The sequence below is a fragment of the Streptomyces sp. NPDC030991 genome (assembly GCF_055571235.1).
On record NZ_JBVIFR010000004.1, the window covers coordinates 499454 to 556401 of the forward strand.

Here is a 56948-nt window from a genome sequence, read left to right on the forward strand (position 1 = left end):
GAGGGGGGGTAGAAGGGAAAGAAAAAAAGGGGGGAGCGGAGTTTGGGGGAGACGAGGAGGGGAGAACCAGAGAGGAGGGGGGGGTCCGCCCGGGCCCCGCGGGGCCCGGGCGGACCGCACTCGCGCGTGTCGCCCGGACAACACACGGCAGCACACGACAACACGCGGACAGCACAAAACCCGGTCCGGCGTGGTGACCACCCCGGACCGGGTGAGTGCAGCAGTAAGCAGAAATCAGGCAGTTGAAATCAGTTACGTGCTGACAGTGCTACGAGGTCAAGCGCCGCGGCGCTGAGACGAGGGACCGGACTCGTCGGAGTCCTCGTCCTCGCCCTCGTCGTACAGATCCGCATAGCGGGCGTACGGGTCGTCTTCCTCGTCGTCGTCATCGAAAGGCTCGCCGTTCGGCGGCTGATTCGATACTGGGTTCGACGTCGATGCGCCCAGCTCATTGGCCAGACGCGACAGGTCAGTCCCGCCGCTGCTGTACTTCAGCTGGCGGGCGACCTTCGTCTGCTTGGCCTTTGCCCGGCCGCGCCCCATGGCTCGACCCCCTCGGATACGGGGCTCGACGGCCCCAGAGTCTTGACACGCGTTCATGAACTGGAACGGGCTCCCCGTAAGGAGCTCGGTCCGTAGGGCTTCCACGGTACCTGAGCCCACGCCCATACGGTACGTCGCCCGCAGGACGCGCCTGTGCGCAGGACCAGCAAGGAGCCCCGTCCTCGCTGGTCAGCTGCGATTTTAACCTCTTCTTGGCGGCCGACCCGCCGATCGGCGTGACTCTCGTTACGTAGACGCCGCGATCAGCGCCGTGAACGTGCCTCCGCCATCCGCTGTTCGGCGATCCGGTCCGCCGCCGCGGCCGGCGGGATCCCGTCGGACTTTGCGCGGGCGAAGATGGAAAGCGTGGTGTCGAAGATCTTCGAGGCCTTGGCTTTGCACCGGTCGAAGTCGAAACCGTGCAGCTCGTCGGCGACCTGGATGACGCCGCCCGCGTTCACGACGTAGTCCGGGGCGTAGAGGATGCCGCGGTCGGCGAGGTCCTTCTCGACGCCCGGGTGCGCGAGCTGGTTGTTGGCGGCGCCGCAGACCACCTTGGCGGTGAGCACCGGGACGGTGTGGTCGTCCAGGGCGCCGCCGAGCGCGCAGGGAGCGTAGATGTCGAGGCCCTCGACCCGGATCAGCGCCTCCGTGTCGGGGACGACGGCGACCTCGGGGTGCTGGTCGGTGACGCGGCGCACGGACTCCGCGCGCACATCCGTGACCACGACCTCGGCGCCGTCCGCCAGCAGATGCTCGACCAGGTGGTGCCCCACCTTGCCCACGCCCGCGACGGCGACCTTGCGGCCGCGCAGCGTCGGATCGCCCCAGAGGTGCTGGGCGCTGGCCCGCATGCCCTGGAAGACGCCGTAGGCGGTGAGCACGGAGGAGTCCCCCGCGCCGCCGTTCTCCGGGGAGCGCCCGGTGGTCCAGCGGCACTCGCGCGCGACCACGTCCATGTCGGCCACGTACGTGCCGACGTCGCAGGCCGTCACGTACCGCCCGCCGAGGGAGGCGACGAAGCGCCCGTACGCGAGCAGCAGCGCCTCGCTCTTGATCACGGCCGGGTCGCCGATGATCACGGCCTTGCCGCCGCCGTGGTCGAGCCCGGCCATGGCGTTCTTGTACGACATGCCGCGCGCCAGGTTGAGGGCGTCGGCGACGGCCTCCGCCTCGGTGGCGTACGGGTAGAAGCGGGTGCCTCCGAGGGCCGGGCCCAGGGCGGTGTCGTGGAGGGCGATGACGGCCTTGAGGCCGCTCGCCCGGTCCTGGCAGAGCACGACCTGTTCGTGTCCGCCCTGGTCCGAGTGGAAGAGGGTGTGCAGGACATCCGGAGCGGTTGAGGTGCCGGAGGTGGTGACAGCGTCGCCGGTCACATCGGTCACTGTGGTGACTCCCAAGTACATAGCGGCGGTTGGGCGGAATCCCGTGCGGGTGGCGGGCCTTCCGTGGGTTCGTGGGCACGAGATTAGAACGTGGGCGGGCCCGCCACGGCCGCAGTGCCGAGGATCACTCTCTCGCGTCCGGGGGTGGTGGAAGTACGGTCGGATCCCGCCGCGTCCCGCGCGCTCCCGTCGTGGGACGATTTGCAGTGTTTTCCAGCCGATGGGCGGGGGAGGGAACAGCCGTGCCCAAGGTGTCGTCGGTGACCGTTCCGTACGCGACCTATCTCCGCGTGTACGAACCCCTCGCTGCCTTTCCGCAGCCGGAGCGGGACCACTGGGAGCGCTACGCGAAGCGTGAGCGCCACCCCTCCTACCAGGACGAACTCCGCCGTTCGCTGGCCGACTTGCTGCCCACGCCGCCGATCCCGGTGCTGGTGCACGAGAGCGACGACGCGTTCGTGTTCGAGGCCGAAGGGGTGCTCTGCGTGTGCCCGTGGCGGACTCGGCTGCGCGGCTGGCAGGCGCTGGACGAGTTGCCGGGCCAGTTGCCGCTCCCGCTGCTCGACGCGGTGCTCCCGCCGGTGGTGCGCCGGCAGGCGTCGGACGACCACGAGCGCTGGCTGGAGCGGAATCCGGACGCGCGGCCCTGGATCCGTACGTCGACGTGGCAGGTGCCGCTGCACTGGTTCGTGCTCGTCTCCGACGAGGAGCGCGCGTACGAACCGGTGCACAAGACCGACGAGGGCGACGAGGACGGGCCTTCGCTCCGCTACCGGACCCCGATGGTCCAGGCGCGGCGCCGGGTGGCACGCGGACTGAAGGCGCTGCGGGACGCGTTCGACGAGGGGCCCCTGATCGAGGGCCTGGTAGACGTGGGGCGCTGGCTGGAGGAGTTCCATCCCCGCTCGTACGTCGAGCTCGACTACGGCGGCCTCGTGCACACCCTGCCGTCCGGCCTCCTGGACGAGGACCACTCGGCGGCGGACGTCGCCGCGGGCATCGAGGCGCTGCGCCGCGGTGACGGGGACGGCGCAGGGGAGGCGTACGCCCGGCTCGTGGAACGCTGGCGGGCGGTGCGGGACCGGCAGCACGCCAACTGACGGGGTTCACAGGGTTCTTAGGGACCTACGTCCTGATCCGGGCTTTTGGCTCATGCGTGTCTCAAGCGTGACGGACTGCACTAACTTCACCCTTGCGCCCATCGCCCCTCCTCGTGCCAAAATAGGACAAGGAGTCCGGGGAGGGCTCTGTCGCTGGGGGGTCTGACGACTCCTGATCTTTGTGTGACTGATCGTCACTGTGGCGTGACTGTCCGCTATGGCATGGTCCATCGGCTTCCGTCGCTGATGAACACCTGGGAGGGCAATTCCATCGGTTTGGCCGACGAGGCTGGACGGATGGTGTAGTTGTAGTGCCGAGGACAAGCCGTTCGTCCTATAACCGACTCGACCCGTGTCCGCCATTTCGGGCAACGCGGGTCAAGGTGCAGAATTTAAAGGAAAGAACCGAGAAGGTTCGGTTCTCCCGAGGAGGCCGCTCATGACCGCTCGCACCCCTGATGCCGAGCCGCTGCTGACCCCCGCCGAGGTCGCCACGATGTTCCGCGTGGACCCGAAGACGGTCACGCGCTGGGCCAAGGCTGGCAAGCTCACGTCGATTCGAACGCTCGGCGGGCACCGTCGTTACCGCGAGGCCGAGGTCCGCGCACTGCTTGCGGGTATTCCGCAGCAGCGCAGCGAGGCCTGAGGCACCGCATAACGCAGCATTACCGGGCGTTTCGGGTCCCCCAACCCGTTGCACGCCCACCCCTTGCTCCACACGACGCGGGTCCTGCCCCAACAGGCCCCACGCCCACTGAAGCGTCATCTCAACTGCATCACGGGTGCGTCGTCGATCGCGCTGGACTCCGCCGGGTCCAGCGCGATCTTTTTTGTGCGTTCGGGCCGGTGACCGGCTCCGGCGGCGGGGTTCTGTGTGCGCCCTTGTCGGGGCTTGGCCGCTCTCTGGTGGGTACCTGGACGCCAGCTGTGAGAGTGGTGCAATTGCACATATTAAATTGAGGAGTTGTAGGAAGGGTGTAAGAAACGGTGTTTCCAAAACTAGTTCAGTGACACCCGTCACACGCCGGGGAGCTTGTTGCTGGCGACGCCCGTGCGCTAATGGGGCCGCGCAAGGAGGCCGTACCCCCAGACTCCCACCGGACAGGGGGCTCGTGGGGCGGCTTTGGTCACCCCTGAGGGGGACTTTCGCCCCCACTCTCCTCCCAGTCGCTCCCAAGGCCCTCCTGGGCCTCTGTGGCGGGGTCCATGGCGAGCCGCAGGAGGCGGTGGCAGATCGGGCAGTGCCGGGTCAGGTGGCGGTAGCCGGAGGCAGCGGCGAGGTGGGCGCGCAGCAGCGCGCGGGTCTCGTGCCGTCGAATCGGTGTCGCCATGCGGCCGCCTCCCGCCCGGGGTCTGGTTCTGGCGTACCGAGGGGCCGGGCCGGCGTCAAGGGTGCCTTCCGGCGCGGACACCGCACAGACGTGACATCGACGCCGCACAGACGCGACGCGGACGCCGCCCAGACACGAAGAAGCCCGCACCGGGTCGGTGCGGGCTTCTCATCTACTGCGGTCCTGACGGGATTTGAACCCGCGGCCTCCACCTTGACAGGGTGGCGAGCACTCCAAACTGCTCCACAGGACCTTGCTCTGCCGCGCTGTTACCTCGTTGCGCTGCGAGCAGGACTCTACAGCAGTGCAGGCCCGCCGGTCGAACTCACCGACCGTGCGCGGCCGGTCACGGCGCCGCGGCGTCGATCGCCTTCACGATCCGCTTGTCCGAGACGGGGTACGCCGTGCCCAGCGCGTGCGCGAAGTAGCTGACGCGGAGCTCCTCGATCATCCAGCGGATGTCCAGGACCTCCTGCGGCACGGGCCGCCCCTGCGGCAGCTGTTCGAGCAGCCAGGCGTACTCGTCCTGCATCTCGTGGACCTTCTCCATGCGGGTGGTGTCCCGCTGGACGCCGGTCGGCATCTGCTGGAGCCGCCGGTCGGCGGCGACGAGGTACCGCATCAGGTCGGGCAGCCGGCGCAGCCCGGTGCCGGTCACGAAGCCGGGATACACCAGCGCCGTCAACTGCGCGCGTACGTCCTGCCGGTTGGGCAGCAGCGTCGGGCTGGTCGTGGACTTCAGGCGGCGCTCGCAGGCCTGCCAGGCGGCCAGCACCTGCTGCACCTGGCCGACCGTCCGCACGGTGGTGTCGACGATCTCCGCGCGCACCTTCTCGTAGAGCTTGCGGTACGACTCCTCGTCCCACGCGGGGCCGCCGAAGTCCGCGACGAGCTTGTCCGCGGCCGCCATCGCGCAGTCGTCGAAGAGGGCCTGGACGGTGCCGTGCGGGTTGGCGGAGAGGGCCAGCTTCTGGGCGTTGCTCAGCTTGTCCGAGGCGAACTTGCCGGGATTGACCGGGATGTTGCGCAGGATGAGCCGGCGCGTGCCCTTCCACATGGCCTGCGCCTGCTCGGCCTCGGTGTCGAAGAGGCGTACGGAGACGGTGTCCCCGTCGTCGACGAGCGCCGGGTACGCCTTGACCGGCTGGCCCGCGCGCCGGGTCTCGAAGACGCGGGAGAGCGTGCCGATCGTCCAGTCGGTGAGGCCCGTGCGCTCGACGGACTCGCCGCCTGAGCGCTCGGCCGTCGCCGCGGCCGCCTTGGAGATGGCCTGCCGCGCCTTCGGCCGCAGCCTCAGCTTGAGGGCTTCCAGGTCCTTGTCCTCGGCGAGGTTGCGGCGCCGCTCGTCGACGATCCGGAACGTGATCTTCAGGTGGTCCGGTACGCGGCTCAGGTCGAAGTCCTCGGCCGCCACCGGGACGCCGACCATCCGCTGCAACTCGCGCGCGAGGGTCGTCGGCAACGGCTCCTGGAGCGGCACGGCCCGGTCGAGGAACGCCTTCGCGAAGTTCGGTGCGGGCACGTAGTTGCGCCGGATCGGCTTCGGCAGGGACCGGATCAGCTCGACCACGACGTCCTCGCGCAGCCCCGGGATCTGCCAGTCGAAGCCCTCGTCCGTGACCTGGTTCAGGACCTGGAGCGGGATGTGGACGGTGACGCCGTCCGCGTCCGCGCCCGGCTCGAACTGGTACGTCACCCGGAACTTCAGGTTCCGCTGCTGCCACGCGTCCGGGTAGTCGTCCTTGGTGACGGCCCCCGCGGACTCGCGGATGAGCATGGACCGCTCGAAGTCGAGCAGCTCCGGCTCCTCGCGCTGCCGCTTCTTCCACCAGGAGTCGAAGTGCGCGCCGGAGACGACGTCCGCGGGCACCCGCTGGTCGTAGAAGTCGTAGAGGGTGTCGTCGTCGACCACGATGTCGCGGCGGCGCGCCCGGTGCTCCAACTCCTCGACCTCGGTGAGGAGTGCGCGGTTCGCGGCGAAGAACTTGTGGTGCGTACGCCAGTCGCCCTCGACGAGCGCGTTGCGGATGAACAGCTCGCGGGAGACCTCGGGGTCGATCCGGCCGTAGTTGATCTTCCGCTGGGCGACGAGCGGGACGCCGTACAGCGTGACCTTCTCGTACGCCATCACCGCGGCCTGGTCCTTCTCCCAGTGCGGCTCGCTGTACGTGCGCTTGAGCAGGTGCTCGGCGAGCGGCTCGACCCACTCCGGCTCGATCCTCGCGTTGACCCGCGCCCACAGGCGGCTGGTCTCCACCAGCTCCGCCGACATCACGAAGCGCGGCGGCTTCTTGAAGAGGGCCGAGCCGGGGAAGAGCGCGAACTTGGCGTTGCGGGCACCGATGTACTCGTTGCGGCCACCGCCGCGCTCGCGCTGCTTCGGGTCCTTCTGGACGGACTCCTTCGTCTCCTTCACGTCCTTCATCCCGATGTGGGAGAGGAGGCCGGAGAGGAGGGAGATGTGGACGGAGTCGCCGGCGGCGTCGTCCTCGTTGAGATGGATGCCCATCTGCTTGGCGACCGTGCGCAACTGCGTGTAGATGTCCTGCCACTCGCGGATGCGCAGGAAGTTCAGGAACTCGCGTTTGCACATCCGGCGGAAGGCCGAGGAGCCCAGCTCCTTCTGCTGCTCGCGCACGTAGCGCCACAGGTTGAGGAACGCGAGGAAGTCGCTGGTCTCGTCCTTGAAGCGGGCGTGGCTCTGGTCCGCCTGCGCCTGCTTGTCGGAGGGGCGCTCGCGCGGGTCCTGGATGGAGAGGGCCGCCGCGATCACCATGACCTCGCGGGCGCAGCCGTTCTTGTCGGCCTCCAGGACCATGCGGGCCAGCCGCGGGTCGACGGGGAGCTGGGCGAGCTTGCGGCCCTGCGGGGTGAGACGCTTCCGCGCGTCCTTCTCGGTCGGGTCCAGCGCGCCGAGCTCCTGGAGGAGCTGGACGCCGTCGCGGATGTTGCGGTGGTCCGGCGGGTCGATGAACGGGAACTTCTCGATGTCGCCGAGGCCGGCCGCCGTCATCTGGAGGATGACCGAGGCGAGGTTCGTCCGCAGGATCTCCGCGTCCGTGAACTCGGGCCGCGCGAGGAAGTCGTCCTCGGAGTAGAGACGGATGCAGATACCGTCCGACGTCCGGCCGCAGCGGCCCTTGCGCTGGTTGGCGCTGGCCTGGCTGATCGCCTCGATGGGCAGCCGCTGCACCTTCGTACGGTGGCTGTAGCGCGAGATGCGGGCGGTGCCCGGGTCGATGACGTACTTGATGCCGGGGACGGTCAGCGACGTCTCGGCCACGTTGGTCGCGAGGACGATCCGTCTCGTCATGCCCGCGCCGGGCCGCTGGAAGACGCGGTGCTGCTCGGCGTGGGAGAGCCGGGCGTACAGCGGCAGCACCTCGGTGAACCGGTACTTCTTCTTCTCCAGGGCGTCCGCGGTGTCCCGGATCTCGCGCTCGCCGGAGAGGAACACGAGGATGTCGCCGCCCTCGCCCCTGCTTTCGCGCTGGAGCTCCTCGACGGCGTCCGTGATCGCGGTGATCTGGTCGCGGTCGGAGTCGTCCGACTCCTCCTCCAGGAGCGGGCGGTACCGCACCTCGACCGGGTAGGTACGGCCGCTGACCTCGACGACCGGGGCGTCCCCGAAGTGCCGTGCGAAGCGCGCCGGGTCGATCGTCGCCGAGGTGATGACGACCTTGAGGTCCGGGCGCCTCGGCAGCAGCTGGGCCAGGTAGCCGAGCAGGAAGTCGATGTTGAGGGAGCGCTCGTGGGCCTCGTCGATGATGATCGTGTCGTACGCGCGAAGCTCGCGGTCCGTCTGGATCTCGGCCAGCAGGATGCCGTCCGTCATCAGCTTGACGAACGTGGCGTCCTGGTCGACCTGGTCGGTGAAGCGCACCTTCCAGCCGACCGCCTCGCCCAGCGGCGTGTGCAGCTCGTCGGCGACGCGCTCGGCGACCGTACGGGCCGCGATCCGGCGGGGCTGGGTGTGCCCGATCATGCCGCGCACGCCCCGGCCGAGGTCGAGGCAGATCTTCGGGATCTGGGTCGTCTTGCCGGAGCCGGTCTCGCCCGCCACGATCACGACCTGGTGGTCGCGGATGGCGTCGGCGATCTCGTCCTTCTTCTGGCTGACGGGAAGCTGCTCGGGGTACGTGACGTCGAGCGCCGCCCGGCGCTCGCGCCGCAGGGCCGTGCGGACCTCGGCCTTCGCGGCCTCCGCGTCGATCTCGGCGACGACGGCGGCCCGGGCCTCGGGCTTGCGGATCTTGCGCGCGCCTTCGAGCCTGCGGCCCAGGCGGTGCGCGTCACGGAGGGACAGCTCGGAGACGCGCCGCGCTACGGCGGCGATCCGATCGGCGGCGGGGGCAGGCTGCGTAGACATACGTCCTCCAGGATCTCACCTCCGGGAAATACGTGGCGAACGGTTTTGCCAGGGCGCCCGGGCAGCTGGACGCTCTCGGGGTGTATGCGGCTTAAGTCTGCTTTAGCGTGCAGGTATGTCGTCCTTGCACGAGCAGGAACAGCCCCGACCGCACCCGGCGCACGGCGAGCACGGCCGGACCCCGACGCGGGCCGACCGCTGGGCCAACTTCAAGAAGTCGCCGTTCTTGCCGGCCACCGTGCTGCTGTTCATCCTGGCCGCCGCGGCGGCCCTGTTCGCGGCCTCGTACACGTACTCCATGGCGAACCCGACCCCGCACCACATCCCGACGGGGATCACCGGACAGTACGAGCAGGAGCGCGGCAAGAAGTTCCTGGGCGCGATGGAGAAGGCGCTCGACGCGCAGCTCGACCTGAAACCGTACGACTCGCGGGCGGCCGCCCGGCAGGCCATCGAGCAGCAGAAGATCTACGCGGTCCTCGACGTGCAGGCAGACGGCGCCCGCGTCGCCCTCGACGTCTCGGGCGCCTCCGGGGTCACCGTCGCCCAGGTCTTCACACAGGCGGCCCCGCCGGTGAGCAAGGCGACCGGCATCCCCGTGACCGTCAAGGACCTGAACCCGCTGCAGGCCGGCGACCCGCGCGGCCTGACGATCTTCTACATCACGCTGGCGGCGGTGATCATCGGCTTCGTCGGGGCCATCCAGCTCAGCGTGCACGCGCGCGGCCTGAACCCGGCCGAGCGGATCGGCTTCACCGTCCTGTACGCACTGCTCGGCGGGTTCGCCGTGGCGGCGGTCGCCGACTGGTGGCTCGGGGCGATCGACCTGCCCTTCGTCCAGTCCTGGTTGATCCTCGCGCTGACCATGTTCACCTGCGGGATGGTCTTCACGATGTTCAACACGTTCTTCCACCGCTGGGCGATGATCCCGACCTGGGGCCTGCTCGTGCTCCTCGGCAACCCGGCGTCCGGTGGTGCGGTGGCGCCGCCGCTGCTCCCCACGGTCATCGGCCGCCTCGGCCAGTGGCTGCCCCCGGGCGCCTCGTACAACGCCCAGCACACGGCGGTCTACTTCCAGGGCGACCAGCACGTCTTCCCGTTCCTGGTGCTCGCAGCATGGGCGCTGGTCTCGTGCGCCCTGTTCTGGTTCTGGCGGCACCGGCACCCGGGCGGCCGGGACACACGGCCGCTGCACGCCGCGACGGTGTGACCGGCGGAGGAACGCAACAGGCCCCGTCCGGGACGGGGCCTGATTCCTGTGGCTGGGGCCGGGATCGAACCGGCGACCTATCGCTTTTCAGGCGATCGCTCGTACCAACTGAGCTACCCAGCCACGCAGTTCACCGAGGTGATCTGCAAGCGGTCCTGACGGGATTTGAACCCGCGGCCTCCACCTTGACAGGGTGGCGAGCACTCCAAACTGCTCCACAGGACCAAGCTTGTTGCGTGCAACAGTGTCGCACACGGACTCCCGTGCCCCCAACGGGATGCGAACCCGACAGCGCCACTTCCCTGAACTGCGGAAACGCCGGAGAACAGGCTCCGCGGGACCGGCCGATCAGATGTGATCAACGGGGTCCGCGGCACCTGCACCGACCACGAAAACGCCCCGGACGTAGGTCCGGGGCGGATTCTGTGCGGTGGCTGGGGCCGGGATCGAACCGGCGACCTATCGCTTTTCAGGCGATCGCTCGTACCAACTGAGCTACCCAGCCACGCAGTTCACCGAGGTGATCTGCAAGCGGTCCTGACGGGATTTGAACCCGCGGCCTCCACCTTGACAGGGTGGCGAGCACTCCAAACTGCTCCACAGGACCATATTCACGTATGCGAACGAATTCACGTACGTAGTTGTGCGTGCCCCCAACGGGATTCGAACCCGTGCTACCGCCTTGAAAGGGCGGCGTCCTAGGCCGCTAGACGATGAGGGCTATCGGCCCGCCTGGGCGCTTCGCAGCGCGTCGGGGACGTGAGAAGCATATGGGATGCGGGGAGCTATCGCCAAAACGGTTTACCCGGAGCTCGGGGAGGCGGTTGGCGAAGGCGTCGCCCCCGGCTGGTTCTCCTTCGGCAGATGGCGGCTGACCTCGGCTTTCGTCAGGCCGAGACCGCCCAGCCTGATCTCGTCCCAGGCCTGTAGGCGCTTGGTGGCGCTGTCCAGGTAGAGGACGGAGGCCTCGACGGGATCGGGGTACTTGTCATCGACCGCGCGCAGGCCGCTGCCGCCCGTCGAGCCCTCGACGCGCAGCCGGGTGCCCAGCGGCAGCACCTCCATCTTCTGGCGGTGGATGTGCCCGGCCAGGACGAGCGGCACCGCGCCATCCGTCTCGCGCGCCGCCGCCGGGTCGTGCGCCAGCGCGATGTCGACCGGGGTGCCCGCCGCCCGCTGGTCGCGCAGGGCCGAGGCGAGGCGGATGCCCGCCATGCGTTCCGCCGGGTCGCCCTGGGCCGCGGTGGAGCGGTCCGGGGTGTACTGCGGGTCGCCGGTGCCCGCGATGCGCAGACCCGCGACCGTCACGGCCCTGCCGTCGTCGAGTACGTGGACGTTCTTGAAGCGCTTGCGGGACGACAGGTACTGCTGGGTCGTCCTGGAGTCGTGGTTGCCGCGGATCCACACGTAGGGCGCGCCGAGGTCCCTGATCGGGTCGAGGAAGGCGTTCTCGGCCGGGGAGCCGTGGTCCATGGTGTCGCCGGTGTCGATGACGACCGAGATCCGGTACTGCTCCACGAGCGACGCGATGATCTTCCAGGACGCCGGGTTGAGGTGGATGTCGGAGACGTGCAGGACGCGGATCGTGGAGGGGTCGGGGCGGTACGTCGGCAGCGTGGACGTCACGTCGTAGAGCTTGGTGACGTTGGTGACGAGCCGGGCCAACTCCCGCTGGTAGACGTCGAACTCGGTGACGATCGAGCGGGCGTTGCCGACCACGGAGGGGGCCGAGGAGAGCAGCCCGGAGAACTTCGGCTCCAGGACCGAGTTCGGGTTCCAGGTCGCGTACGCGGTTCCGCCGGACGCCGCGAGGAGGGTGAGCGCCAGACCGCCGGCGGCCAGGGCGCGGCGCGGGCGCCGGTAGACCGCGAGGCCGAGCGCCGTCGCCCCGGAGACCACCGCGACGCAGGAGCGGACGGCCAGGTCGAGGGTGCCGTGCTCGACGTCGCGGGCCACCTCGTCCTGGAGCCCCGAGATGCGCTCCGGGTGGTCGACGAGGGCCCGGGAACGGATGGGGTCCAGGCGGTCGACGTCGACGTCGAGGCGGATCGGGGCCGTGTGGGACTTCAGTTCCAGGGCGCCGAGCGGGGACACGTTGATCTTCGTGCCGCCGGAGACGGACGGGCGCAGCGTCATCCGGGTGTCCATCGGGCCGACGGGGGCGCGGACGCTGCCGACGGCGAGCAGACCCAGCCAGGCGCCGAGCAAGACGACCGCGATCAATCCCAGGGCGCGCAGGTAGGGGTGGGGATGGTGGACCGGCGCGAGGAGCGCGGGGGGCGGCGCCCGGTGCGGACGGCGGCGCGAGCGGTGGCGGCGCAGGAGGGCCGTGGGGGCGGTGCGGGTGCCTCGTATCCGGTGGAGTGCTCGGCGCATGGCGACAGCGGGCGGGCGGGCCATTGCTCCCGTATGCCCAAGTGGACGGGTGGATATGCGGCGTCGTACCGGACAATGGCCGTGTGCTGGAGATGACGCGCGAGGAGTTCGAGGAACTGGTGGCCGAGGCGCTCGACCGGGTTCCGCCCGAGTTGACGCGGCTCATGGACAACGTCGCGGTGTTCGTCGAGGACGAGCCACCCGCGGACGACCCCGAGCTGCTCGGGCTCTACGAAGGGACGCCACTCACCGACCGCGGGGAGTGGTACGCGGGCGTCCTGCCGGACCGGATCACGATCTACCGGGGGCCGGCGCTGCGGATGTGCGACTCCCGGCAGGACGTGGTGGCGGAGACCGAGATCACCGTGGTGCATGAGATCGCCCACCATTTCGGGATCGACGACGAGCGGCTGCACGCGCTCGGGTACGGCTGAGGGGCGGGGGCGCGCGGGGGCGCCGCCCGGCGCGTTTTGTGCGGGCTTTGTGCGGTGCGTGCGCGGCGCGTGTCTTCTTGTGGGGCGCCGGAGTTGGGACAGGTGACCCTGTCACGTGCCCGGAGGTGCTCGCCCGTGCGCCAGCTGTCCGTACCGCTTTGTGTCCTTCGACTCAGCTGCCTGGCCGCGACCACGGTGGCCGTCGCCGCTGCCGCCGGATGCATGAGCGTGGCCGACGACGACGACGGGCGGCCGCCCGCGCCCTCCCGCTCCGCGGCACATCGCGGCGGGGTGGCCGCGCCCGACGGGGGCACGGTGGTCTCCGAGGGCGTGGGCGACATCGGGGCGCGGGCCGGCAAGAAGGCGGCGCGCGCGGGGTCCTCCGCCCCGGTCCGCGGGTCCGCGTCGCCCGCGGCGTCCGCCGCCGCCGCGCCGCGGGGCGCGTCCCCGTCGGTGTCGCGGACGGCGCGGCCCGCACGGAGCACGCCGCCCGCCCGGCCGAGCACGCCGCGCGGTACGCCGACGACACCGGCGCCGCCGCAGGAGACGCCGCCGACGCCCACGCCCGAGCCCTCCCCGACGACCGCGGAGCCGTCCTCCTCCGCCCACGCGCAGCAGGCCGGTCCGCGGCTGATGGGGGTGCCCGCGCCGCAGGCCGGGAGCCCCGCGTAGCCGTGGGGCGGTTGCTGCGGGTGTGAGCGGCGTCTCACGGGAGCGGTTTGCCTCCGGGGGTGGTGGGTGCGTATGGTGGTAGATCGTTTGATCCCATTTGCCCGGCGCCGCACAGGAGCGCCGCGTGGCGCGTACTCTCCCTTGCCGTGGCTGGACCGCATTGAGGCGGTCGATTTGCGAAACCGCGAATACACGGAGTTGACGGGCGCGTGCCGAAACTCCGGAAGGTTTCGCATTTCGCATGTCCATTTCTGCTGAACACACCATCGAGAACCCCGAGAACCCCGAGAACACCGAGAACGCTCCGGCCGTCGAAGCTGTCGAGGCCGTCGAGATCACTGAGGCCGTCGAGCTGGACGCGAGCGTCGACGCCGACGCCGCCACCGATGTGGCCGACGCCGACGTCGCCGTCGCCGTCGATGAGGACGCCGAGCCCACCCTCACCTTCTCCGACCTGGGCCTGCCCGAGCCGGTCGTCCGCAAGCTCGCGGCGAACGGTGTGACGACCCCCTTCCCGATCCAGGCCGCGACCATTCCGGACGCCCTGGCCGGCAAGGACATCCTCGGCCGTGGCCGCACCGGCTCCGGCAAGACCCTCTCGTTCGGTCTCCCCGTGCTGGCCCGCCTCGCCGGCAGCCGCACCGAGAAGCACAAGCCGCGCGCCGTCATCCTCACTCCGACCCGTGAGCTCGCGATGCAGGTCGCGGACGCGCTTCAGCCTTACGGCGACCAGGTCGGCCTGAAGATGAAGGTCGTCTGCGGCGGCACCTCGATGGGCAACCAGATCTACGCCCTGGAGCGCGGTGTCGACATCCTCGTCGCCACCCCGGGTCGCCTGCGCGACCTCATCAACCGCGGCGCCTGCTCCCTGGAGAACATCGAGGTCGCCGTCATCGACGAGGCCGACCAGATGTCCGACCTGGGCTTCCTGCCCGAGGTCACCGAGCTGCTCGACCAGGTCCCGGCCGGCGGCCAGCGGATGCTGTTCTCGGCCACGATGGAGAACGAGATCTCCACGCTGGTCAAGCGCTACCTGACGAACCCCGTCACGCACGAGGTCGACAGCGCGCAGGGCAACGTCACGACGATGTCCCACCACATCCTCATCGTGAAGCCCAAGGACAAGGCGCCGGTCACCGCCGCGATCGCCTCCCGCAAGGGCCGCACGATCATCTTCGTCCGCACCCAGCTGGGCGCCGACCGCATCGCCGAGCAGCTCTGCGAATCCGGCGTGAAGGCCGACGCGCTGCACGGCGGCATGACGCAGGGCGCGCGCACCCGCGTCCTGGAGGACTTCAAGAAGGGCTACGTCAACGCCCTCGTCGCCACCGACGTCGCCGCCCGCGGCATCCACGTCGACGGCATCGACCTGGTCCTGAACGTGGACCCGGCCGGCGACCACAAGGACTACCTGCACCGCGCGGGCCGCACCGCCCGTGCCGGCCGCACCGGCACGGTCGTCTCCCTGTCGCTGCCGCACCAGCGCCGCCAGATCTTCCGCCTGATGGAGGACGCCGGCGTCGACGCCGGGCGCCACATCATCCAGGGCGGCGCCGCCTTCGACCCGGAGGTCGCGGAGATCACCGGCGCCCGGTCGATGACCGAGGTGCAGGCCGAGTCCGCGGGCAACGCCGCGCAGCAGGCCGAGCGTGAGGTCACCCAGCTGACCAAGCAGCTGGAGCGCGCGAACCGCCGCGCGGCCGAGCTGCGCGAGGAGGCCGACCGCCTCACCGCCCGCGCCGCCCGTGAGCGCGGCGAGGACGAGGAGGGCGTGGCCGCGGCCGTCGCCGCCGCCGCGGAGGCCGCCGCCGCTCAGATCGCCGAGGCCGTCGCCGCCGAGGTGCCGCAGCAGGCTGAGCGTTCGTCCTCGTACGAGCAGCCGCGTCAGCGCCGTGACGAGCGGGGCAACTTCGAGCGCCGCGACAACCGTGGTGACCGCGACAACCGTGGTGACCGCGACAACCGCGGTGACCGTGGTGGCCGTCCCTTCGAGCGTCGTGACAACGACCGTGGCGGTTTCCGCCGCGACGACCGTCGTGACAACGACCGTGGTGGCCGTGGTGGCTTCGAGCGCCGCGACAACGACCGCGGCGGTTTCCGCCGTGACGACAGCCGCGACAACCGTGGCGGCGGCTTCAACCGCGACAGCCGCGGTGAGAGCCGCGGTGAGAGCCGTGGCGACAGCCGTGGTGACCGTGGTGGCCGTCCTTTCGAGCGTCGTGACAACGACCGTGGCGGGTTTCGCCGTGACAGCGACCGCGGTGACCGAGGCGGCCGTCCTTTCGAGCGCCGTGACAACGACCGCGGTGGCTTCCGCCGTGACGACAGCCGCGACAACCGTTCCGGCGGCTTCGAGCGCCGTGACGGCGACCGGGCCGGTTTCCGCCGCGACGACCGCCCGGCCGGCGGTCACCGGGGCAGCGACCGCCCGTTCAACCGCGACCGTCAGGGCGACCGCCCCTCCGGCGGCCACCGCCCCTACGGCCGTCGTGACGAGCACCGCGGTTCCGGTTCCAGCACCGGGTCCAACACGGGTTCGTCGTTCGGCCGCCGCGACGAGAAGCCGCGCTGGAAGCGCAACGGCTGACACGTACAGGTGAGCTGAGGGCCCGGGAGACGGACGTCTCCCGGGCCCTTTCGCATGCCCCGGCCGTCGGGCACCGGGCGCCTCCCGACGCGTCCCGCGGCGCCGGACACCCCGAGATCGGGATACCCGATCGGTGTCCCGGCGCCGTCGGGCTATGCTCAGGGGTGCGTCGGCCCGGGCCGACGCGTGGACCCTTAGCTCAATTGGCAGAGCAGTGGACTTTTAATCCATTGGTTGTGGGTTCGAGTCCCACAGGGTCTACCGACCGAGAACCGCCCCCACCTGCGGCGAAAGCCACGGGTGGGGGCGGTTCGATGTAACGGCGCGAACTAGTCGTTGCCGCAGGTGTTGCCGAAGGCCGGGTTGAGCAGCCCGATCACGTCGATCGAGTTGCCGCAGACATTGACCGGGACGTGCACGGGAACCTGGATGTTGTTCCCGGACAGGACACCCGGGCTGTTCTGGGCGACCCCGGCGGCGGTGGCCCCGTCGGGACCGTCCGACGCGGAAGCCATGGCGGCGGAGCCCAGAACGGTGGTGCCGGCCAGCACCGCGGCAGCTGCGAAAGTGCGAAGTCGCATCGAATCTCCTTGAGAGATTGGAGGGGATTTGACTCGACTATCACACCGCTGTCCCACGCTTGGCTCGCTGAATTGACCCATTAGGGGGCGAGTCCCGGAACCACGCGGCCGGGCCCGGGACCTTCAACGATTCCGGCCGGCCGCCGTGTCCACCCGTACCCACCCGCGCGCGGGCCGGGCGGGCCGGGCCGGGCTGGGGACCGTCCTCCCGTGGGCCTGCCACAGCCGCAGCACGGCGTCGTAGAGCGGGGTGTCCGATGGGCGCGACGCGCTTGTCGGATCATTTCTCCTCGGTTCCATGCCGTGCTCAACGAAAATCACCGGCCGGGGCAACGTCACTTGTTCTGCAGGACGCGTGCGACGCGGGGACCGATCCAGCGTTTCAGCGAGCGCAGGGCCTGAGTCCTCTCGATCGCCCGGTCGACCCGGTAGTACAGCTGCGGCGGCACGTAGGGGAGCAGCGGCGAGTGGCGCTGTCCGAGCAGCGCGAACATCTGATGCGGCGCGAGATCGACGTAGCGGGGCAGGTTCTCGTACCAGCCGGCGCTGTGCCGCGCCGCGCTCTGCAACGGCAGCAGCTCGCGCTTGCGTACGCGTTCGTACCGGCCGAGGGCGCTCTGCAGGGGGACGGGGCTCTGCAGGGCCCGGGCCAGTGCCATGGCGTCCTGCATCGCCAGGGTGGTGCCGGCGCCGATCGAGTAGTGGGTGGTGTGGGCGGCATCGCCGATCAGGACGAGGTTGCCGCGCGACCAGACGCGGTTGGTGACGGTGTGGAAGGTCTGCCACTGCGAGGGGCCGTCGACATCGGTCCGGCCGATGAGCGCATGGCCCTCCAGCGGCTCGGCCAGCAGCCCTTCCAGCAGCCGCAGGGCGTCGGCCCGCTCCATGACGTCGAGGCCGAGCCCCGACCAGGTGCGCGGCGAGCATTCGACGATGCAGGTGCTGTGCTCGCCGTCGAAGCCGTACGCGTAGCACCAGAGCCAGCCGTGGTCGGTCTCCACGAACGCGAAGGTGAAGGAGCGGAAGACCTTGGTGGTGCCGAGCCAGATGAACCGGTTGTGGCCCGCCGTCAGCCGGGTGCCGAAGTCGTCCGCGTACTCGTCGCGCAGCACGCTGCGGGCCCCGTCCCCGGCGACCACCAGGTCGGCCTCGGGCAGCGGTTCCCGGGGGGAGACCGTACGGTCGAAGTGCATCGTGACGCCCAGGGAGACGGCCCGTTCGGTCAGGATCCCCAGCATCCGGTGGCGGCCGATCGCGTAGCCCTCGTCGCCGCGGTGGACCGTGACCTGGTCGCGGACGTGCGCCACGCCGTCGCGCCAGCGCGCCGACTGCTCCTCGATGTCGCGTCCGGAGGGCTCGTCGTGCGCCTTGAGGGTGTCGAGCATGTCGGGCCAGTAGGTGACGCCCCACCCGTACGTCGCGCCCTCGGGGTTCTTCTCGTGGATGCTGATCTCGTGGCGGTGGTCCTGCAATTTCAGAAGGATGGCCAGGTACAGGGTCGCGGGTCCGCCGCCCACGCAGAGCACCTTCATGTGGTTCCTCTCCTCGCAGGTGTTGCACGGAGAACGACGGGGTGTTCCGGGGGTTGCTGAACGCGCCGCCATTTGGGCCCGGATTCCTCTCCTTTTAAGCATGTATCCCTGTACTGGCCGTTACTGGCCGTGAGCCATGCCGTTGAACACGCCGACGGCTGCGACCACGCGGCCGCACTGCCAATCAGAAGGAGAACCTGATGTCGCGCATCGCGAAGGCAGCCGCTGTCGCTCTCGGCACGGGCGCCGTGGTGCTCAGTGGCGCCGGTCTGGCCTCGGCCGACGCGGGTGCCCAGGGTGCAGCCACGAACTCGCCGGGCGTCCTGTCGGGCAACCTGGTCCAGGTCCCCATCCACATCCCGGTCAACGTCTGCGGCAACACCGTGGACGTCATCGGCCTGCTGAACCCGGCGTTCGGCAACACCTGCGCCGGCGACGTGCACGGCCACGACCACGGTCACGGTCACGACCACGACCACGGTCACGACCACGGTGACGACGGCGAGAACGGTGACGGCGGCTACGGCGGCTGACTCCCGCGGTTCACTTCCTCACGATGGCCCTCGGCGCGGCGGTGCTGGGGGCCATCGGCTTGTCCGGGCGCTCCCCGGCCGCCGGTCACTCGTACCGGTACAGCGACCGGTGTTCGAGCATGTCGCGCAGCGGCGTGTCCCAGGGCGGCATGGTGTCGCCCGCGGCGAGGACGCGACGGCGCTGCGGGTCACGGGGGCCGGGCGGCTCGACGGGAAGGTACGGGGCGGCGTCCGGGTAGCGCTGCCTCCACCGCGACCAGCACAGATCGACGAAGGCGTGGTGGAGCCAGAAGACGGGGTCGTTCACCGATCCGGCGCCCAGCATGTGGCCGCTCACCCACCGGTGGACGCGGTTGTGGTTGAACCAGGTGCGGTCGCCGCGCCGGGTGGGCCAGCCCTCCAGCTTGTTGCGGAACCCGCCGGGGGAGAGCGAGTTCCACGGGTCCTCGTCGTACACGGGCTCCCGTATCGCCTCGGCGAGCTCGGCTTTGCGGGGCAGTTCGACCGGGTCCTGCGGCCGGCCGAAGTCCCGCGTCAGGAAGTCGCCGTCCGTCACGGCCTCCTCGATGTCCCAGTGGCCGTGCGCGTGGGCGAAGGGGCCGGTCGTGACCTGGCGGTCGGAGCGCCGGCCGTTCCCGCCCAGGAAGTCCTTGCCCCACAGGGATGCGGACGGCGTGCGGTCCACGGTCCAGTCCCAGTACGGGACCGAGACCCCCGGGTCGACCTGTTGCAGCGCCCTCTCGAACTCCAGCAGGAACTTGCGGTGCCACGGGAAGAACGAGGGTGTCATGTGCGCCACGCGCAACTTGCCGTCGCCGTCGCCGGTGTAGAAGTCGATGTGCGTCCGTACGAACTCGTCGTAGCGGCCGGAGCGTTTGACGGCGAGCACGGCGTCCACGAAGCGTTTCTTCTGCGCCTTGGTGAGCGTGTTCTGGTTCTGGCGGGTGTGGACCACCGGACCTCACACCTTTCGGTCTCGGGCGGACTCCGGACGGCTCTCGTGGGTCCGCAGCTCCTGGCCGCCGAGTTCGGCGACGGCCCCCCTCGCCGCCGCCAGCGGACCCGCGTAGGACTCGTAGTGGTCGACCATGCTCAGATACGAACCGTCGGCCCGGCGCATCAGGTGCAGGGGGCGGCCGTCGACCGTGACTTGCCAGGAGCCCCCGCCCTCGGCGGCGGAGTCGGAGAGCCACACCCCGGAGATCCGCCGGCCCCGGTACGTCTCGTCGAAGGCCTCGGGCCCGGGGGCCGGCTCCGGCGCGGCGGCCGGGCGGAGCCGCAGTACGGCCGTGGTGGTGGAGGCCGCGCCCAGCAGGACCAGAGCGGCGCTTCGGCGGGTCAGGATCTTGTCGGGGTTCACGGCCGTCTCCTCGTCTCCTGCGGATGCGGTCAGCTCGTCCAGAAGTCCCACCAGCGCGTCAGGACCAGCATCCCGACGGCGCCGACGTGCAGGGTGGGCAGCACCCAGGGGAACTCGGCGGCGAAGACACGGGCCCCGCGCGGCACCGGCAGGAAGCCCTGGCGGGCGTTGTACGCGGTCAGGCACCAGAACATGACGATGGTCGCGACCCAGGCCAGACAGCACCACAGGCACAGCGAGTTGATCCGGTACAGGGACTGGATCTGGAGCCAGGTCACGAAGCCGACCCCGAAGAGGCAGCCCGCGTTGCAGGTCAGCCAGTACCAGCGGGGGAAGCGGGCACCGGCCAGCAGGCTCATCCCCACGCAGAGCACCATGGCGTAGGTGACGAGCCCCAGCATGGGGTTGGGGAAGCCGAAGACGGCCGCCTGCTCGCTCTTCATGATGTTGCCGCAGGAGACCACCGGGTTCAGGCTGCACCCCGGTGTGAAGTCCGGGTCCGCCAGCAGCTTGAACTTGTCGAGCGTGATGACCCAGGACGCCAGCGCTCCGGCGGCCCCGGTGATGACGAGGACGAGCGCGAACGGCAGTTCGCGTGCCACGTCCCCGGGGGAGGGCGCGCCGACGACGCCCTGGCCCCGGCGGCCGGCCTGGGACGGGACGGACGGGGAGACCTGTTGCTGGTCGGTGCTCACTCAACCTCCTTGGTGGCCCGTACGGAGGCGGGACTTTCGAAACACGCCCTAGCCGCGGATGTGCCGGACGGGCAGGACGCAGTGCGCGGCGGCGGTCAGGGTCGCCTCGTCGCCCACGAAGCTCTGGAGCTCCTCCTCGGAGACGGGACGGCCGGGCGTCGCGGCGGGCCAGGGGCGGGTGGTGAACATGAAGTAGACGGTCCCCTGCGCCTCGGCCGCCTCCAGCCACTCGGGCGGCACCGGGCACTGGGCGTTCATCGGCGGGAGGAAGACGACGGCCTGGCCCGCCTCTACGAGCAGCGAAACGGGGAAACTCGGCTGCCGCACACCGTTGTGGACGGTCGTGCCCACCGTGAGCCCGTGGGTGCCGAGGAGGGCGCGGACAGCGGTTTCGCCGGCTTCCGGGCCCGCGGGGGAATCCCCCAGGGAGTAGGCGAGAAGGAAAGGCACGTCGCCCTCTCCCTCCGCCTGTTCCCCGCTCCAGGCGATGACGGCCAGAGTTCCCAGATCGGCGGCCCGAAAGGTGGTGTCAATGCTCGACGTAGAAGTCACCGGGCAACCCTAGCGATATACGGTCGGGTATTTTTCGCGCTGTCACTCGATCGGTCGAACTACGCCCGCATGTTCGGGTAGCCGAATTTCGTCAACGCGGAACGCCGAAGGCCGACCCGGGGAACACATGTTCCTGGGCCGGCCTTCGGTGGAATGCGAACAGCGGGAATGCGGGGCGGTCATCAGCCGAGCGGAAGGCCGCCGAGCAGATTGCCCCGGGATTTGGTGCCGTCGGAGTCCATGCCGTGCACGGCGTCGGCGACCGCGCCGACCAGACCGTGCTCGTTCTTCGGGTCGAGAAGGTTGGTGCTCACCGGGTTCACGTCGAGCGTGCGCTGGCTGGTGATCGTGTTCACCGCGCCGTTCAGGCTCGTGGGCGTGAGATCCGAGGCAAAGGCGGGAGCGGCGGCGCCCGTGATCGCCAGCGAACCGGCCACGACGGCGGCGGCCTTCAGAGCCTTCATGATTCTTCCTTTCCTCGATGACTGTCCGTCATCGCCTGAGCTTCTGCTTGCTCAACGAGCGCCGCCGCCGACAGAAACCCCGGCATGCCTCTATTCGCCGATCCCACCCGAATGAACGACAGGGGCGGGGAGTTCCGCCGTCGCGTGCGAACGCGGAACAGCCGCCCCCTGGAGAGGGGGCGGCTGCGGAAGAGCCGGACTGAGCTGGTCAGTCGTTGGCGCAGGTGTTGCCGAAGGCCGGGTTCAGCAGGCCGATGACGTCGACGGTGTTGCCGCAGACGTTGACCGGCACGTGGACCGGAACCTGGACGGCGTTGCCCGAGATGACGCCGGGCGAGCCGGTGGCGGCACCCTGCGCGCCGCTGTCGGCGGCAGCGATGCCGGCGCTGCCGGCCATGGCGGCGGCAGCCACAGCGGAAAAGACGACTGCCTTGGCGGTACGCGACATGAACATGCTCCTTGGGGTCGTTCTGTTCGGCCGGGGCAGGCGCCCGGCTTGTGGTGCAACGGAGCGGCCTTCCTCGGGGTTGCGGCTCCGAACGGGTGAATGACCGTCAACGCGTTGAAGTGCGTCGCGGAGCATCGCCGCGAGGAGGGCCATAATTTCACAACACCAACACACATCCTGTATCAAGAGAAACTCGCTTCCCGGTCGCTACAGTTGGTTGGTCCCCGATTCGGGGCGGGTGCGCCGGGGAGAGTCGACAGATAAGTGTGACTTTCTTATTTGTTGCTCTGTGCTGCAGAGAACCTGCTCATTCCTGAAAGGGAAGTCGGCCCGTGCGAAATGTCAAAGGCTGTTTCCTGCGTCGTACGACGGTGGGCCTGCTGTCCCTGGTGGCGGTGGCCCTGCCCTGCCAGTGGACCGCGACCGCGACCGACCCGGCGCCGGGGGCCGAGAAGGCCCGTATCCCCTTCACCGCGCGGTACGACTCCGTGCTCCACGGCGGGTTCGTGCGCGCGGCCAACGCGTCGATCACGTGCCGGGGCGCCCGGTCGGCCAAGAAGGTCGGCTGCTCCGCGGCGCGCGCGGGCGCGGCGGCGGGCAACGGCGATTTCGACATGTTCTACACGGACGTCGACCGCGACCCCAACACCTACAACTCGACCCGGGCGGAGCTCCGCGTCCCGGACGGCGCGCGCGTCACCTACGCGCGCCTGTACTGGGGCGGGAACCTCCGGGTCGGCGAGCAGAAGCCGCCGCGCGACAACGGCCGCGTCCTCGTGGCGGAGCCGGGCGGTGAGTACAAGCAGGTGCTGGCCGACACCGAGGTCGGGCACCTGGCGGCCAACGGCGCCGACGCGTTCCAGGCGTCGGCGGACGTCACCGAGCTGGTGCGGGCCGGCGGTTCCGGCCTCTACACCGTGGCCCAGGTGAACATCGCGATGGGGCGTACGGCGGCCGGTGCCTGGGGCGGCTGGACGCTGGTGGCCGCGTACGAGAAGGAGTCCGAGCCGCTGCGGCACCTGTTCCTCCAGGACGGGTTCGACACCTTCACCCGGCAGCGCCCGAGCCGGCTCTTCCACCAGCGGACGGAGCCGGCCGCGGGCACGGGCGGCTATGTGGGGATGGTCGCCTACAACGGTGACCGCGGCCCGGGCGGCGACTCGCTGACGTTCTCCGCCGGGCGCCGCACCCCGGTCGCCCTGTCCGACCGGGCCAACCCCGTGCGGGACGTCCTCAACTCGACCATCAGCGAACCCGGCACGCGGCCCGCGCAGCGCGTACCCGCCCACGACAACACCCTCGGCTACGACTCCGACGTGTTCCCGCTGGGCCGGACCGTCGGCCGCGGTGCCAGGGACCTCGATCTGCGGCTGGTCTCCGCCAAGGACGCGGCCTGGATCGGCGTGCTCTTCGGCGCCGTCGACGTCCGGCCCTAGCCGTCCTCCGCCCACCGCTCCCCGCTCTCCCGTATTCCCGCTCTCCGCTCTCCAGCCATGGAAAAGGCGATGTCTGTGACGTCTGCACCCCTGCCGCCGCGCGTCCTCCATGTGACGCAACCGGTCGACGGCGGAGTCGCGCGCGTGGTGGCCGACCTTGTACGCAGGCAACTCGCCGCCGGGATGCGTGTCTCGGTGGCCTGTCCCGCGTCCGGCGGCCTCTCCCGCCTCCTGGACTCCTCGGAATGCGAGGTCCTGGAGTGGCAGGCGTCGCGGTCCCCGGGAAAAGGGCTCCTCAAGGAGGGGCGTCGGCTGGCCGAAGTGGTGGCCCTGACGCGGCCCGACCTCATCCACGCCCACAGCGCCAAGGCGGGGCTGGTCACCCGGCTCGTCGTACGGGGCCGCGTCCCCACCGTCTTCCAGCCGCACGCCTGGTCCTTCGAAGCGGTCCGTGGACTCAGCGCGCGGATGGCCCTGCGCTGGGAACGGCTCGGCGCCCGCTGGGCCTCCCGCCTCGTCTGCGTCAGCCGCGCCGAACAGAGCACGGGACGGGACCGGGGGATCGAGGCCGAGTGGCGGCTCGTCCCCAACGGGGTCGACCTGGAGCGCTTCCACCCCGCGGAGTCCTGCGAGGCGGGGCCGCACGCGCGCGATGAGGGGCCGCTCGTCGTCTGCGTGGGCCGGCTCTGCCGCCAGAAGGGCCAGGACGTCCTGGTGCAGGCGTGGAGGGAAGTGCTCCGCACGCTCCCCGGGGCCCGGCTGGTACTGGTCGGCGACGGGCCGGATGCCGCGCGACTGCGGGCCGCCGCGCCGCGCTCCGTCACCTTCGCCGGGTCCGTCGACGATCCCGTCCCCTGGTACCGCGCGGCGGATCTGGTCGTCATGCCCTCGCGGTGGGAGGGCATAGCGCTCGCCCCGCTCGAAGCCATGGCCTGCGGGAGCCCGGTGCTCGTCACGGACGTGGCCGGGGCCCGCGAGAGCCTCCCGTCCCGCCTGGCCCGCACCTGCGTGGTCCCGCCGGAGGACGGAGCGGCGCTGGCCCGCGCGCTCGTCCGCCTGCTCGGCGACACCGAGGAGCTGCGCGCACTGGGCCGGGACGCCTACCGCCATGTGCACGCCCACCACGACGTACGGCGCACCGCCGAGGCGGTCGCGGAGGTGTACGGCGAACTTCTGGGTCTGGAGACCACCGAACACAGAGAGCCGATCGCGACGTGACCCAGGAACAAGCCGTTGCCCCCGCCATGGTCGTCTCCCAGCGGACCACCTACGGCACCAAGCTCACCCTGACCCGTGACCCCGCCCGGGGACACTCCGCCCGCACGCTCCTGATCGCCGCGGACAGTACGGCGGCGCTGCTCGCCACCCTCGCGCTGCCGGCCCTGCACCGCCGGCCGCTGCTGGTGGCCGGCTTCGTGCTCCTCGTCCTCGCCCTGCACCGGTCCGCCGGCCTGTACCGGCGGACCGAGGGGCGACACGTCCTCGACGACTGTCCCGTCCTCGCCGGGCGCGTCGTGCTCGCCTGGTGCGTGCTGACCGCCGCCGCGGCGAGCCTGCCCCTCCTCCGGCCGATCCCGCTGCGCGCCGCGCTCGCGGGCTGTGCCGCGCACGGCGTGCTCGCCCTCGTGGCCCGCGCGCTCGTCCTGTGGCGGTACCGGGTGGCCCTCCTCCGCAGGCCCTGCGCGACCCTCCTGGTGGGCCCCGAGGCGACCGCCGCCCGGGTCGCCGCCGCCCTCCAGCGGCACCGGCCGAGCGGCGTCCGCCTGGTCGGCATCGTCAGCGGCGACGCGGCGGGCCCCCGTACGGAGGGCGAGGAGCCGACGCTCCCGGTGCTGACGAACGTGGACGACGTGCGGCGCGCCGTGATCCAGAACGGTGTGCGCCGCGCGATCCTCCTGGGCAGCTCCAGCGCCCCGGAACACCGGCCCTGGCTGCGCGGCCTGACGGAACTGCGGTGCGAGTTCTGGGAGCTGGACCCCGACCCGTCGGCGTACGTGTCCGGGCAGCAGGCGGCCGACAGCCACCTGGCCGGGTTCCGCTGCCGGCCGCTGAGCGGGGCGGCCGACCGGCTGCACCCGGGCAAGCGCGCCCTCGACCTGGCCGTCTCCGCGGCCCTGCTGGTGCTGGTCAGCCCGGTCCTCCTGGTGTGCGCGCTCTGGCTCCGCCTGAGCGAGGGGCCCGGTGTGGTGTTCCGGCAGGAGCGCGTGGGCAAGGGCGGACGGCCCTTCACGCTGCTGAAGTTCCGTACCCACCGCCCGGCGGACCCGATCGAGTCCGCGACGCGCTGGAGTGTCGCGGGCGAGCACCACATGCCGTGGTTCTGCCGCTTCCTGCGCCGCACCTCGCTCGACGAACTGCTCCAGCTGTGGAACGTCTTCCGCGGCGACATGAGCCTGGTCGGCCCCCGCCCGGAACGCCCGTACTTCGTCATGAAGTTCAGCGAGACCTACCCCGGCTACAGCGACCGGCACCGGGTGCCGACCGGCATCACCGGCCTCGCCCAGATCAACGGGCTGCGCGGCGACACCTCCATCGAGGACCGCTGCCGGTTCGACAACGCGTACATCGACAGCTGGTCGCTCTGGCAGGACCTGACCATCCTGCTGCGCACGGCGACGGAGTTCTTCCGTCCGACGGGAAGTTGACGAAGTGACAGCCGTCCCCGCGTTCACCGAGGTGCGCGCCGGCCCCGCGACGGCCTGGCAGCGGGCCGTGCGCCGCGCGGGCCCCGTCCTCCCCGTCCTGCTGCTGATCGGCATGCTGGCCCTGCCGCTCGGGTCCGGGGCCGGCGGCGAGGGCAGTGCGCTGACGCCGGCCGACGCGGTCTCCGGGGTCGCGGTGCTGTTCTGCGCCGTGCGTGCCGTGCGCGGCGGCCGGCGACCGCTGACCCGCACCGCGTACGTCGTCCTCGGCCTGCCCGTGCTGGCCGTCGGGGTGGCCGCCCTCGGCGCGGACTCGGCGACCAACACCCTGCTGGGCCTCGCGCGCTACTACCAGGTCTTCGTGCTGGTGCCCGCCGCCGTACTGCTGCTCGTACGCGACCGGAACGACTTCCGGCTCGTCGGCTGGGCGCTGGTCGCCCTCGGCCTGTGGCAGGGGACGATCGGCGTCTACCAGTACCTGACCGGCACGGGCGCCTCGTACGCGGGGGAGGACATCCGGGCCGTCGGCACCTTCGGGGCGACGGATGTGATGGGCATGTCCACCGTGGTCGCCTACGGGCTGATCTGCGCCGTGGCGCTCGCCCTCGGCGGCGGCGCACCACGTGTCCGGCTCACCGCGCTGGCCTGTGCGCTGGGACTTCTCGTGCCCCTTGCGCTCTCCTTCAGCCGCGGCGCCTGGATCGCCACGGCCGTCGCCTGCGTCCTGCAGATCGTGCTCGCCGGAGTGCGGCGGGCCGCCCGGCTGTTCGCCGTGGGGGCCGCCGTCGCGGTCGTGCTCGTCGGCGGGTTCGGCGTGGGCACGTCCATGCTCCAGGAGCGACTGAGCAGCATCACGCAGGTCGCCGCGGCGCCGGACCAGTCGGTGACCGACCGGTACACCATGTGGGCGGCCGCGATCGACATGTGGGAGGAGCACCCCGCGACCGGGGTCGGGCTGAAGAACTTCCCCGCCTACCGCGACAGCCACGCCTCGATCGCGCTCTCCGCGGGCAGCGACGTGGCCGGCGCGGGGGCCGCCTTCCACCGGCAGCCACTGCTGTCGCCGCACAACATGTACCTGCTGATCCTCAGCGAGCAGGGGCTGCTGTGTCTGTGCGCCATCGCGGGCAGTTGGGCCGCGCTGCTCGTGTGCGGAATGCGGCGCCTCGCGACGGCCCACCGGCGGGGCCGCGGCCTCGACTGCGCGCTCCTCGCCTGCGGGCTGCTCACCTGGCAGCTGATCGACTTCGCGTACGCCGACATCGGCGGCCCGTCCACGGTGCTCACCGCCGTGGTGTTCGGCCTGGCGGCCTGGTGGGCGCTGGCGCCGGATGCCCTCGGCGAGGAGGCGACGGCCGAGCGATGAATCCCACCCCTCCGGTCGGCGAGGAAGAGACCCTGCGTTCTCCCGCCATGCCGTCGCAGCAGACCGCCGAACCGCCCGTCACCCGGGAACGCCCCGACACCCAGGGCACCTCGAACACCTTCCTGGCCCGTGCCGCGCTGCTCACCGCCGTGCTCTCCGCCGCCGGGTCGCTGCTCGGCCTCGGCCGGGACCAGGCGCTGGCGCACCTCTTCGGGGCGGGCAGCGAGACGGACGCCTTCCTGGTGGCGTGGACCGTGCCCGAGGTGGCCACGACGCTCCTCATCGAGGACGGCCTCGCGTTCATGCTCGTCCCCGCGTTCAGCGCCGCGATCGCCGCGCGCGGCACCGCGCTGCCGTCGCTGCCGTCGGGGCAGGACCCGGTACGCGCCCTGGTGGCCGGGTCGCTGCCGCGCCTCACCCTCGCCTTCCTGGCCTCCGCCGTGCTCCTGATGATCGGGGCGCCCCAGGTGGTCGCCCTGCTCGCCCCCGGCCTCCCCGACCCCCAGCTCGCCGTGGACTGCACGCGGCTGACCGCCACCTGCCTGCTGACCTTCGGGCTCACCGGGTACTGCAGCGCCGCCCTGCGGGCCCACAGCAGCTACCTCGCCCCGGCGGCGATCTACGTCGCGTACAACGCGGGCATCATCACCACGCTGCTGCTGTTCGCCGACCGCTGGGGCGTACGCGCCGCGGCGGCCGGGGTGGCGGTGGGCGGCGCGCTGATGGTGCTCGTCCAGGCGCCGGTGCTCCGCCGTCACCTGCGCGGCGCGGTCCCCGGCGAAGCCAGGAAGAAGGCGGCCAAGAAGGCGGCCGGGGAGAAGGTGGTCAGGGAGAAGGCGGAGAAGGCCGCGGGCGGGAAGATTCCGAAGCGGCCGGCCATGGACCTGGCGCTGATCGCGACCGTCCTGCTCTTCGCGCTGTGCCGACAGTCGCAGGTCTTCATCGAGCGTTTCCTCGCCTCCTCGCTGCCGTCCGGCGCCATCTCCCACCTCAACTACGCGCAGAAGGTCGCGCAGTTGCCGATGGTGCTCTCCCTGATGCTCTGCACCGTCACCTTCCCGGTCGTGGCCAAGGCCCTGGCGCGGGGCGACACCGAACGGGCGCGGGACCGGGTGGAACGCGACATCGCACTCGCCGCCTGCATCGTCCTGTTCGGCGCGGCCGTCGTCTTCGCCTGCGCTCCCCAGATCATCCAGCTCCTCTTCCAGCGCGGCGCCTTCACCGGCGAGGACACCGGCGCCACCGCGGACATCATGCGCGTCTACTCGCTGGGCCTGCTGGGGCACTGCCTCGTCGGCGCGCTGGTCCGCTCCTACTTCTCCGCCGGGCGGCCCACCTGGTACCCGGTCCTCGCGATGGCCGCGGGCATGACGCTCACGGCCGGGGCCGGCACCTGGGCGGTCGCCCTCTGGGGCGTCGGCGGCATCGCCGCGGCCAACGCCCTGGGCATCACCTTCACGGCGGTCCTGCTGCTGACCGCGATGGACCGGCGCAGCGTCCCCGTACGGCTGCCGCTGGTCTCGCTCGAACTCGGCAAGACGCTGCTCGCGGCCGTGGCCGCCGCGGGGGCGGGGCTGGCGTGTACAGCCCCGTTCCCGCACCCCCTGGCGGCTCTCGCCGTCGGCTCCGTGGCCATCGGGGCCGTGTTCGTCCTCCTCCTGTGGGCCCTCAACGTCCAGGCGTTCCTGCCGGCCGTCCGCATCGCGACCAGAAAGCTTCGCAATGTCAGCTGAAACAGCGCTACAGGAAGCACCCGCACACAGAACACCCGTACACAGAACAAGAGACCTGCTCCCGGCAGGGTCCCCGTGGGTGGCGATGTACCACTCCGTGGACGACTGCCCGGACGACCCCTACAACGTCACCGTCACCCCCGCCCGGCTGCGCCAGCAGCTCGGCTGGCTGCGGGCGCGCGGCCAGCGCGGCGTCAGCGTCGCCGAACTCCTCGACGCCCGCGCCCGGGGCACCGACCGCGGCCTCGTCGCCCTCACCTTCGACGACGGCTACGGCGACTTCGTCGAGAACGCCCTGCCGCTGCTCCGGCACTTCGGCTGCTCCGCCACCGTCTTCGTGCTGCCCGGCCGCATCGGCGGCGACAACGGCTGGGATGCCGAGGGCCCGCGCAAACCGCTGCTGAGCGCACAGGGCATCAGGACGGCTGCCGAGGCCGGCATGGAGATCGGCTCGCACGGCCTGATGCACGTCGACCTCACGCGCGTGGACGAGGAACAGCGCCGGGCCGAGGTCCGGCACAGCAAGGTGCGGATCGAGGAGATCACCGGACGCGAGGTGCACGGCTTCTGCTACCCGTACGGGCTCATCGACGCGCCGACGGTGGACGCCGTCCGCGCGGCCGGCTACCGCTACGGCTGCGCCATCTCCCCGGGCCCCCTCACCGGCGTCCACGCCCTGCCGCGGATCTACGTCGGCCAGCGCGACACCCCCTGGCGGCTCGAACTCAAGCGCCGTATCCACCGCGTACGCAGGCGGGACTGGCCCGACGGGCCGGACGCGCGGTGAAGGTCCTGCACGTCATCACCGGCCTGGGCGCGGGTGGCGCGGAGATGCAACTCCGGCTCCTGCTGCGCCACTTGCCGGCCGGGCACGACGTCGTGACCCTGACCAACCCGGGCCAGGCGGCCGAGGGGCTGGTCCGCGACGGCGTGCGCGTCACCCACCTCGGCATGGCGGGCAACCGGGACGGACGCGCGCTGCCCCGACTGGTGCGACTCGTCCGGGACGGCCGGTACGACGTGGTCCACACGCACCTTTACCGGGCCTGCCTCTACGGGCGCACCGCGGCACGCCTGGCCGGGGTGCGGGCCGTGGTCGCGACGGAACACTCGCTGGGCGACGCGCAGATCGAGGGGCGCCCGCTGACCCGCGGCGTCCGCGCCCTGTACCTGGCGGGGGAGCGGCTGGGCCGGGCGACCATCGCGGTCTCCCCGGCGGTCGCCGAGCGGCTGCACGGCTGGGGCGTGGCCCGGCACCGCGTGCACGTCGTCCCGAACGGTGTCGACGTCGGCCGCTTCGCCTTCGACGCGGCGGCCCGCGCCAGGACCCGGACCGCTCTCGGTCTGCCCGCCGACGCCTTCGTCATCGGCGGGGTGGGACGCCTGGTGCCCGGCAAGCGGTTCGACGTACTGATCGCCGCGCTGCGCCGGCTCCCGGACGAGGTGCGGCTCCTGCTCGTCGGCACCGGCCCGGAGGAAGCGGCCCTGCGGCAGGCGGCGGACCGCGCCCAGGTCCTCGGCCGCGTCGTCTTCGCCGGGGAGCGCCCGCACACCGCCGACGGCCCCCACGACATCGACCTGCCCGCCCTGCTGTCGGCGATGGACGTACTGGCCTCCCCCTCGGTCGACGAGGCGTTCGGCCTCGCCGTGGTGGAGGCGCTGGCCGGGGGCCTCCCCGTGCTCTACGTGAGCTGCCCGGCCGTCGACGACCTGCCCGCGGGAACGGCCGCCCGCGCCGTCCGTGTCCCGTGCGCGCCCGCCTCGTTCGCCCGTGAGGTCCGGGAAATCCGTGACCGGCCGACGGGCGACAGGGCCCCGTCACCGGCCGCCCTCCACTACAGCATCGCCCGTAGCGCCGAGCGGCACCTCCAGGTGTACGCGGCGGCCACGGGCGCATCGACCCCAGGAGTGAGTACGCGATGACCGAAGCCGCCCAGGAGAGGGCCGCCTCCCGCCCGCCGGCCGTCCGCATCGGCGCCCGCACGAGGAGGGTGCCGCGCTGGTGGCCCCTGCCGGCGGGCCTCCTGCTCGGAGCGCTCGCCGGTGGCGTGTACGGCGCCGCCAGTACGCCGCAGTACACGGCGACCAGTTACGTGATCGCCGTACCGACGACGCAGGCCGACTCCGCGTCCGCGGTGGGCTTCGCCCAGGCCTACAGCAGGGTGGCCACGCAGGTCGCGGTGTTGAGCGACGCCCAGGTCGCGGCGGGCGTGCCCGTGGACACCCTCCGCTCCAGCGTCCGCGCGGAGACCTCGCCCGACGCGCCCATGGTCGCGATCTCCGCCTCGTCGGAGGAGCCCGCCACCGCGATGGGGATGGCCAACGCCGTGGCGCGCGCGCTGACGGCCAACGCCAGCCACGTGAAGAAGGACACCCACGTCGAACTCCTGCGGTTCACGCGGGCGGTGAAGCCGACCGCGCCCTCCTCGCCCTCGGCCGGTCTGACGACGCTCGTCGGCGCCTGCGCAGGCGGGCTGCTCGGCGGCCTGGCGCTGCTGCTGCGCCCGAAGCGCCGGGCCGCGCCCGCGACCCCCACCGTGCCGGCGCCCGCCGTCGCGGCAGGACAGCGAGGCGGTGCCTGATGCCGGGAGGCGGACCCGCCCCGGTCGTCACGGTGTGTACGGACACGGCCGCGTTCGGGACCCTGCGCGAGGAGTGGAACCGCCTGCACCGCTCGTGCGGGACCGCGACCCCGTTCCAGAGCCACGCCTGGCTCCACTCGTGGTGGCTCTCCTACGGCAGGGCAGGCCGGCTGCGCGTCGTGCTCGTACGCCGGCAGGGCCGCCTCGTGGCCGCGGCGCCGCTCATGCTGCGGCTGCGGCCGTTCCCCACGTTGACCCCGCTCGGCGCGGCCATCTCCGACTTCAGCGACGTCCTTGTCGAGGACGGCCCCGCCGACACGGTCGCCCGTACGGTCGACGCCCTTGGCGCGGGCCTGTGGCGGGCGGCCCGGACAGCCGTCATCGACTTCCGCGAGGTGCGGCCGGGCAGCACGGTGGAGGCCCTGCACGCCCGCTGGCCGGGCCCGCGCCGCCGGCTCGACGACTCCCCGTGCCTCGAACTGCCCGCCCTCCCGATGGACGACCTGGTGCAGCGGCTGCCGCGGCCCAGGGCGCAGCGGGCCCGCGCCAAGCTGCGCAAACTCGACGCCATGGGGATCGAGCGCCGGGTCGTCCCCGCCTCGGAGGTGGGCGGTTCGGTACGGCGCCTCCTCGACCTGCACCAGCTCCAGTGGCAGGAACGAAAAGTCACCACGGAGCACGTGCGGCCGCGGTTCGCCGAGCATCTGACGCGTTCGGTCACCCAGATGGCCCAGACGGGTGAAGCCGTCGTCACGGAGTTCACCCTGGACGGCTCGGTGGTCGCCGCCGACCTGACCTTCCTCTCGCCCCGGCTGGCGGGCGGCTACCTCTACGGCGCCCACCCGCAACTGCGCGAACGCAAGATCGACGTCGCCACCATGCTGCTGCGCTCGTGCGCCGAGCACCTCCAGGACGGGCCCCGCGACGGGGTGCTGAGCCTGCTGCGCGGCACCGAGCCCTACAAGCTGCACTGGCGGCCCGAGCAACTGGTCAACCAGCGCCTGCTCCTGGCCCGCCGCGCCACGGCCCCGCTGCTCGGCGCGGTCCTGGCCGACGTCCGCGCCCGCGCCTGGGCCAAGCAGGCCCGGCGCGCCTGGAAGGAGCGCGGTGGCGACCCGGCATAGAGCCCGGGCCGCCACCACGCCCGGCGGGCGGGTCCGGTCAGGAACGCCGCCCCGACCAGGGCAGTTTCAGGCAGACCTTGCCGCCGACCGCGCGCTCGACCCACGCACCCAGGTCGACGGGGGAACACCGCGGCGGCCGGCCCGGCTGATTCGGCACGGGAGGCACGGTGGGCACGGACGGCAGTGTGGGCAGGGCGGGCATCACGAGTTTGTCGCGGCCGTTCATCGCGGTCCGGTAGACCTTCGAGGACCGCGGGTTGTGGCGGCACTGCCACACCCCGTGCGGGCAGTAGTCCGTGAGGGTGTTGTAGAGCGCCTTGTGCTCGTCCATCCAAGCGAGCATGCGCCGCATGTACTCGGCGTTGTCCCCGTTGTGGAACAGCCCCCACTCCGGGTAGGAGATCGGCTTCTTGTGCTCCGCCGCGAAGTCGACGTGCTTCTGCAGCCCGTACGGCTCGGAGATCTGCTCGTCGAAGGACTTGCCCGAGGGCTGGTCGTACGCGTCCATGCCGAGGATGTCCACCACGTCGTCGCCGGGGTAGCAGTCGGTCCACGGCACGGCGTCCAGGCCCCGGGTGGGCGCGAAGTCGAAGCGGAACTTCTGCCCGGGCACGGCCCGCATCGCCGTGACGATCCGCTTCCAGTACGACTTCCACGCCTCGGGGTCGGGCCCGCAGCGGTGCGTGTACGTGATGCCGTTCATCTCCCAGCCGAGCACCACGACGGTGCCCGGCACCTGCAGGGCGACCAGGTGCTCGGCCAGGGTGCGGAAGTGCGTGTCGAAGTCGCCCGCCGCGCCCTGCCGGAGCAGGGTCCGTACCTCGGCGTCGGGCACGTGCGCCTCGTTGCGCTCCAGCATGGGCACGTTCAGTACGAAGAGCCGGTCATCGCGGTCACGGCGCCACTTGGCCCAACTGTCGAGGAACGTCGGGGAGCCCTCGATGTTGCTCCACCTGTCACCGGGAAGATAGGTGTGCCCCACGCGCAGATCGGCGCCGCCGAGCCACTGCGACAGCTTCGTCATCCGCGTCACCCCGCGCGGCCCGTAATCCAGGTAGGCCCCGAAGGCCGGGAGTTTGACCGCTCCCGGCGTCGGTGTCGGTGTGGGTGTCGGCGTCAGTGTCGGCGTCGGGGGCGTGGCGGCGACCGGTGGGACGACCGGCGTCACCGTGGGTGTGGGCGCCGGCGCCGGCGTCGCGCCCTCGGGTGTCGGCTCGGGCAGGTTCGCGGCGGCCGGAACCCGTTCGGCGAGCGGGGTCGCGTCCGCCCGCTCGATGGACACGGACCCGGTCGCGACCACCGCTGCGAGAAGGGCTCCGGCCACGAGCAGTGGAAGGCGTCCGTACGTCGTCCACCGGTGTTCTCTCACCATGTCTGCTCCTCGTCCCGCGCTCGCTCCATTCCTGACACTCAGTCATATGAACGCTCACGGCGCCAATCGTGGATCAGCCGATGGCCGCCCTCCCTCACCCTCACGGGTTAGTTCCTGGAAAGGATCGACACATGCTCGACCCCTGTGTCCCGGTCGTGCTGCTACGGATCGACCCCAACCCCTTCCACCACGGGACACTGGGGGCGGCCAGATCCCTGGGACGCTGCGGTGTGGAGGTCCACGTGGCCGCCGAGTCGGCCGGCAGCCCGGTCACCCGCTCGCGCTACGTCACCCGGACGCACCCCGCGCCCCGCCCGGGAGCGTCGCTGAGCGAGGTCACCGCCGCCCTGCGCCGGACGGCGGCACGGGTCGCCCGGCCCGCGGTGCTCATCCCGATGGACGACGCGGGAGCCATCGCGGTGAGCCGGCTGCGCGAGCCGCTCTCCGAGATGTTCCTACTGCCGGAACAGCCCGAACACCTCGCCGAGTACGTCGCCGACAAGGCCAGGCTGCCCGAACTCTGCCGGGCCGTCGGCATCGACCACCCGCGCACGGTGCTCCCCCGCGACGAGCACGAGGCGTACACCGCGGCCGAGGAGCTGGGCCCGCCCGTCGTGGCCAAGTGGAGCCACCCGTGGCTGCTCCCCCAGGGCTCAGGACTGCGCAGTACGAGCCTGGTCCACACCCCGCAGGACGCACGCGACCTCTACCTGAGGGGCGCCGCCACCGGCAGCGAACTGCTCTTGCAGAAGTACCTGCCCACGGCCCCCGGCTGCGACTGGTTCTTCCACGGCTACGCCGACCGGCACGGAAAGCTGCACGGCGGGGGAGCCGGCAGCAAGGAACACGCCTGGCCGCGGGGGGCCGGACTGACCGCGGTCGGCCGCTGGGCCACCGCCCCGCACCTACGGGCCACGGTCGAACACCTCGTCGAGGCGCTGGAGTACCGCGGCATCTTCGACATCGACTTCCGGGTGGACGCCACGACGGGCAGGTACTGCCTGCTGGACTTCAACCCGCGCCCCGGAGCCCAGTTCAGGCTGTTCGCCGACGGCAACGGCCTGGACGTCGTACGAGCCCAGTACCTCGACCTCACCCACCAGCCGGTGCCCGACGGACAGGCGCTGCCGGGACGCGCCTTCATCGTGGAGAACTACGCGCCGCTGTCCGCGCTCCGGGCCCTGCTGACCTCCGCCCTGCCCGACCGCCGCGGCCCCACCGCACCGGAACTCGCCTGGCACGCCCGGGACGACCGGGCGCCCGCACGGGCCATGGCCTCCGACTGGTCCCGGCACGCGGCCCGCCGACTGCTGCACCGGGCGCGGCCGACGGCGCCCGAAGCGTTCGGCACCCGGCCGAGCGGCCCGACCGAAACCGCAGCTGCCGTCCCGATCGCGACGGCTGAACGAAAGGCGAGCTGCTGATGCACGACTTGCTGGTGGTGGGCGCAGGCCCCTACGGCCTGTCCATTGCCGCCCACGCCCAGGCGCGCGGACTCGACACACGGGTCTTCGGACGCCCGATGGAGTCCTGGCGCCACCACATGCCGCGGGGCATGTTCCTGAAGTCGGAGCCCTGGGCCTCCAACCTCTCGGCGCCGGACGCCAGGTTCCGGCTCGACCAGTACTGCTCCGCCAACGGTGCCACCGCCCGGCACGGCGTCCCGATCCCCGTGGAGACGTTCGCGTCCTACGGCCTGTGGTTCGCGCGCCGGGCGGTCTCCGGCCTGGACGAGCGGCTGATCGAGCACATCGACGCGGCCCCCGGCGGTTTCGCCCTGCGGACCGAGGACGGCCAGGTCCTCCACAGCCGGGCGGTGGCCCTGGCCAACGGGGTGCTGCCGTACATGCACATCCCCGAAGCGCTGCGGGGGCTGTCGGACGAGTACGTGTCGCACAGCAGCGGACACAGCGATCTCGGCCGCTTCCGCGCATCGCACGTCACGGTGGTCGGAGCGGGGCAGGCCGCACTGGAGATCGCGGCACTCCTCGCCGAACAGGGGACGCGGGTACGGATCGTCGCGCGCGCCGCCCAGCTGGACTGGAACACGGTCCCGCCGCCCTGGGTACGCCCCTGGTACAAGAGCCTGCGCGCTCCCCACAGCGGCCTCGGCAGCGGCTGGCGCAACTGGTTCTACGCCGAGAAGCCGGGGGCGTTCAGGAAGCTGCCGGAGCGCACCCGGGCGGGCATCGCCGCGACCGCGCTGGGCCCCGCGGGCGCCTGGTGGATCAGGGACCGGGTGCACACGGACGCCATCGACATCCGGATGGGGCGGACCATCGTGGACGCGCGGCCGTCGGCGGGCCGGCTCCACGTGCGCACGGCCGGCGCCGCCCAGGGCATCGAGGAGTTCGAGACCGATCACGTCATCGCCGCCACGGGGTTCCAGGCGACCCGTGCGCACATGACCCTGCTGGCGCCCCGGGTGCGGGAGGTGCTGGCCCCGCGGCCCGAGGACACTCCGCGGGTGGGGCGCGGCTTCGAATCCGCCTGCCCGGGGCTCTTCCTCGCGGGCCTGGTGACGACGCCCGACTACGGCCCGGCGATGCGTTTCGTCCACGGAGCGTCCTACGCGGCACCCTCCCTGACCGACGGGGTCGAGCGGTACCTGACGCGGCAGCCGCGGCGGGGAGGCACCGCGGTGCCTCCGGGCAGGCGGCACACCCCGGACCCCGTGGCGGTCACGTCCGAGGGCTGAGACGACCCGTTGGGGTGACAAGGCTGGCAAACGAGTGAACCGGGGCCCCAGGGCCCCGGTTTCGGTGGTGCACTGTCGCCTGTCATGAGAATGGCCGTGCTGCCTCCCTCCCAGCCGGCGGCTTCATGCCGTTGGAAGGCAGCCTTTGTTCGCGCCGTCCTCAGAGGGCCGGGAAGAGCGTTGGTAGCTCTTCCCGGCCGGCATTCAGCGTCGTACCGCCGCTCTGCGGTACAGGATCCCGCCGCCGAGCAGTAGCGCGGAGCCCCCGGCCAGAGCCGCCGACAGCAGGTTCTCGTCGGTGCCCGTCGCGGCGAGCTGCTCCCGCGCCGCGGGCGCCGGCCGGTCGACCTCCGCCATCGTGTGCGGACCCGACGCCCGTACGGGCCGCTCGGCCTCGATCATCTGGTGCGAGGCGGGGACGGACCTGATGGCGGGCGGCTTGCCCGGACCCTCGTGCGGCGCCGGGGGCCGCTCCTGCCCGGCGGGTGGCGGCACCGCCGTCGCGTCCCCGTCCTTCGCGCACGTGTTGCCCAGGGCCGGGTTGAGCGCGCCCACCACGTCGACGGTGTTGCCACACAGGTTCAGGCCGACGTCCAGGGGGGCCTGCACCGAGTTGCCCGACAGGACGCCGCCGGACTGCGTCGCGCTCGCGGTATGGGGTGCGGGGGCCTCGGGGGCGCGCTCGGCCGTGTCCTCGCCGTAGCCGCTCGACGCACGCGGTTGCCGGTCGGGCCCGGGAGAGGCGACGGCGCCGGAGCCGGGGTCCGTCCCGGCGCAGCTGTTGCCCGTGGCGGGGTTGAGCGCGCCCACCGGGTCGACGCTGTTGCCGCAGACGTCGACGGGGACCGACACCGGAGCCGAGACCGAATTGCCCGACAGCACACCCGGAGAACCGCTCGACTGCCCCTGGTCACCTGCCAGGGCGGCCGCGCCGGCCCCCGGCACGGCCAGCATGCCCGTCGCCGCCGCGGCTGCCACTGCTCCGATTCTCAGTGCCTGCCTCAATGGGTTTCCTTTCCCGCTTCACATTCGAAGCCGACCCCGGAGCACGGAGGCACCGGGGTCGGCTGGGAGACAAACTGCGGTTCCCGCGTCAGTCGTTGACGCAGGGGTTTCCGAAGGCGGGGTTCAGCAGCCCGATCACGTCGATGCTGTTGCCGCAGAGGTTGACCGGCACGTGGACGGGGACCTGCAGGACGTTGCCCGACAGAACGCCCGGGGAGCCCACGGCCGCCCCCTGCGCACCGGCGTCGGCGAAGGCCGGGGCCGCCATACCAAGGGCCATGACCGCACCGGCCACGATCGTGGCGCTCTTCTTGAGGGACATGTTTCTCTCCTTTTACCGAGGGGCTCTGCACACAGCAAACGAGCCACCACGGAGTGAGGAAACTGTGCCGTCCGGGCGACGAACAATAAAGATGAACTATAAAGACGACCAATAAAAAACCCGGGCCGTCCGCAGGAGAAGACTGCGGACGGCCCGGGCTGTGTGCGCGGCGGCTGATCAGCCGTTCTGCGTACCGTTGGCGGAGAGGACCGGGATGTCGTCCAGGATGTGCGACAGCGGCTCGTCGCCCTTCGCCTGCGTCGAGTTCTCGACGCACTGCTGGTTCTGCGGGGCCGACAGGATCGGGATGTCCTGGACGCCGACGTTGACCAGACCCACGATGTTCTGGATGTTGGCCTTGGCGGGCAGACCGATGCAGGGCTTGTTCAGCGAACCCTGGACCAGGCTGAGCTGCGGGCTCATGTCGCCGTCGGTCGAGGAGTTGCCGAACGCCTGCTGCGAGCCGTTGCCGCTGGCGGAGGTGGTGCCGCTGTCGTCACCCAACGCGAGCGCCTGGGGGGCCGCCGCGGCGGAGATGCCGACTACGGACACGGCGACTGCGGCTGCAGCCATTGCCTTCTTGAGCATTTTTTCTGTTCCTTTTCTGACAGGCACCGGTTACTGCGAAAGGAACAACTCCCCGGGAACGCGATGGTTCCGCAAGTTCACCCGTTGTGCCGAGAGTCTGATAATCCCTACGGCGTGCCGGACCCCATCCGGGTGAATGTGGGCAACCAAACCGCCTGTCGCCGAGTTGATGAAGATGCTCTCGGAACCAATTGAAGGGGAACCCCCATGATGAAGAAGGCTGTGGCTGCCGCCGCCGTCACCGCGTCTCTCGTCGGCATCTCTGCGGCGGTGGCGCCGCAGGCCCTGGCGGAGGGCAATGACGGCGGAACGACCTCCTTCAGCGGCAACAACGCCCAGCAGTCGTACGGCAACTCCGCGACGTACGGCAACATGAGCCCGCAGATGGCGCTCATCCAGGGTTCGCTGAACAAGCCCTGCATCGGTCTGCCCGCCAAGGCCAACATCCAGAACATCGTGGGTCTGGTCAACGTCGGCGTCCAGGACATCCCGATCCTGTCGGCCCCGCAGAACCAGCAGTGCGTCGAGAACTCGACGCAGGCGAAGGGCGACGAGCCGCTGTCGCACATCCTGGACGACATCCCGGTCCTCTCCGCCAACGGAACCGGTAACCACTGATCCGAGTGGCGTACGAGCCGGGCCGCCGTGATCGGCGGCCCGGCTTTTCACGCGTGAACGCGTAGTCCGTAGGTATTACGCCGAATGGGTCAGGGCCCGCAACCGTCGTAATCCTGGCCAGTTGTCTAACCGTAGCTCCGTAAACGGAGTTCGCTCATGAAGGGAATTCGCATGAAGAAGCTGTGGGCAACCGCAACGATCGCCGCTTCCATCGCCGGCCTGTCGGCGGTGGCTGCTCCTCAGGCTCTGGCCATCGGTGACGACGGGAGCACCACTTCGGCCAGCGGCAACGGGGCCCAGGAGGCGTTCGGCAACTCCTCCGCCAACGGGAACCAGAGTCCGCAGCTCACCCTGGTCCAGGGCACGCTGAACAAGCTCTGCGTGGGCCTGCCGGTCAAGGCGAACGTCCAGAACATCGTGGGTCTGGTCAACGTCGGCGTCCAGGACATCCCGGTCCTGTCGGCCCCGCAGAACCAGCAGTGCGCGGAGAACTCCACGCAGGCCAAGGAGGACGAGCCGCTGTCGCACATCCTGGACGACATCCCGGTCCTCTCTGCCAACGGCACGCAGAACGGCTGAAACACCTGAGGGGCAGCTGCCGAGCGCAGCTGCCCCTCTCGCGTGTCCGGGTGCCTGGACTAGCCGAGCAGGTTGGTGACCGGCGCCACGAGGTCCGTCACCTGGTGCAGCTCGTTCAGCTTGTTCAGCTGGTTGAGGCCGGTGAGCTGCTCGGCCGTGTGGGGCACCTTGTCGCGGTGCGCGGCCGGAATGGCCATGGTGGAGACCGCGTCCAGCGTCGCGGTGGGGGAAATGGTGTTGCCGGCCGCGTTCGGGGTCGTGTCGGCCTGCGCGGCGGGTGCCACGATCGCCGTGGCTCCGACTGCGAGCAGGACAGCGGTGATGGCTCGTCGAGTTGAGGTCATGTCTTCTCTAACGGCGCACAAGAGGCGACGGACACGGGACGAAGAGGCCCCCGGCCGGGCGATTCGCTTTCATCGTCCCTGATGGCGTAGTGTTGCATTCATCGACGCGGGGTGGAGCAGCTCGGTAGCTCGCTGGGCTCATAACCCAGAGGTCGCAGGTTCAAATCCTGTCCCCGCTACTGAAGTCCGAGGCCGGAATCTTTCGAGATTCCGGCCTCGTTCTGTTGGTGGGTCCTGACCCGGACGGAGCAGTAGCGCTCGCCCCCGGCCCCCTCCCCGGGAACCCTTGGTGAGACGCCGGAATCCGGGCGCGGACGTGGCAGGAGACAAGTGGTGGGGCAGCGAGGAGGGCGGCAGAGCCACGGAGCGGACGCCGTCGGCACGCGTGCCTTCCTCCGCGTGCTGCCGCTGCTGCTGATCGCCGGCGGCGCGGTCTACGAGTACTGCACCCCGTCCGAGTTCGCCGGCTCCCCCCTGTTCAGCGCCGCGCCGCTGGTCGTCGCCCCGTTCTTCTCGCTGGCCGGCACGGTCACGGCCGGGGCCGTCTCGATCGCCGCGATCGTCGCCGTGCACCTCAGATACGAAGGGGCGTTCACCACCGGCGTCTACACCGAGATGGCGACCGTCGCCACGGTGTGCGTCCTGGCCTGCTTCATCAACCGGATCAAGCGCCGCAGCGACGAGCAGCTCGCCTCCGCCCGGCAGATCGCGGAGGCGGCCCAGCTCGCGGTGTTGCCGGAACCGGCCGGGCGGATCGGGGGACTCGCCGTCGCGGCGCGGTACGAGGCGGCGCAGGCCGACGCGTTCATCGGCGGTGACCTGTACGCCGTGCAGGACACCCCGCACGGGGTGCGGTTCGTCGTCGGGGACGTACGCGGCAAGGGCATGGGCGCGGTCGCCGCCGTGGCCGTCGTCATCGGCGCCTTCCGTGAGGCCGCCGAGCAGGAGGGCACCCTGGAGGCGGTCGCCCAGCGGCTGGAGCGGGCGCTGGCCAGGGAGGGCAGCCGACGGCGCGGCATCGACGACTTCGAGGGGTTCACCACCGCCGTGCTCGCCGAGATCCCGCACGGCGGCCACCTCCTGCGCGTCCTCAACCGCGGCCACCCCGAGCCCGTCGTGCTGCGCGGCGACGGTACGGTCCAGGTGATCACGCCCGCGGAGGCGGCGCTGCCGCTCGGCCTGGGCGAGCTCGGCTCCTGGCCGGACCGGGCCACCGAGACGGAGTTCCCGTCCGCGGCGACGCTGCTGCTCTACACCGACGGGCTCTCCGAGGCGCGGGACGCGGGGGGCGTCTTCTACGATCCCGCGGCCCGGCTCGCCGGACGCGTCTTCCCCGGGCCCGAGGAGCTCCTCGCGACGCTGGCCGAAGAGGTGCGCCTGCACACCGGGGGCGGCGCCAGTGACGACATGGCGCTGCTCGCCGTACGGCGCTCTTGATCAACGTCACGAGGGGTGATCGAACGGCATCCCTGCGCATAACAATTGACACACCGTCAGAAAATGACAGGTTTGGCCTGTGCCGGAATCGGCGGTCAACTCGCCCGATTCCGCCCGGTAGTGCCCCGTTAAGTCCAGGCCAGAGACGTGAACGATCAGTGGGAACAGCTTGGAATTACTATCGGCTGTCTATTAACGTTCGATAACGCAGCGCGGTCGTCCCAGCCGTCACAAGAGATGGCTCCGCGCGCACACGCTCAATCCCGCAAGGGAGCCGGGGAACCACCAACTTGGGGTGAATCAGGCATCGTTCCGTCGCTTTTCGGGCGCCGGACCGTGCTCGTAGGAGACCTTCCTGCTCCGAACCCGTCAGCTAACCCGGTAGGCGAGAGGAAGGAAAGGAGAGCGCCCCCGTGGCGTCGAACCGTCCTGCCCCCGAGTTCTCCGGGTTCTCCGCCGACTCCGCCGATGGCGGCCTCGGCGTCGAGCGGGAGAGCTGGGAGGAGTGGAACCCCACCGAGGAGTCCGTCCGTCCCGTCCGCGGCCGGCACCGCGTGGCCCGCCAGCGCGGCGGACTCGCCCGCAGCTCCACGGTCCTCGGCGTCGGCGTGATCGCCGCCGTCGGCGCGGGCGGCATCGCCACCGCGCAGGGCGGCAAGCCCGCCGTCCACATCTCCATGCCCGACCTCTCCGCCGTCAAGGACTCGCTGCCCGAGGCCGCGTCGCTGCCCGGCGTGGGCGCGCTCATGTCCAACGGCTCCGGCTCCGGCTCCGCCGCCGACGCCGCCTCGGCCGCCCCGCTCACCATGGTGGGCACCGGGGAGTCGGGTGCGGGCGAGGCGCTGCGCGCCCGCATCATGCAGCAGGCCGAGACGCAGCAGGACGCCGCCGACGCCAAGGCGCAGGCCGTCGCCGAGGAGGCCGCCGCGCGGAAGGCCGCCGCCGACGCCGCGGAGAAGCAGGAGAAGGCCGAGGCCAAGGCCGCCGCCGAGAAGAAGAAGGCGGAGGAGGAGGCCAAGAAGAAGGCCGAGGCCGAGCGCCTCGCCAAGCTGGCCAAGAGCTTCAAGCTCCCCGTCGCCTCGTACACGCTCACCGGCACCTTCGGACAGCCCGGCTCCCTCTGGTCCTCCGGCTACCACACGGGCCTCGACTTCGCGGCCTCCACCGGTACGCCGATCTACGCGATCCACGGCGGCACCGTCACCGAGGCCGGCTGGGCGGGCGCGTACGGCTACCGCACGATCCTCACCCTCGACGACGGCACCGAGCTGTGGTTCTGCCACCAGTCCTCGATGAACGTCAGCGTCGGCCAGAAGGTCAGCACCGGCGACGTCATCGGCCGCGTGGGCGCCACCGGCAATGTCACCGGGGCCCACCTCCACCTGGAGGTCCACCCCGGAGGCGACGCCACAGGAGTCGACCCGGCCGCGTGGCTGCGCGGCAACGGCCTCACCCCCTGACCCCGGTACGCCCCCGCGGAATACCCGGTTCCGTGGGGGCGTTGAAGCAGGGCATGACTTCTTCTCCCGCTCTGCGCAAGCTCGGCTCCTCCGACCTGGAGGTCTTCCCGCTCTCCCTCGGGGGCAACGTGTTCGGGTGGACGGCCGACGAGGCCGCCTCCTTCGCGGTGCTCGACGCCTACACCGCCGGCGGCGGCAACTTCATCGACACGGCCGACTCGTACTCGGCCTGGATCGAGGGGAACAAGGGCGGGGAGTCGGAGACGATCATCGGCAAGTGGGTCAAGGCCCGCGGCAACCGCGACGACGTCGTCATCGCCACCAAGGTCGCCCGCCACCCCGACTTCCCCGGCCTGCGCGGCCCCAACATCAAGGCCGCCGCCGACGCCTCCCTCCAGCGCCTGGGCACCGACCACATCGACCTGTACTACACGCACTTCGACGACGACGAGACGATCCCGGTCGAGGAGATCATCGGCGCCCTCGACGAACTGGTGAAGGCGGGCAAGGTGCGCTCCATCGCCGCGTCGAACATCTCGCCCGAGCGCCTCCAGGAGTCCCTCGACTTCTCCGACCGCGAGGGCCTCGCCCGGTACGTCGCCCTCCAGCCGCACTACAACCTCGTCTCGCGCGACACGTACGAGGGGCCCCGGCAGGACATCGCCTCCCGTGCGGGCCTCGCCGCCGTCCCCTACTACGCGCTGGCCTCCGGCTTCCTGACCGGCAAGTACCGGCCGGGCGTCACGGTCGACAGCGCGCGGGCCGGGGGCGCCGCCAAGCACCTGGAGACCGAGCGGGGCCGCAAGGTCCTCACCGCCCTGGACGAGATCGCCGAGGCGCACCGCGCCGAGATCGCCACGGTCGCCCTGGCCTGGCTCGCCGCGCAGCCCACGGTGGCGGCGCCGATCGCGTCCGCGCGCACGGTCGAACAGCTGCCGGCGCTGCTCGCGGTGGCGGACCTGAAGCTCACGGACGCCGAGCTCGGCCGCCTCACCGACGCCTCCGCCTGAGCGCCTGGCTACGGATAGCGGTACGGGTTGTACGCGGGTCCCTGCGGCATCGGCGGGCCCGCGTACACCGGTGGCCGCCACATCGGCGCCGCGATCCGGGAGGCGTACGCCAGCGCGGGGCGCGCGAAGCCGCGGCGCTCCCACAGCGCGTCGAGCAACTCCCGCTCCCGTACGACGAAATCGGCGCCGGCCCGGCCCCTGCGGCCGCGGTGCCGCAGCAGCGCGAGCGAGGTCGCGTACGACTCGTACTCGGCGACCGCCGTGTCCGCCTCCTTGCCGCCGTAGTGCGCGGCGTACTCCCGGGCCAGGCGGCGGGCCTTGAGCGAGCCGAGGGCGAACGGTTCGGGCGGCGCGAGCCAGCCGGCGACGACATAGGCGGACAGCTCCGCTCGCACCGTGCGCAGTTCGCGACGGCGTACGTACACGGCGAGCCAGGTGACGAGGGCGAACACCGGCACCATGAAGGCCGCGTAGACCGCGAAGAACCCGTACTCGCCCAAGGACGACGAGCCGTTCCAGAAGGCGTGCATGCCCATCGCGGCGAGCAGCCCCGCGAGCGGCAGCAGCAGGCGGCGGACCCGGCCGCGGTCGGGCGCGACGGCCGCCGCGATCCCGAAGCCGATGCCGGTGAGCACCGTGAACAGCGGGTGCGCGAACGGCGACATCACGATCCGCACGAAGAAGGTCGCCGCTGTCACCGAGGTGAGGCCGGGGCCCGTGCCCGCCAGTTTGTCGGTGCCGAAGGCGTTGCCGAGGTACAGGATGTTCTCGGTGAACGCGAAGCCGGTCGCGGTGACCCCGGCGATCACGACGCCGTCGATGATGCCGGTGAAGTCCCGTCTGCGGAACAGGAAGACGAGCAGCACGGCCGCGGCCTTCGCCGACTCCTCGACGACGGGCGCTATGACGGTGGCGCCGAGGGTGTCGGCGCCGGTCGGGTCGGCGGTGGCGGTCTCGATCCACCGGGTCGCGAAACTGTTCGCGACGATCGCTATCAGGGCTGCCGCGCAGGCGCCCCAGGCGAAGGAGAAGAGCAGGTTCCGCCAGGGTCCTGGCCGCACCCGGTCCAGCCAGCGGAACGCGGCTATCAGCAGCGGCACGGGCAGCACGGCCAGGCCGAGCCCGACCAGGAAGCCCTCTGTGCCGGTCTGCTCCCGGACCAGCGCCACGATGACGGCACCGGACAGGGCGAGCAGCGCGGCCAGCGCCGTGACCCGGACGCCCTTCCGTTCCCACCAGCGCGGATGCGGGACCGCGCCGGGCGGCCGGGCGCCGGGGGCGTGGTCCTGGTGGGGCGGGCAGCCGGGGTACGAAGCCACACATTGACCCTAACGAGGGATACGGTGCGCCGCGACGGGGCCTCGGGCCCCTTCCACCCCGGACTCCGGGGCCGGACCCGCTACCGGCGCCGGAACAGCAGGTCGTGCACCATATGCCCCTTGTTCAGGCCCTGACCCTCGAAGCGGGTCAGGGGGCGGAACTCCGGGCGCGGTGCATAGCCGCCCTCCGGCCGGGTGTTCTCGTAGTCCGGGTGGGCGCCGAGCACCTCGAGCATCTGCTCCGCGTACTCCTCCCAGTCCGTCGCGCAGTGCACCAGCGCCCCGGGCTTGAGCGGTCCGGCCGCCAGGGAGAGGAACTCCGGCTGGATCAGCCGGCGCTTGTGGTGCCGCTTCTTCGGCCAGGGGTCGGGGAAGTAGACGCGCAGGCCGTCGAGGCTGTTCTCGGGGAGCATCGCGCGCAGCAGGATGATCGCGTCACCGTTGGCGACCCGTACGTTCGTCATGCCGCCGCGATCGGCGAGGTTCAGCAGGTTGCCCTGGCCGGGCGTGTGGACGTCCACCGCGAGGATCCCGGTCGACGGATCGTCCGCCGCCATCCGCGCCGTGGCCTCGCCCATGCCGAAGCCGATCTCCAGGACGACCCGCTCGACACCGGGGAACATGTCGGCGAGATCGAGGACGCGCTGCCCGTCGATGTCCAGGCCCCACTGGGGCCACAGCCGCCGCAACGCGTCGGCCTGCGAGGTGGTGACCCGGCTGCGCCGCGGCTGGAAGCTGCGGATGCGCCGCTCGAAGTGCGACCCTGCGGGGTCGGGCCGGGGCCCGTCGGGGAAGCGCGGCTCGTTCGGGCGCTCGGGCGGGGCGGGAAGCTTGGGCGATTCGGACTCAGACACAGTGGGACGATTTTACGGGTCCGCACCGCAGTGCCGCCCCAGGCCGTGACCTGGCAGGGGGCAGGGGGCAGGAGGCAGGGGGTAGGGGGCAGGGGCTACGCCGAGTCGAGCGCGGCGAGCGCCCGGCGGGCCACCTCCCGGCCGATGGGCAGGGAGGCCGTGGCCGCGGGCGACGGCGCGTTCAGCACGTGGACCGTGCGGGCGCTCTCCCGTATCAGGAAGTCGTCGACGAGCGTGCCGTCCCGCAGCACCGCCTGCGCCCGCACCCCGGCGGGCGCCGCCACCAGGTCGTCCGGCGTGACCGCGGGCATCAGCCGGCGCACCGCGTCGGTGAACGCGCGCTTGGAGGCGGAGCGCCGCAGCTCTCCCGCCCCGTACCGCCAGTGGCGCCGCGCTATCCGCCACGAACCGGGCCAGGCCAGCGTCCCCGCCAGCTCGCGGGGGCGGACGACGCTCCAGTCGTAACCCTCCCTGGCCAGCGCCGGCACCGCGTTCGGCCCGACGTGGACGCTGCCTTCGATGCCGCGCGTCAGATGCACCCCGAGGAACGGGAACGCCGGGTCCGGCACCGGGTACACCAGGCCGCGCACCATCTCGGGTCTGGCCAGGTCGAAGTACTCGCCGCGGAACGGCACGATGCGCATCTGCGGGTCGTCCCCGGCGAGCCGGGCTACCTGGTCGCATTGCAGCCCCGCACAGTTGACCAGGACCTTCCCGCGCACGACGTCCCCGGCGGCGGTCCGCACGGCGACACCGAGCGCGGGCCGCCGGTCGATCCGCACGATGTCCGCCCCGTACCGGATGTCGGCCCCGGACGCCTCGGCGAGACGGCTCGCGACCGCGCGGTAGTCGGCGATGCCGGTGCTCGCGACGTGGATGGCGGCCAGGCCCCGCACCTCGGGCTCGTGCTCCTGGATCTGCGCGGGGCCGAGCTCACGCACCGCGATCCCGTTCTCCCGGCCGCGCTGGGCGAGCGCGTGCAGCCGCGGCAGCTCGTCCCGCTCGGTCGCGACGATCAGCTTCCCTGTGACGGCGTGCGCGACCCCGTACTCCGCGCAGAACTTGACCATCTCGGCGGCCCCACGCACCGCGAACCGCGCCTTCAGCGAGTCCGGGCGGTAGTAGATCCCGCTGTGGATCACTCCGCTGTTGCGCCCCGTCTGGTGCCGGGCCGGGCCCGCCTCCTTCTCCAGGACGACGACGCGCGTGCCCGGTGCGGAGCGCGAGAGGGCGTAGGCGGTGGCGAGCCCGACGATCCCACCGCCGACCACCAGCACATCCCCGTCATACGCAGCCGTGCTCACCGGGCCTCACCTCCATCTCCTGCATCTTGCCCGACGCCACTGACAATCCGTACGGGACAGGGGGCACCTGGCACCGCTATGCCGGGGCCATCAGCAGGGGACGGGCGCGCTCCCGCAGCTCGACCACCCGCGGTTCGTCGCCGTACGGCTCCAGGCGGTGCAGCAGATCCTTCACGTACTCCGTGGTCCGGGCGGACGAGATGCGCCCCGCCACCTCAAGGGCGCGCGTCCCCTGCTCGCACGCGGCGTCCAGGTTCCCCGACTCCAGCTCGGCCACCGCCGACACGACGAGGCGCAGACCGTGCGAGCGTACGAACTCCTCGGTGGGCCGGGACAACGCCTGCTCCGTGAACCGGCGCACCTGTCGCGGCGCCTTCAGGTCCCGGTAGCACTCGGCGGCATCCGCGGCGAACCGGTCGTAGGAGTAGAAGCCGAGCCAGGAGGGGTCGCTGTCGCCGTCCCGGGACCGCTCCAGCCAGCCCTCGGCGGCCCGCAGCGCGGCCCCCGCCGCCGGCGCGTCACCGGCACGCGCGTGTGCGCGCGCCTCGACGAGCCGGAAGAAGCTCATGGTGCGCGCGGTCGCGAGCCCGCGGTTGCGTTCCAGCGCGGCCTGCGCGAGGTCGACGCCCTCGTCCCCGAAGCCGCGGTACGTGGCCTGGAGCGACATGGTGGCGAGTACGTAACCGCCCAGGGGCACGTCGGCGGCGGCGCGCGCGAGCCGCAGCGCCTGGATGTAGTACCGCTGCGCCGCCTCCTGCTGTCCGGTGTCGAACGCCATCCAGCCCGCCAGCCGCGTCAGTTCGGCGGAGGCGCCGAACAAGGAGCGCCCCACGTCGTCCGAGTACGAGCCGAGGAGCAGCGGAGCCGCCTCGACCCGCAGGCACTCGGGGACCATGGAGGAACGCCAGTCGCCGCCCCCGTACTTAGAGTCCCAGCGCCTCGCGTCCTGGGCGGCCTCCCGCAGTTTCAGCACATCGCTGTGGCCCACCTTCTGGGGTGCGCCCTCCTCCGTGAGGTGCACCTCGCGGGCGACCGAGGAGTCGGCCGGGGTTATCAGCCACCGCGAGGCGGGCGTCGCGTACGCGCTCACCGCGAACGAACCGGCCAGGGACTGCCAGATGCCACCGCTGCCCGCCCGGCGCCCGGCGAGGTCGAGCCGGTACAGCTCCGTGGCCGACTTCACCGCCGCCCGTACGTCGCGGGGGAAGGCGAGGCCCACCTCCGGCGCGGGGTCCGCGTCGGCCAGGCCGATCTCGTGCAGCGGCACGGGCCGTCCGAGCTTCTGCCCGACGGCGGCCGCGATGAGGTGCGGGGCGGCGCCCTGCGGCACCATCCCCTTCGACACCCAGCGCGCCACCGAGGTCTTGTCGTAGCGAAGGGTCAGCCCACGCTGTGCGCCAAGGTCGTTGACGCGCCGCGCAAGCCCCGCGTTGCTGATTCCCGCGAGGGCGAGAACGGCGCCGAGCTTCTCGTTCGGTCCGCGTAGCTCCCTGGACATGCGCCACCCCTCGACACAGACGGCTGCCGCGCCGGCATCTCGCAAACCTCTCGGCCTGGCATAACCGCGCGGCATTCGTACACCCAGCGTAGTTCGCCGGATCCCAAGCGTTAAGGGCAAGGTTCCGGATGGCGAGATTGTTGTCCGTTGCGAAATACGGCGCAGGCCACGCCCCGTGACCGTGTGCTCCGGTTGTGGTGCCGTGCGCCCGTGCGTGCGCTCTTACCCGCGCATGGGGTGCGCGCTTGCATGGAACCTGCGTGGGTCGGCCCGCTGTACTGGATCCAGTGGGCTGGGGGACACCGCCGCCTACATCCCCGCGGGCGGCGGACCGGTCCGGGAGGCGCAAGGCGCCTCCCGGACTGTGCGTTGCGCGGAGTGGCCGAAGCGGGGTGTCCGGCTCCGGCCACCGGCAGCCGATTTGGCTGAATCCCGTCCCTGCCGTCCTGCCTCGCCGTGGTGGTGCCACGGTTCAACCACGGCTCGAAAGGGGCGCATTAAGGGGAGTGCACGCTATGTCTCGCTCCCTACTTGCCCCCTCCCGGGCGCCTCCTTCGTGGCAGCATGGGGACACTTGGTTGTCCACAGGTTGTGGAGGCAGCGATGCGGTGGTTGGTGGGATGGAGCAGTACCACCGCTGGGCCCGGTGTCTTCGAGTCCGCGGGAGCCATGGGGGCGGAGGGCGAAACGGTCCACCCGGTCGGCTCCCAACTCCTGTGGGGTGACCCCGATCCGCTCTGGGCGGTCGGCGACTGGCGCCCCGACGAGGTGCGGATCGTCAAGGTCGACGACCACACGAGGATCGCCGTCCTCGGCGTGTGCGGCGCCTCCGACGAACAACTGCGGGTGGGCCTCTTCGCCGCGCGCGGCGGCGCCCTGCGCCACCTCACCAACTGGCCGGGCAGCTACACCGCCGTCGTCCAGGTCGGCCGGCGCGTCATGGTGATCGGCGATGTGGCGGGCGCCCGCCCGGTCTTCCACACCCCGTGGGCGGGCGGCACGGCGTACGCCACCGCAGCCCTGCCCCTCGCCGACCTCATCGAGGCCAACCTGGACGTGGGCCACCTCGCCGCGCTGCTCGCCACCCCCGACGTCCCGGAGGCGCTGCACGACTCGACGCCGTACCAGGGCGTGCGCCGCATCCCGCCCGGACACGCGCTGATCCTGCGGGCCGGCACCAGGGAGATCGCCGGTTACGAGGCCGTGGCGTCCCTGGCGGTGGGCGCGGGCCCCATCGACGCCGACCGCGCGGTGGACGGAGTACGGGACGCCCTCGTGGACGCCGTACGCGCCCGGCTCGCCGCGCCCCGGCACGTGCCCGGCACCGACCTGGACCCCGGCCCGGTGCCCGGTATGGGCCCCGCCGAGCGGCGTGCCGCCCGCGGGATGCCCGTGCCCGGCATCGGCGCGGACCTCTCCGGCGGCCCCGCCTCCGGCACCCTGGCTCTCCTCGCGGCGGGCCTGCCCGGGCTGCCCGGCACGGTCCTGGGCCACGGCACGGGGGCCGGCGAGCGCCTCCTGGCGGTCACCTTCAACGACATGTCGACCACCACGACCAGCCACGAGTCGGAGCTCGAACGGGCGGGAGCGATCGCGGCCAACCCCCGGCTGCACCACGTGGTCGTGGCCGCGGGCGAGGAGGCGTTGCCCTACGCGGACCTGGACGGTCCGCTCACGGACGAGCCGAGCGCCACCCTCGTCACGGCGGCCCGGCACCGGGCACGCCTCGTCTCCGGGAGCGCCGACCACTTCACCGGTTACGGGGCCCGCGAGGTCCTGGACGCGCATCCGGCCCGCCTGACCGACCTCCTGATGGACCGTCGCCGCCGCCACATGGTGCGGCCGGTGGCGGCGCTGACGAAGGCGGACGGTGGTGGTTCCTTCACGGTGCCCGCGCGCGTGTACGGCGCGGCCCGCAAGCTGGCCCGTACGCCCTACAAGGCGGGCCTCGAGAACCTCTCGGACCGGCTTCTGCGACGCAACTTCGACGAGCCGGGCGGCCCTGTCGGAGCGTCCCTGGCAGCGCTGACCTGGGCGCGACCGGGACCTGCCGCGCGCTGGCTGACCGGCGAGGCCCTCGCTGAAGTATCGGTTCGCCTGCACGAGGGGACGACGCGCCCGGGCCCGGGCCCCGGCCAGCGCCCCGGCGAGTTCAGGGCCCGCGCAGCGCTGGCCCGCCAGGCGGCGGACCTGCGCATCCTCGAACAGGCCGCGGAGATCCGCTTCCAGCGGCTGCACGCCCCGTTCCTCGACAACCAGGTGGTCCGCGCCTGCCGCGCGCTGCCCGAGGCACTCCGCGTCCAGCCGGGCGCCCGCGCGACGATCCTGCGCTCGGTCCTGGAGGGCGCGGGCGTGGCCGACCTGCCACCGGGTTGGGGGGCACCTTCGCACGCCTCCTCGGCGGCGGCGGCCCGCACCGGCCTGCGGGTGGCGGTGGACCATTTGATCGCCTTGTTCGATACGCCGCTGCTGGCGCAGACGGGCCTGATCGAGGCACGCGTGGTCCGCAAGGCGCTGCGCGCGGCGGCCGACGGCGACCCCCTCCCGTTGGACGGCCTGGCCGACCTGGTCGCCCTGGAACTGTGGCTGCGCCGCCTGCTGTCCCGCCGAGGCACCTGCTGGACAGGCACCCCGGCCCGCGCAAAGGCGGTCCCGACAGGCAGCGTGATCCCAGACCGAGCCCTAGGAGCGGGCCCGCGCCGCTAGCGCACCAGGACCCCACATGCGGAGGGCGCCCCGGACCGGAACCACCCACGACGCGCACCCGCGATCGGACGGGAGGGGCGGCGTCGGGGTGCCCCCGCAGGAACCCAGCGCAGGACGCCCCGCCGATGGCGTACGGGTGGCGCGGCAACGGATCCGGCCGAGGAGGCCCCCCGACGCGGCCCCGCTACGGAGACGGGGGGCAAGGCGAGCCCGGACCGAAGCCACCCACGAACGTGCACCCGCGATCGGACGGGAGGGGCGGCGTCGGGGTGCCCCCGCAGGACTCCGCGGGAACCCAGCACAGGATGACCCGCCTATGGCGTACAGCAGGCGCGGCAACGGATCCGGCCGAGGAGGCACCCCGTCGCCGCCCCGCCACCACAAGGAGGAGAGGCGAGCCCCGGACCGAGAGCCCCACCCGCCCCGGCCCGGAAAGCCCCAGCCCCCGCCCGCCGAACCGGCGACAATGCCCACGTGCAGTACACACTTCTGGGCGCGACACAGGCCCACGACGACAAGGGCAACGCCATACCCGTGGGTGGCCCGCGCCTCCGCGCCCTCCTCACGTCCCTGGCCCTGCACACCCCGCACACGGCCCCCACCGACGCCCTGATCGCCGACGTCTGGGCGGACGACCCGCCCGCCGAGCCAACGGCCGCGCTCCAGGCCCTGGTGGGCCGCCTGCGCCGAGCACTCGGCAAGGGAGCGATCACTTCGGAGACCGGCGGCGGCTACCGACTCGCGGCGACCCGCGCCGACATCGACCTGTACGTCTTCGAGGGCCTGGTCCGCGAGGGCACCGCGGCGCTGGCCGCGAACGACCCGGCGACAGCGGCCCGCATCCTGCGCGAGGCCCTGGCCCTGTGGCGCGGCCCCGCGCTGTCCGACCTGCCGGACCATGCGGCGGCGACCCGCCCGGAGGCCCTGCGCCTGGAAGCGACCCGCGCGAGGGTGGCCGCGGACCTGAGGCTGGGCCGCGCCTCCGAACTCGTACCGGAGCTGAGAGAGCTGACCACGACGCACCGGTACGACGAGCCGCTGAGGGCGCTACTGATCCGGGCGTTGCGGGCGGCGGGCAGGGGCGCGGACGCGCTGGCGGCGTACGAGGAGGCCCGCCGCACGCTGGCGGAGGACTTGGGGGCGGACCCGGGCCCGGAACTGACGGGACTCCACGCGGAGTTGCTGGCGGACCCGTCTGAACCGACGGAGCCCCACGCCCCCCGGCCCCCACAGACACAGCCCTCCCGAACCCCCCGAACCCCCCAAACCCCCCGGGCCCCCCACTCCCCCGACCCCCGCCCCCCGACCCGCACGGGCAACCTCCGCCCCCGCCTGAACTCCTTCGTGGGCCGGGAACCCGAACTCGCCGCCATCCGTTCAGATCTGCGAGGAGCACGCCTGGTCACGCTCACGGGCCCGGGCGGCTCCGGCAAGACCCGCTTGGCAGAGGAGGCCGCCGCCCCGGTCCCGCAGGCCTGGATGGTCGAGCTGGCGCCGCTGGAGGACCCGCAGGCGGTCCCGGGCGCGGTTGTCAGCGCGTTGGACCTCCGCGAGACGGTGCTGCTGACGAACGAGTTGTCGCAGGGCCCGCACGACGACCCGACGGCGCTCCTCATGGAGCACTGTGCGAACCGCACGCTGCTCCTGATCCTTGACAACTGTGAGCATGTCATCGACGCGGCGGCCCAGCTCGCGGAGACGCTCCTCACGCACTGCCCGGGCCTGACGATCCTCGCCACCAGCCGTGAACCCCTCGGCGTACCGGGGGAGTCGGTGCGCCCGGTCGAGCCGCTGCCCCCGGATCCGGCGCACCGCCTGTTCACGGAGCGGGCGCAGGCCGTGAGCCCCGGGTTCGACCCGGCCGGCGACCCGGAGGCCGTGGCGGAGATCTGCCGCCGTCTGGACGGGCTGCCGCTCGCCATCGAACTGGCCGCGGCGAGGCTGAGGCTGCTGACGCCCCGCCAGATCGCGGACCGCCTCGACGACCGTTTCCGCCTTCTGACGAGCGGGAGCCGTACGGTCCTGCCGCGTCAGCAGACGTTGCGCGCGGTCGTCGACTGGTCCTGGGAGCTGCTCGACGACCGGGAGCGCGCGGCGCTGCGGGAGCTGTCGGTCTTCGCCGGCGGCTGGGACCTGGAGGCGGCGGAGGCGGTGTGCGGCGGCGATGCGACGGCGGTCGCGGACACGGTCGGCTCGCTCGTGGACAAGTCGCTTCTGGTGGCGTCGGTGCAGCGGGGCGCGCACGTCTTTGCGGACACCGGCATGCGCTACCGGATGCTGGAGACCATCCACGAGTACGCCACGGAGCGCGCCGAGGAGACCCCGGGGTCGCGCCTGGAGGCCCGGCGCCGCCACATCGCGTACGTACGGGCGCTGGCCGCGCGGGCCGCGCCGAAGGTGCGCTCGGCCGAGCAGCTTCCGTGGATCGAGAAGCTGGAGACGGAGCTCGACAACATCCGGGCGGCGCTGGCGCGTGCGACGGGCGATCCGGATCTGGCCGACGAGGAGAGCGCGATCGCCCTGGCGCTGGACATGGGCTGGTTCTGGTGGCTGCGCAACCACCGGCCGGAGGGCATGGCCTGGATCGAGTCCATCGAGCGGCTCATGCCGGACCGCACGGTCCCGGACGATCCGGCGGACCCGTTGTACTGGCCGCGGATGAAGCTGCGGCTGCTGTCCCTCTTCCTGATCGCCGAGACGCGGCCGCAGGACGCCGTCGCCAGTGACGAGGACCGGGCGTACGTGGAGCGGGTGCGGGCCGCCTTCGAGCCGCCCAGCCCGGAGGGCGCCCGCTTCCCGGGGATCATCTGGCCGTTCTCGTTGTTCCTCGTCCAGAGTGCCCACTGGAGCGATGTGCGGCCCGCCCTGGACGCGGCGGTCGCCAACTGCCGCCGGTACGGCGGTGACTGGGAGGTCGGCGTCACGCTCATGTTCCGTACGCACGTGGCCGTCGACATGCCGGGGCACATGGAGGGCGTGGACGAAGACCTCCTGGAGCTGCGGGAGATCAGCCGCCGGGTGGGCGACCGCTGGATGCGCGCCCAGGTGAGCAGCGCCGCGGGCGAGGCCGCCATAGGGCGCGGGCGGCTGGCGGAGGCGAAGGGCGAGTACGAGGAGGCGCTGCGCCTCGCCTACGAGGTGGGGGCGTACGCGGAGACGCCGTTCTTGATGGCCCGGCTGGCCGAGATCGCCTACCTCGAAGGTGACCGGGCCGCCGCGGAGAAGGCCCTCGACGTGGCGAGCGAGGCGGCGGAGACGCACGGCACCCTGGACACGACGGCGTTCGTCACCCTGCTGAGGGCGCAACTCGCACTGGCGGGCGGCGAGTTGGTGCGAGCGCGCGAGTTGTGCGACCTGGCCCGCTCGGCGGCGGACAATGCCACGCCACCGCCACAGTTCCTCGCGGCGCTGGGCATGGCCGATGCGCGCGTCCGGGCTGCCGAGGCGGGCCCCGCGGCCGGGCTCGCGCTCCTCGTCGGCGTACTGCGCGACGCGACGGCGGAGCGCTGCGCCGAGACGGTGACCGCGGGCCTGATCGATGTCGGCGCCGAACTGCTGGCCCGGAGCGGCGATGTGGTGGGTGCGGCGCAACTGTTCGCGGCGTCCGACGCGCTGCGGGGCGGCCGGGACCGCCCGATGCCGGAGCGGGCGGAGCGTGCGGCTCTGGAGACCCGCGCGCGGGCGGAGCTGGGCGAGGCGAAGTACGAGGCGCAGAGCGCGGCGGGAGCGGCCTTCACCCAGGACGAGATCCTGACGGTGCTGATGAGGGGCGCGGCGGCGTCGTGACGGCGGCCGCCGCCGGATCGCCCCGCGCTCCGCGGTCGCTGTCCTCCAAGAGCCTGTCTCTCAGCTACAGGTGAACCGGGACTCGGCCCAGTCCGCGAGGCCCACCGCGCCGAACGAGGTGTGCGGTTCGGCCACGAGCCGGATCGTCCTGTGCCCGGTCAGATCGACGTGCACCGGCACGGCCGGGTCGTGGCCCCGGACGACCGATGAGCTCCAGGCGCGGGCGCCGTCGACGTAGACGGAGAACCGGACCGCTCCCAGCCCCAGCGTCATGTCGTCGACACCGGCGAACGCGTCGTAGGCGGTGCACGTGCGGTTGAGGTCGATGGTGACGGAGGACCCGGCGTGCACGGACACCCCGTTCGCGTACTGCTTGCCGCCGATCGACATGCCGTACCGCTGCCACACCCAGCTGCTCTCGCCGAGCCGCATCTCGGGCTCGGTGCCGTCGCCGAGGAGGCCGTACTTCAGCTCGTTCCACCGGTAGACGGCCGGGGCCGGCGGGGGAGTGGGTTTCGGCGGCGTCGGCTTCGGCGTCGGCTTCGGCTTGGGAGGGACCGGCTTCGGCTCGGGCGGAGTGGGCGCGGGGGTCCGCTCCGGGGGCGGCTCCGGCGTGGGGGTGGGCTTCGGCTCCGGAGAGGCCGAGGGCTTCGGCTCGGGAGGGGACGGTTCCGGCTTCGGGGCCGGGGGTTCGGGCGCGGGCTCCGGCGGCTCGGGTGACGGCTTCGACGGCGGGACCGGCTGCGACACCGGCGGCTTGGCCGCCTTCGCCTCGGGCTTCGGCTTCGAATCGCCGGACAGTGCGATGGCCACCGCGACGGCGATCCCGGCCGCCACGACACCGGCCGCGATACCGGCCTTGGCGGGCGCCCCGAGCCCTTCGGACGCGGGGCCTCCGGCCGCGCCGCCCCCGGAGGGGGCACCACCCCTCCCCCACTGATCCACCTATCCCTCTCCTCCCCCCTCCCCTGCTTCTTCCTCAACTAAGGGGAC

General features: G+C 71.8%; 47 protein-coding genes, 8 tRNA genes, 1 pseudogene and 1 riboswitch. Of the genes and pseudogenes, 27 read left to right on the forward strand and 29 right to left on the reverse strand.

The features are described 5' to 3' along the window. Window positions 1-276: 276 nt before the first annotated feature. Together ACZ45E_RS10960 and ACZ45E_RS10965 are read right to left on the reverse strand one after the other, a co-directional pair. Window positions 277-543, reverse strand: coding sequence for a DUF3073 domain-containing protein (locus ACZ45E_RS10960; RefSeq protein ID WP_324774074.1), 267 nt, complete (start codon window positions 541-543; stop codon window positions 277-279). Between the two features lie 263 nt (window positions 544-806). Beyond that, a complete protein-coding gene (locus ACZ45E_RS10965) occupies window positions 807-1928 on the reverse strand; it encodes a Leu/Phe/Val dehydrogenase (RefSeq protein ID WP_468219091.1) in 1122 nt (373 codons plus the stop codon). Between the two features lie 242 nt (window positions 1929-2170). Between ACZ45E_RS10965 and ACZ45E_RS10970 the strand changes: the two genes are divergently transcribed. After that, window positions 2171-3028, forward strand: coding sequence for a DUF8083 family protein (locus ACZ45E_RS10970; protein ID WP_468219094.1), 858 nt, complete (start codon window positions 2171-2173; stop codon window positions 3026-3028). Between the two features lie 439 nt (window positions 3029-3467). Beyond that, window positions 3468-3674 (forward strand): developmental transcriptional regulator BldC, encoded by a 207-nt coding sequence (gene bldC, locus ACZ45E_RS10975; protein WP_003949541.1) that lies wholly within the window; start codon window positions 3468-3470, stop codon window positions 3672-3674. A 481-nt stretch (window positions 3675-4155) separates the two neighbouring features. On the opposite strand, the gene ACZ45E_RS10980 is transcribed toward bldC, so the two are convergent. The 3 genes from ACZ45E_RS10980 to hrpA all read right to left on the reverse strand — a co-directional run bounded on the left by ACZ45E_RS10980 (window position 4156) and on the right by hrpA (window position 8728). Beyond that, window positions 4156-4359 (reverse strand): DUF6274 family protein, encoded by a 204-nt coding sequence (locus ACZ45E_RS10980; protein WP_468219096.1) that lies wholly within the window; start codon window positions 4357-4359, stop codon window positions 4156-4158. A 178-nt stretch (window positions 4360-4537) separates the two neighbouring features. Continuing rightward, a tRNA-Asp gene (locus ACZ45E_RS10985) sits at window positions 4538-4612 on the reverse strand. 93 nt (window positions 4613-4705) lie between these two features. Further along, entirely contained in the window at window positions 4706-8728 is a 4023-nt protein-coding gene (hrpA, locus tag ACZ45E_RS10990) for an ATP-dependent RNA helicase HrpA (RefSeq protein WP_468219098.1), read from the reverse strand. 115 nt (window positions 8729-8843) lie between these two features. On the opposite strand from hrpA, the gene ACZ45E_RS10995 reads away from it, so the two are divergent. Further along, a complete protein-coding gene (locus ACZ45E_RS10995) occupies window positions 8844-9938 on the forward strand; it encodes an ABC transporter permease (protein ID WP_468219099.1) in 1095 nt (364 codons plus the stop codon). Between the two features lie 49 nt (window positions 9939-9987). Here ACZ45E_RS10995 and ACZ45E_RS11000 read toward each other — a convergent pair. The 6 genes from ACZ45E_RS11000 to ACZ45E_RS11025 all read right to left on the reverse strand — a co-directional run bounded on the left by ACZ45E_RS11000 (window position 9988) and on the right by ACZ45E_RS11025 (window position 12338). Beyond that, window positions 9988-10061, reverse strand: a tRNA-Phe gene (locus ACZ45E_RS11000). Window positions 10062-10088: 27 nt separating this feature from the next. Then, window positions 10089-10163, reverse strand: a tRNA-Asp gene (locus tag ACZ45E_RS11005). 206 nt (window positions 10164-10369) lie between these two features. After that, window positions 10370-10443, reverse strand: a tRNA-Phe gene (locus ACZ45E_RS11010). Window positions 10444-10470: 27 nt separating this feature from the next. Next, window positions 10471-10545: transfer RNA gene (locus ACZ45E_RS11015), tRNA-Asp, on the reverse strand. 41 nt (window positions 10546-10586) lie between these two features. Beyond that, a tRNA-Glu gene (locus ACZ45E_RS11020) sits at window positions 10587-10659 on the reverse strand. Window positions 10660-10739: 80 nt separating this feature from the next. After that, on the reverse strand, window positions 10740-12338 hold the full coding sequence (locus ACZ45E_RS11025; RefSeq protein ID WP_468219102.1) for a metallophosphoesterase family protein: 1599 nt from the start codon (window positions 12336-12338) through the stop codon (window positions 10740-10742). Window positions 12339-12397: 59 nt separating this feature from the next. On the opposite strand from ACZ45E_RS11025, the gene ACZ45E_RS11030 reads away from it, so the two are divergent. From ACZ45E_RS11030 to ACZ45E_RS11045, 4 genes are all read left to right on the forward strand, one after another. Next, window positions 12398-12748 carry a metallopeptidase family protein gene (locus ACZ45E_RS11030; protein ID WP_468219104.1) on the forward strand — a complete coding sequence of 117 codons (351 nt, stop codon included), beginning with the start codon at window positions 12398-12400 and terminating at the stop codon, window positions 12746-12748. 135 nt (window positions 12749-12883) lie between these two features. Then, complete coding sequence (locus ACZ45E_RS11035) at window positions 12884-13420, forward strand: hypothetical protein (RefSeq protein ID WP_468219106.1); 537 nt, start codon at window positions 12884-12886, stop codon at window positions 13418-13420. Window positions 13421-13661: 241 nt separating this feature from the next. Then, on the forward strand, window positions 13662-16007 hold the full coding sequence (locus ACZ45E_RS11040) for a DEAD/DEAH box helicase (protein ID WP_468219108.1): 2346 nt from the start codon (window positions 13662-13664) through the stop codon (window positions 16005-16007). A 188-nt stretch (window positions 16008-16195) separates the two neighbouring features. Further along, a tRNA-Lys gene (locus ACZ45E_RS11045) sits at window positions 16196-16268 on the forward strand. 68 nt (window positions 16269-16336) lie between these two features. On the opposite strand, the gene ACZ45E_RS11050 is transcribed toward ACZ45E_RS11045, so the two are convergent. Both ACZ45E_RS11050 and ACZ45E_RS11055 read right to left on the reverse strand, forming a co-directional pair. Beyond that, entirely contained in the window at window positions 16337-16588 is a 252-nt protein-coding gene (locus ACZ45E_RS11050) for a chaplin (RefSeq protein WP_468219109.1), read from the reverse strand. Window positions 16589-16923: 335 nt separating this feature from the next. After that, window positions 16924-18120, reverse strand: coding sequence for an FAD-dependent monooxygenase (locus ACZ45E_RS11055; protein ID WP_468219111.1), 1197 nt, complete (start codon window positions 18118-18120; stop codon window positions 16924-16926). A 200-nt stretch (window positions 18121-18320) separates the two neighbouring features. Between ACZ45E_RS11055 and ACZ45E_RS11060 the strand changes: the two genes are divergently transcribed. Continuing rightward, entirely contained in the window at window positions 18321-18653 is a 333-nt protein-coding gene (locus ACZ45E_RS11060; protein WP_468219114.1) for a chaplin, read from the forward strand. An 85-nt stretch (window positions 18654-18738) separates the two neighbouring features. On the opposite strand, the gene ACZ45E_RS11065 is transcribed toward ACZ45E_RS11060, so the two are convergent. The 6 genes from ACZ45E_RS11065 to ACZ45E_RS11090 all read right to left on the reverse strand — a co-directional run bounded on the left by ACZ45E_RS11065 (window position 18739) and on the right by ACZ45E_RS11090 (window position 22172). Continuing rightward, window positions 18739-19608, reverse strand: coding sequence for a tyrosinase family protein (locus ACZ45E_RS11065; protein ID WP_468219116.1), 870 nt, complete (start codon window positions 19606-19608; stop codon window positions 18739-18741). A gap of 6 nt (window positions 19609-19614) precedes the next feature. Beyond that, window positions 19615-20013 carry a tyrosinase cofactor gene (locus tag ACZ45E_RS11070; RefSeq protein ID WP_468219119.1) on the reverse strand — a complete coding sequence of 133 codons (399 nt, stop codon included), beginning with the start codon at window positions 20011-20013 and terminating at the stop codon, window positions 19615-19617. Window positions 20014-20042: 29 nt separating this feature from the next. Continuing rightward, window positions 20043-20615 carry a vitamin K epoxide reductase family protein gene (locus ACZ45E_RS11075; protein ID WP_468219239.1) on the reverse strand — a complete coding sequence of 191 codons (573 nt, stop codon included), beginning with the start codon at window positions 20613-20615 and terminating at the stop codon, window positions 20043-20045. Window positions 20616-20756: 141 nt separating this feature from the next. Beyond that, the gene (locus ACZ45E_RS11080) at window positions 20757-21260 is read right to left on the reverse strand and encodes a DUF5949 family protein (protein ID WP_468219120.1); all 504 of its coding nucleotides are present in this window, start codon (window positions 21258-21260) and stop codon (window positions 20757-20759) included. Between the two features lie 182 nt (window positions 21261-21442). Then, window positions 21443-21724, reverse strand: a complete 282-nt coding sequence (locus ACZ45E_RS11085; RefSeq protein WP_468219123.1) for a hypothetical protein — start codon at window positions 21722-21724, stop codon at window positions 21443-21445. A gap of 208 nt (window positions 21725-21932) precedes the next feature. Further along, the gene (locus ACZ45E_RS11090) at window positions 21933-22172 is read right to left on the reverse strand and encodes a chaplin (RefSeq protein WP_404218115.1); all 240 of its coding nucleotides are present in this window, start codon (window positions 22170-22172) and stop codon (window positions 21933-21935) included. Window positions 22173-22504: 332 nt separating this feature from the next. On the opposite strand from ACZ45E_RS11090, the gene ACZ45E_RS11095 reads away from it, so the two are divergent. The 9 genes from ACZ45E_RS11095 to ACZ45E_RS11135 all read left to right on the forward strand — a co-directional run bounded on the left by ACZ45E_RS11095 (window position 22505) and on the right by ACZ45E_RS11135 (window position 33055). Then, on the forward strand, window positions 22505-23608 hold the full coding sequence (locus tag ACZ45E_RS11095) for a DUF3344 domain-containing protein (RefSeq protein WP_468219125.1): 1104 nt from the start codon (window positions 22505-22507) through the stop codon (window positions 23606-23608). A 69-nt stretch (window positions 23609-23677) separates the two neighbouring features. Beyond that, a complete protein-coding gene (locus ACZ45E_RS11100; RefSeq protein WP_468219127.1) occupies window positions 23678-24826 on the forward strand; it encodes a glycosyltransferase family 4 protein in 1149 nt (382 codons plus the stop codon). Continuing rightward, window positions 24823-26253 (forward strand): exopolysaccharide biosynthesis polyprenyl glycosylphosphotransferase, encoded by a 1431-nt coding sequence (locus ACZ45E_RS11105; protein ID WP_468219129.1) that lies wholly within the window; start codon window positions 24823-24825, stop codon window positions 26251-26253. Before ACZ45E_RS11100 ends, ACZ45E_RS11105 begins: the two co-directional genes overlap by 4 nt. A 4-nt stretch (window positions 26254-26257) precedes the next feature. After that, on the forward strand, window positions 26258-27616 hold the full coding sequence (locus ACZ45E_RS11110) for an O-antigen ligase family protein (RefSeq protein ID WP_468219130.1): 1359 nt from the start codon (window positions 26258-26260) through the stop codon (window positions 27614-27616). Further along, window positions 27613-29349 carry a murein biosynthesis integral membrane protein MurJ gene (gene murJ / locus ACZ45E_RS11115; protein ID WP_468219132.1) on the forward strand — a complete coding sequence of 579 codons (1737 nt, stop codon included), beginning with the start codon at window positions 27613-27615 and terminating at the stop codon, window positions 29347-29349. The genes ACZ45E_RS11110 and murJ overlap by 4 nt, the downstream gene beginning before the upstream one ends. A gap of 85 nt (window positions 29350-29434) precedes the next feature. Continuing rightward, the gene (locus ACZ45E_RS11120) at window positions 29435-30136 is read left to right on the forward strand and encodes a polysaccharide deacetylase family protein (RefSeq protein WP_468219242.1); all 702 of its coding nucleotides are present in this window, start codon (window positions 29435-29437) and stop codon (window positions 30134-30136) included. Next, window positions 30133-31272 carry a glycosyltransferase gene (locus ACZ45E_RS11125; RefSeq protein WP_468219134.1) on the forward strand — a complete coding sequence of 380 codons (1140 nt, stop codon included), beginning with the start codon at window positions 30133-30135 and terminating at the stop codon, window positions 31270-31272. Before ACZ45E_RS11120 ends, ACZ45E_RS11125 begins: the two co-directional genes overlap by 4 nt. Next, window positions 31269-31931: a YveK family protein gene (locus ACZ45E_RS11130; RefSeq protein ID WP_468219136.1), complete on the forward strand. Its 663-nt coding sequence runs from the start codon at window positions 31269-31271 to the stop codon at window positions 31929-31931. The genes ACZ45E_RS11125 and ACZ45E_RS11130 overlap by 4 nt, the downstream gene beginning before the upstream one ends. Further along, complete coding sequence (locus ACZ45E_RS11135) at window positions 31931-33055, forward strand: GNAT family N-acetyltransferase (protein ID WP_468219139.1); 1125 nt, start codon at window positions 31931-31933, stop codon at window positions 33053-33055. Before ACZ45E_RS11130 ends, ACZ45E_RS11135 begins: the two co-directional genes overlap by 1 nt. Before the next feature lie 37 nt (window positions 33056-33092). On the opposite strand, the gene ACZ45E_RS11140 is transcribed toward ACZ45E_RS11135, so the two are convergent. Further along, a complete protein-coding gene (locus tag ACZ45E_RS11140) occupies window positions 33093-34427 on the reverse strand; it encodes a glycoside hydrolase family 26 protein (RefSeq protein WP_468219141.1) in 1335 nt (444 codons plus the stop codon). A gap of 131 nt (window positions 34428-34558) precedes the next feature. On the opposite strand from ACZ45E_RS11140, the gene ACZ45E_RS11145 reads away from it, so the two are divergent. Together ACZ45E_RS11145 and ACZ45E_RS11150 are read left to right on the forward strand one after the other, a co-directional pair. Next, a complete protein-coding gene (locus ACZ45E_RS11145; RefSeq protein ID WP_468219143.1) occupies window positions 34559-35851 on the forward strand; it encodes a carboxylate--amine ligase in 1293 nt (430 codons plus the stop codon). Continuing rightward, on the forward strand, window positions 35851-37125 hold the full coding sequence (locus tag ACZ45E_RS11150) for an NAD(P)-binding domain-containing protein (protein ID WP_468219145.1): 1275 nt from the start codon (window positions 35851-35853) through the stop codon (window positions 37123-37125). Before ACZ45E_RS11145 ends, ACZ45E_RS11150 begins: the two co-directional genes overlap by 1 nt. 204 nt (window positions 37126-37329) lie before the next feature. On the opposite strand, the gene ACZ45E_RS11155 is transcribed toward ACZ45E_RS11150, so the two are convergent. The 3 genes from ACZ45E_RS11155 to ACZ45E_RS11165 form a co-directional block, all read right to left on the reverse strand. After that, window positions 37330-38103: a chaplin gene (locus ACZ45E_RS11155; protein ID WP_468219147.1), complete on the reverse strand. Its 774-nt coding sequence runs from the start codon at window positions 38101-38103 to the stop codon at window positions 37330-37332. Window positions 38104-38218: 115 nt separating this feature from the next. Beyond that, on the reverse strand, window positions 38219-38410 hold the full coding sequence (locus ACZ45E_RS11160; RefSeq protein ID WP_468219244.1) for a chaplin: 192 nt from the start codon (window positions 38408-38410) through the stop codon (window positions 38219-38221). 219 nt (window positions 38411-38629) lie between these two features. After that, window positions 38630-39040, reverse strand: a complete 411-nt coding sequence (locus ACZ45E_RS11165; RefSeq protein ID WP_468219149.1) for a rodlin — start codon at window positions 39038-39040, stop codon at window positions 38630-38632. A 207-nt stretch (window positions 39041-39247) separates the two neighbouring features. Here ACZ45E_RS11165 and ACZ45E_RS11170 point away from each other — a divergent pair, with 207 nt between their 5' ends. Both ACZ45E_RS11170 and ACZ45E_RS11175 read left to right on the forward strand, forming a co-directional pair. Next, entirely contained in the window at window positions 39248-39658 is a 411-nt protein-coding gene (locus ACZ45E_RS11170; protein WP_468219151.1) for a rodlin, read from the forward strand. Between the two features lie 171 nt (window positions 39659-39829). Continuing rightward, window positions 39830-40237: a rodlin gene (locus tag ACZ45E_RS11175; RefSeq protein WP_468219246.1), complete on the forward strand. Its 408-nt coding sequence runs from the start codon at window positions 39830-39832 to the stop codon at window positions 40235-40237. A gap of 59 nt (window positions 40238-40296) precedes the next feature. On the opposite strand, the gene ACZ45E_RS11180 is transcribed toward ACZ45E_RS11175, so the two are convergent. Then, window positions 40297-40581 carry a hypothetical protein gene (locus ACZ45E_RS11180; RefSeq protein WP_468219152.1) on the reverse strand — a complete coding sequence of 95 codons (285 nt, stop codon included), beginning with the start codon at window positions 40579-40581 and terminating at the stop codon, window positions 40297-40299. 105 nt (window positions 40582-40686) lie between these two features. Here ACZ45E_RS11180 and ACZ45E_RS11185 point away from each other — a divergent pair. From ACZ45E_RS11185 to ACZ45E_RS11200, 4 genes are all read left to right on the forward strand, one after another. Then, window positions 40687-40760, forward strand: a tRNA-Met gene (locus ACZ45E_RS11185). A 154-nt stretch (window positions 40761-40914) separates the two neighbouring features. After that, entirely contained in the window at window positions 40915-42018 is a 1104-nt protein-coding gene (locus tag ACZ45E_RS11190) for a PP2C family protein-serine/threonine phosphatase (protein ID WP_468219155.1), read from the forward strand. A gap of 244 nt (window positions 42019-42262) precedes the next feature. Next, window positions 42263-42421: riboswitch (cyclic di-AMP (ydaO/yuaA leader) on the forward strand. A 10-nt stretch (window positions 42422-42431) separates the two neighbouring features. Then, window positions 42432-43478, forward strand: coding sequence for a M23 family metallopeptidase (locus ACZ45E_RS11195; RefSeq protein ID WP_468219157.1), 1047 nt, complete (start codon window positions 42432-42434; stop codon window positions 43476-43478). A gap of 53 nt (window positions 43479-43531) precedes the next feature. Beyond that, the gene (locus ACZ45E_RS11200; RefSeq protein WP_468219158.1) at window positions 43532-44488 is read left to right on the forward strand and encodes an aldo/keto reductase; all 957 of its coding nucleotides are present in this window, start codon (window positions 43532-43534) and stop codon (window positions 44486-44488) included. Window positions 44489-44496: 8 nt separating this feature from the next. On the opposite strand, the gene ACZ45E_RS11205 is transcribed toward ACZ45E_RS11200, so the two are convergent. From ACZ45E_RS11205 to ACZ45E_RS11220, 4 genes are all read right to left on the reverse strand, one after another. Further along, entirely contained in the window at window positions 44497-45807 is a 1311-nt protein-coding gene (locus ACZ45E_RS11205; RefSeq protein WP_468219159.1) for a PrsW family intramembrane metalloprotease, read from the reverse strand. Window positions 45808-45887: 80 nt separating this feature from the next. Then, window positions 45888-46661 carry a tRNA (guanosine(46)-N7)-methyltransferase TrmB gene (gene trmB / locus ACZ45E_RS11210; RefSeq protein ID WP_468219162.1) on the reverse strand — a complete coding sequence of 258 codons (774 nt, stop codon included), beginning with the start codon at window positions 46659-46661 and terminating at the stop codon, window positions 45888-45890. 95 nt (window positions 46662-46756) lie between these two features. Beyond that, complete coding sequence (gene lhgO / locus ACZ45E_RS11215; protein WP_468219163.1) at window positions 46757-47965, reverse strand: L-2-hydroxyglutarate oxidase; 1209 nt, start codon at window positions 47963-47965, stop codon at window positions 46757-46759. A 76-nt stretch (window positions 47966-48041) separates the two neighbouring features. Next, window positions 48042-49463 (reverse strand): MFS transporter, encoded by a 1422-nt coding sequence (locus tag ACZ45E_RS11220; protein WP_468219164.1) that lies wholly within the window; start codon window positions 49461-49463, stop codon window positions 48042-48044. A 603-nt stretch (window positions 49464-50066) separates the two neighbouring features. Between ACZ45E_RS11220 and ACZ45E_RS11225 the strand changes: the two genes are divergently transcribed. Continuing rightward, window positions 50067-52169, forward strand: a complete 2103-nt coding sequence (locus ACZ45E_RS11225) for an asparagine synthase-related protein (protein WP_468219166.1) — start codon at window positions 50067-50069, stop codon at window positions 52167-52169. A gap of 474 nt (window positions 52170-52643) precedes the next feature. Beyond that, the gene (locus ACZ45E_RS11230) at window positions 52644-55955 is read left to right on the forward strand and encodes an AfsR/SARP family transcriptional regulator (RefSeq protein WP_468219169.1); all 3312 of its coding nucleotides are present in this window, start codon (window positions 52644-52646) and stop codon (window positions 55953-55955) included. Window positions 55956-56015: 60 nt separating this feature from the next. Here ACZ45E_RS11230 and ACZ45E_RS11235 read toward each other — a convergent pair. Next, window positions 56016-56948 (reverse strand): annotated as a pseudogene (locus ACZ45E_RS11235) (NPCBM/NEW2 domain-containing protein); the annotation flags it as partial.

Bases quoted from the DNA above. Each gene is read 5' to 3' on its own strand.
- ACZ45E_RS10960 (WP_324774074.1), bottom strand. From the start codon at position 543: ATGGGGCGCGGCCGGGCAAAGGCCAAGCAGACGAAGGTCGCCCGCCAG.
- bldC (WP_003949541.1), top strand. From the start codon at position 3,468: ATGACCGCTCGCACCCCTGATGCCGAGCCGCTGCTGACCCCCGCCGAG.
- ACZ45E_RS10980 (WP_468219096.1), bottom strand. From the start codon at position 4,359: ATGGCGACACCGATTCGACGGCACGAGACCCGCGCGCTGCTGCGCGCC.
- hrpA (WP_468219098.1), bottom strand. From the start codon at position 8,728: ATGTCTACGCAGCCTGCCCCCGCCGCCGATCGGATCGCCGCCGTAGCG.
- ACZ45E_RS10995 (WP_468219099.1), top strand. From the start codon at position 8,844: ATGTCGTCCTTGCACGAGCAGGAACAGCCCCGACCGCACCCGGCGCAC.
- ACZ45E_RS11025 (WP_468219102.1), bottom strand. From the start codon at position 12,338: ATGGCCCGCCCGCCCGCTGTCGCCATGCGCCGAGCACTCCACCGGATA.
- ACZ45E_RS11040 (WP_468219108.1), top strand. From the start codon at position 13,662: ATGTCCATTTCTGCTGAACACACCATCGAGAACCCCGAGAACCCCGAG.
- ACZ45E_RS11050 (WP_468219109.1), bottom strand. From the start codon at position 16,588: ATGCGACTTCGCACTTTCGCAGCTGCCGCGGTGCTGGCCGGCACCACC.
- ACZ45E_RS11055 (WP_468219111.1), bottom strand. From the start codon at position 18,120: ATGAAGGTGCTCTGCGTGGGCGGCGGACCCGCGACCCTGTACCTGGCC.
- ACZ45E_RS11060 (WP_468219114.1), top strand. From the start codon at position 18,321: ATGTCGCGCATCGCGAAGGCAGCCGCTGTCGCTCTCGGCACGGGCGCC.
- ACZ45E_RS11085 (WP_468219123.1), bottom strand. From the start codon at position 21,724: ATGAAGGCTCTGAAGGCCGCCGCCGTCGTGGCCGGTTCGCTGGCGATC.
- ACZ45E_RS11090 (WP_404218115.1), bottom strand. From the start codon at position 22,172: ATGTCGCGTACCGCCAAGGCAGTCGTCTTTTCCGCTGTGGCTGCCGCC.
- ACZ45E_RS11100 (WP_468219127.1), top strand. From the start codon at position 23,678: ATGTCTGTGACGTCTGCACCCCTGCCGCCGCGCGTCCTCCATGTGACG.
- murJ (WP_468219132.1), top strand. From the start codon at position 27,613: ATGAATCCCACCCCTCCGGTCGGCGAGGAAGAGACCCTGCGTTCTCCC.
- ACZ45E_RS11120 (WP_468219242.1), top strand. From the start codon at position 29,435: ATGTACCACTCCGTGGACGACTGCCCGGACGACCCCTACAACGTCACC.
- ACZ45E_RS11130 (WP_468219136.1), top strand. From the start codon at position 31,269: ATGACCGAAGCCGCCCAGGAGAGGGCCGCCTCCCGCCCGCCGGCCGTC.
- ACZ45E_RS11135 (WP_468219139.1), top strand. From the start codon at position 31,931: ATGCCGGGAGGCGGACCCGCCCCGGTCGTCACGGTGTGTACGGACACG.
- ACZ45E_RS11140 (WP_468219141.1), bottom strand. From the start codon at position 34,427: ATGGTGAGAGAACACCGGTGGACGACGTACGGACGCCTTCCACTGCTC.
- ACZ45E_RS11145 (WP_468219143.1), top strand. From the start codon at position 34,559: ATGCTCGACCCCTGTGTCCCGGTCGTGCTGCTACGGATCGACCCCAAC.
- ACZ45E_RS11150 (WP_468219145.1), top strand. From the start codon at position 35,851: ATGCACGACTTGCTGGTGGTGGGCGCAGGCCCCTACGGCCTGTCCATT.
- ACZ45E_RS11160 (WP_468219244.1), bottom strand. From the start codon at position 38,410: ATGGCCCTTGGTATGGCGGCCCCGGCCTTCGCCGACGCCGGTGCGCAG.
- ACZ45E_RS11165 (WP_468219149.1), bottom strand. From the start codon at position 39,040: ATGCTCAAGAAGGCAATGGCTGCAGCCGCAGTCGCCGTGTCCGTAGTC.
- ACZ45E_RS11170 (WP_468219151.1), top strand. From the start codon at position 39,248: ATGATGAAGAAGGCTGTGGCTGCCGCCGCCGTCACCGCGTCTCTCGTC.
- ACZ45E_RS11175 (WP_468219246.1), top strand. From the start codon at position 39,830: ATGAAGAAGCTGTGGGCAACCGCAACGATCGCCGCTTCCATCGCCGGC.
- ACZ45E_RS11180 (WP_468219152.1), bottom strand. From the start codon at position 40,581: ATGACCTCAACTCGACGAGCCATCACCGCTGTCCTGCTCGCAGTCGGA.
- ACZ45E_RS11200 (WP_468219158.1), top strand. From the start codon at position 43,532: ATGACTTCTTCTCCCGCTCTGCGCAAGCTCGGCTCCTCCGACCTGGAG.
- ACZ45E_RS11220 (WP_468219164.1), bottom strand. From the start codon at position 49,463: ATGTCCAGGGAGCTACGCGGACCGAACGAGAAGCTCGGCGCCGTTCTC.
- ACZ45E_RS11225 (WP_468219166.1), top strand. From the start codon at position 50,067: ATGCGGTGGTTGGTGGGATGGAGCAGTACCACCGCTGGGCCCGGTGTC.